Annotated in this window: 56 protein-coding genes and 2 pseudogenes (2 of these 58 only partly in view); 30 read left to right on the top strand and 28 right to left on the bottom strand. The window is 71.7% G+C overall.

Annotation, left to right across the window (positions count from 1 at the left end; all coding sequences use genetic code 11):
• Positions 1 to 570: the 3' portion of a DUF7691 family protein gene (locus ACMXN5_RS35000; protein ID WP_439678916.1), read on the top strand. The gene continues 27 nt to the left of window position 1, outside the view; only the last 570 of its 597 coding nucleotides appear in the window; its start codon lies off the left edge, out of view; it ends in the stop codon at positions 568 to 570.
• A 35-nt stretch (positions 571 to 605) separates the two neighbouring features.
• Positions 606 to 677 (top strand): annotated as a pseudogene (locus tag ACMXN5_RS34995) (DUF6332 family protein); the annotation flags it as partial.
• A 48-nt stretch (positions 678 to 725) separates the two neighbouring features.
• Here the strand turns inward: ACMXN5_RS34995 and ACMXN5_RS34990 are convergent.
• Both ACMXN5_RS34990 and ACMXN5_RS34985 read right to left on the bottom strand, forming a co-directional pair.
• Positions 726 to 824: pseudogene (locus tag ACMXN5_RS34990) on the bottom strand (threonine dehydratase); the annotation flags it as partial.
• Positions 825 to 852: 28 nt separating this feature from the next.
• Positions 853 to 1,089, bottom strand: coding sequence for a DUF5988 family protein (locus ACMXN5_RS34985; protein WP_380007793.1), 237 nt, complete (start codon positions 1,087 to 1,089; stop codon positions 853 to 855).
• 323 nt (positions 1,090 to 1,412) lie between these two features.
• Here ACMXN5_RS34985 and ACMXN5_RS34980 point away from each other — a divergent pair, with 323 nt between their 5' ends.
• A complete protein-coding gene (locus tag ACMXN5_RS34980; protein WP_439678915.1) occupies positions 1,413 to 1,829 on the top strand; it encodes an ATP-binding protein in 417 nt (138 codons plus the stop codon).
• 62 nt (positions 1,830 to 1,891) lie between these two features.
• Here the strand turns inward: ACMXN5_RS34980 and ACMXN5_RS34975 are convergent, their stop codons facing one another.
• The gene (locus tag ACMXN5_RS34975) at positions 1,892 to 2,593 is read right to left on the bottom strand and encodes an HAD family hydrolase (protein ID WP_439678914.1); all 702 of its coding nucleotides are present in this window, start codon (positions 2,591 to 2,593) and stop codon (positions 1,892 to 1,894) included.
• A gap of 156 nt (positions 2,594 to 2,749) precedes the next feature.
• Positions 2,750 to 3,673: a ScbA/BarX family gamma-butyrolactone biosynthesis protein gene (locus ACMXN5_RS34970; protein WP_439678913.1), complete on the bottom strand. Its 924-nt coding sequence runs from the start codon at positions 3,671 to 3,673 to the stop codon at positions 2,750 to 2,752.
• Positions 3,674 to 3,826: 153 nt separating this feature from the next.
• Between ACMXN5_RS34970 and ACMXN5_RS34965 the strand changes: the two genes are divergently transcribed.
• Entirely contained in the window at positions 3,827 to 4,468 is a 642-nt protein-coding gene (locus ACMXN5_RS34965) for a ScbR family autoregulator-binding transcription factor (RefSeq protein ID WP_439678912.1), read from the top strand.
• Positions 4,469 to 4,589: 121 nt separating this feature from the next.
• Positions 4,590 to 4,847, top strand: a complete 258-nt coding sequence (locus tag ACMXN5_RS34960; RefSeq protein WP_439678911.1) for a WhiB family transcriptional regulator — start codon at positions 4,590 to 4,592, stop codon at positions 4,845 to 4,847.
• A 21-nt stretch (positions 4,848 to 4,868) separates the two neighbouring features.
• Here ACMXN5_RS34960 and ACMXN5_RS34955 read toward each other — a convergent pair whose 3' ends face one another.
• Positions 4,869 to 5,066, bottom strand: a complete 198-nt coding sequence (locus tag ACMXN5_RS34955) for a hypothetical protein (RefSeq protein ID WP_395794697.1) — start codon at positions 5,064 to 5,066, stop codon at positions 4,869 to 4,871.
• A gap of 275 nt (positions 5,067 to 5,341) precedes the next feature.
• Positions 5,342 to 6,703, bottom strand: coding sequence for a M64 family metallopeptidase (locus ACMXN5_RS34950; RefSeq protein WP_439678910.1), 1,362 nt, complete (start codon positions 6,701 to 6,703; stop codon positions 5,342 to 5,344).
• Positions 6,704 to 6,864: 161 nt separating this feature from the next.
• On the opposite strand from ACMXN5_RS34950, the gene ACMXN5_RS34945 reads away from it, so the two are divergent.
• The 5 genes from ACMXN5_RS34945 to ACMXN5_RS34925 all read left to right on the top strand — a co-directional run bounded on the left by ACMXN5_RS34945 (position 6,865) and on the right by ACMXN5_RS34925 (position 11,354).
• Positions 6,865 to 8,244 (top strand): tetratricopeptide repeat protein, encoded by a 1,380-nt coding sequence (locus tag ACMXN5_RS34945; protein ID WP_439678909.1) that lies wholly within the window; start codon positions 6,865 to 6,867, stop codon positions 8,242 to 8,244.
• A gap of 59 nt (positions 8,245 to 8,303) precedes the next feature.
• Entirely contained in the window at positions 8,304 to 8,531 is a 228-nt protein-coding gene (locus ACMXN5_RS34940) for a hypothetical protein (RefSeq protein ID WP_078982148.1), read from the top strand.
• A 27-nt stretch (positions 8,532 to 8,558) separates the two neighbouring features.
• On the top strand, positions 8,559 to 9,056 hold the full coding sequence (locus ACMXN5_RS34935) for a Clp protease N-terminal domain-containing protein (RefSeq protein WP_439678908.1): 498 nt from the start codon (positions 8,559 to 8,561) through the stop codon (positions 9,054 to 9,056).
• A 61-nt stretch (positions 9,057 to 9,117) separates the two neighbouring features.
• The gene (locus tag ACMXN5_RS34930; RefSeq protein WP_439678907.1) at positions 9,118 to 9,918 is read left to right on the top strand and encodes a hypothetical protein; all 801 of its coding nucleotides are present in this window, start codon (positions 9,118 to 9,120) and stop codon (positions 9,916 to 9,918) included.
• Between the two features lie 212 nt (positions 9,919 to 10,130).
• Complete coding sequence (locus tag ACMXN5_RS34925; RefSeq protein WP_439678906.1) at positions 10,131 to 11,354, top strand: ricin-type beta-trefoil lectin domain protein; 1,224 nt, start codon at positions 10,131 to 10,133, stop codon at positions 11,352 to 11,354.
• A 98-nt stretch (positions 11,355 to 11,452) separates the two neighbouring features.
• On the opposite strand, the gene ACMXN5_RS34920 is transcribed toward ACMXN5_RS34925, so the two are convergent.
• Entirely contained in the window at positions 11,453 to 14,515 is a 3,063-nt protein-coding gene (locus tag ACMXN5_RS34920; RefSeq protein ID WP_439678905.1) for a lantibiotic dehydratase, read from the bottom strand.
• Between the two features lie 87 nt (positions 14,516 to 14,602).
• Between ACMXN5_RS34920 and ACMXN5_RS34915 the strand changes: the two genes are divergently transcribed.
• The gene (locus ACMXN5_RS34915; protein WP_439678904.1) at positions 14,603 to 14,986 is read left to right on the top strand and encodes a VOC family protein; all 384 of its coding nucleotides are present in this window, start codon (positions 14,603 to 14,605) and stop codon (positions 14,984 to 14,986) included.
• A gap of 54 nt (positions 14,987 to 15,040) precedes the next feature.
• The gene (locus ACMXN5_RS34910) at positions 15,041 to 15,889 is read left to right on the top strand and encodes a GntR family transcriptional regulator (RefSeq protein WP_439678903.1); all 849 of its coding nucleotides are present in this window, start codon (positions 15,041 to 15,043) and stop codon (positions 15,887 to 15,889) included.
• Between the two features lie 87 nt (positions 15,890 to 15,976).
• On the opposite strand, the gene ACMXN5_RS34905 is transcribed toward ACMXN5_RS34910, so the two are convergent.
• On the bottom strand, positions 15,977 to 16,105 hold the full coding sequence (locus ACMXN5_RS34905; protein ID WP_439678902.1) for a hypothetical protein: 129 nt from the start codon (positions 16,103 to 16,105) through the stop codon (positions 15,977 to 15,979).
• Positions 16,106 to 16,314: 209 nt separating this feature from the next.
• Here ACMXN5_RS34905 and ACMXN5_RS34900 point away from each other — a divergent pair, with 209 nt between their 5' ends.
• Positions 16,315 to 16,833 (top strand): hypothetical protein, encoded by a 519-nt coding sequence (locus ACMXN5_RS34900; RefSeq protein WP_439678901.1) that lies wholly within the window; start codon positions 16,315 to 16,317, stop codon positions 16,831 to 16,833.
• 49 nt (positions 16,834 to 16,882) lie between these two features.
• Here the strand turns inward: ACMXN5_RS34900 and ACMXN5_RS34895 are convergent, their stop codons facing one another.
• Positions 16,883 to 17,500 carry a hypothetical protein gene (locus ACMXN5_RS34895; protein WP_439678900.1) on the bottom strand — a complete coding sequence of 206 codons (618 nt, stop codon included), beginning with the start codon at positions 17,498 to 17,500 and terminating at the stop codon, positions 16,883 to 16,885.
• A 255-nt stretch (positions 17,501 to 17,755) separates the two neighbouring features.
• Positions 17,756 to 20,539, bottom strand: a complete 2,784-nt coding sequence (locus ACMXN5_RS34890) for a helix-turn-helix transcriptional regulator (RefSeq protein ID WP_439678899.1) — start codon at positions 20,537 to 20,539, stop codon at positions 17,756 to 17,758.
• Positions 20,540 to 20,719: 180 nt separating this feature from the next.
• On the opposite strand from ACMXN5_RS34890, the gene ACMXN5_RS34885 reads away from it, so the two are divergent.
• Positions 20,720 to 21,634, top strand: a complete 915-nt coding sequence (locus tag ACMXN5_RS34885) for an MBL fold metallo-hydrolase (protein WP_439678898.1) — start codon at positions 20,720 to 20,722, stop codon at positions 21,632 to 21,634.
• A gap of 13 nt (positions 21,635 to 21,647) precedes the next feature.
• Complete coding sequence (locus ACMXN5_RS34880; RefSeq protein WP_439678897.1) at positions 21,648 to 23,135, top strand: carboxylesterase/lipase family protein; 1,488 nt, start codon at positions 21,648 to 21,650, stop codon at positions 23,133 to 23,135.
• Positions 23,136 to 23,203: 68 nt separating this feature from the next.
• On the opposite strand, the gene rph is transcribed toward ACMXN5_RS34880, so the two are convergent.
• On the bottom strand, positions 23,204 to 25,804 hold the full coding sequence (rph, locus tag ACMXN5_RS34875) for a rifamycin-inactivating phosphotransferase (RefSeq protein WP_439681348.1): 2,601 nt from the start codon (positions 25,802 to 25,804) through the stop codon (positions 23,204 to 23,206).
• A 347-nt stretch (positions 25,805 to 26,151) separates the two neighbouring features.
• Between rph and ACMXN5_RS34870 the strand changes: the two genes are divergently transcribed.
• A complete protein-coding gene (locus ACMXN5_RS34870; protein WP_439678896.1) occupies positions 26,152 to 26,643 on the top strand; it encodes a peptidylprolyl isomerase in 492 nt (163 codons plus the stop codon).
• A gap of 99 nt (positions 26,644 to 26,742) precedes the next feature.
• Here ACMXN5_RS34870 and ACMXN5_RS34865 read toward each other — a convergent pair whose 3' ends face one another.
• Positions 26,743 to 27,105, bottom strand: a complete 363-nt coding sequence (locus ACMXN5_RS34865; RefSeq protein ID WP_439678895.1) for a 2,4'-dihydroxyacetophenone dioxygenase family protein — start codon at positions 27,103 to 27,105, stop codon at positions 26,743 to 26,745.
• A gap of 27 nt (positions 27,106 to 27,132) precedes the next feature.
• On the bottom strand, positions 27,133 to 28,074 hold the full coding sequence (locus ACMXN5_RS34860; RefSeq protein WP_439678894.1) for a carbohydrate-binding protein: 942 nt from the start codon (positions 28,072 to 28,074) through the stop codon (positions 27,133 to 27,135).
• 282 nt (positions 28,075 to 28,356) lie between these two features.
• Here ACMXN5_RS34860 and ACMXN5_RS34855 point away from each other — a divergent pair, with 282 nt between their 5' ends.
• From ACMXN5_RS34855 to ACMXN5_RS34830, 6 genes are all read left to right on the top strand, one after another.
• A complete protein-coding gene (locus tag ACMXN5_RS34855) occupies positions 28,357 to 29,142 on the top strand; it encodes a Stf0 family sulfotransferase (RefSeq protein ID WP_439678893.1) in 786 nt (261 codons plus the stop codon).
• 62 nt (positions 29,143 to 29,204) lie between these two features.
• Entirely contained in the window at positions 29,205 to 29,372 is a 168-nt protein-coding gene (locus ACMXN5_RS34850) for a hypothetical protein (protein WP_380007676.1), read from the top strand.
• Positions 29,373 to 29,397: 25 nt separating this feature from the next.
• The gene (locus tag ACMXN5_RS34845) at positions 29,398 to 31,425 is read left to right on the top strand and encodes a B12-binding domain-containing radical SAM protein (protein WP_439678892.1); all 2,028 of its coding nucleotides are present in this window, start codon (positions 29,398 to 29,400) and stop codon (positions 31,423 to 31,425) included.
• Positions 31,422 to 33,188, top strand: a complete 1,767-nt coding sequence (locus tag ACMXN5_RS34840; protein WP_439678891.1) for a multinuclear nonheme iron-dependent oxidase — start codon at positions 31,422 to 31,424, stop codon at positions 33,186 to 33,188. The genes ACMXN5_RS34845 and ACMXN5_RS34840 overlap by 4 nt, the downstream gene beginning before the upstream one ends.
• A gap of 5 nt (positions 33,189 to 33,193) precedes the next feature.
• A complete protein-coding gene (locus ACMXN5_RS34835; RefSeq protein ID WP_439678890.1) occupies positions 33,194 to 35,092 on the top strand; it encodes a RiPP maturation radical SAM C-methyltransferase in 1,899 nt (632 codons plus the stop codon).
• Positions 35,082 to 35,768 (top strand): DUF5825 family protein, encoded by a 687-nt coding sequence (locus ACMXN5_RS34830; protein ID WP_439678889.1) that lies wholly within the window; start codon positions 35,082 to 35,084, stop codon positions 35,766 to 35,768. The genes ACMXN5_RS34835 and ACMXN5_RS34830 overlap by 11 nt, the downstream gene beginning before the upstream one ends.
• A 288-nt stretch (positions 35,769 to 36,056) precedes the next feature.
• Here the strand turns inward: ACMXN5_RS34830 and ACMXN5_RS34825 are convergent, their stop codons facing one another.
• From ACMXN5_RS34825 to ACMXN5_RS34810, 4 genes are all read right to left on the bottom strand, one after another.
• Complete coding sequence (locus tag ACMXN5_RS34825) at positions 36,057 to 36,482, bottom strand: ROK family protein (RefSeq protein ID WP_439678888.1); 426 nt, start codon at positions 36,480 to 36,482, stop codon at positions 36,057 to 36,059.
• A 103-nt stretch (positions 36,483 to 36,585) separates the two neighbouring features.
• Positions 36,586 to 37,533, bottom strand: coding sequence for a pyridoxamine 5'-phosphate oxidase family protein (locus ACMXN5_RS34820; RefSeq protein ID WP_439681347.1), 948 nt, complete (start codon positions 37,531 to 37,533; stop codon positions 36,586 to 36,588).
• On the bottom strand, positions 37,439 to 37,756 hold the full coding sequence (locus ACMXN5_RS34815) for a methyltransferase domain-containing protein (RefSeq protein ID WP_439681346.1): 318 nt from the start codon (positions 37,754 to 37,756) through the stop codon (positions 37,439 to 37,441). Before ACMXN5_RS34815 ends, ACMXN5_RS34820 begins: the two co-directional genes overlap by 95 nt.
• A 204-nt stretch (positions 37,757 to 37,960) precedes the next feature.
• Positions 37,961 to 38,665, bottom strand: coding sequence for a hypothetical protein (locus tag ACMXN5_RS34810; RefSeq protein ID WP_439678887.1), 705 nt, complete (start codon positions 38,663 to 38,665; stop codon positions 37,961 to 37,963).
• Between the two features lie 280 nt (positions 38,666 to 38,945).
• Between ACMXN5_RS34810 and ACMXN5_RS34805 the strand changes: the two genes are divergently transcribed.
• A complete protein-coding gene (locus ACMXN5_RS34805; protein ID WP_380027591.1) occupies positions 38,946 to 39,566 on the top strand; it encodes an L-threonylcarbamoyladenylate synthase in 621 nt (206 codons plus the stop codon).
• A 178-nt stretch (positions 39,567 to 39,744) separates the two neighbouring features.
• Complete coding sequence (locus ACMXN5_RS34800) at positions 39,745 to 42,057, top strand: HelD family protein (protein ID WP_439681345.1); 2,313 nt, start codon at positions 39,745 to 39,747, stop codon at positions 42,055 to 42,057.
• A 67-nt stretch (positions 42,058 to 42,124) separates the two neighbouring features.
• On the opposite strand, the gene ACMXN5_RS34795 is transcribed toward ACMXN5_RS34800, so the two are convergent.
• From ACMXN5_RS34795 to ACMXN5_RS34770, 6 genes are all read right to left on the bottom strand, one after another.
• Complete coding sequence (locus ACMXN5_RS34795) at positions 42,125 to 43,453, bottom strand: FUSC family protein (RefSeq protein ID WP_439678886.1); 1,329 nt, start codon at positions 43,451 to 43,453, stop codon at positions 42,125 to 42,127.
• A gap of 124 nt (positions 43,454 to 43,577) precedes the next feature.
• Positions 43,578 to 43,841, bottom strand: coding sequence for a hypothetical protein (locus ACMXN5_RS34790; protein WP_439678885.1), 264 nt, complete (start codon positions 43,839 to 43,841; stop codon positions 43,578 to 43,580).
• Positions 43,842 to 43,986: 145 nt separating this feature from the next.
• A complete protein-coding gene (locus ACMXN5_RS34785; protein WP_439678884.1) occupies positions 43,987 to 44,409 on the bottom strand; it encodes an SgcJ/EcaC family oxidoreductase in 423 nt (140 codons plus the stop codon).
• A 265-nt stretch (positions 44,410 to 44,674) separates the two neighbouring features.
• A complete protein-coding gene (locus ACMXN5_RS34780) occupies positions 44,675 to 45,445 on the bottom strand; it encodes a hypothetical protein (RefSeq protein WP_439678883.1) in 771 nt (256 codons plus the stop codon).
• Positions 45,442 to 45,978, bottom strand: coding sequence for a SigE family RNA polymerase sigma factor (locus ACMXN5_RS34775; RefSeq protein ID WP_439678882.1), 537 nt, complete (start codon positions 45,976 to 45,978; stop codon positions 45,442 to 45,444). Before ACMXN5_RS34775 ends, ACMXN5_RS34780 begins: the two co-directional genes overlap by 4 nt.
• Positions 45,979 to 46,005: 27 nt before the next feature.
• Positions 46,006 to 46,650, bottom strand: a complete 645-nt coding sequence (locus ACMXN5_RS34770) for a hypothetical protein (protein ID WP_439678881.1) — start codon at positions 46,648 to 46,650, stop codon at positions 46,006 to 46,008.
• Positions 46,651 to 47,060: 410 nt separating this feature from the next.
• Between ACMXN5_RS34770 and tap the strand changes: the two genes are divergently transcribed.
• Positions 47,061 to 49,376, top strand: a complete 2,316-nt coding sequence (gene tap / locus ACMXN5_RS34765) for a telomere-associated protein Tap (protein ID WP_439678880.1) — start codon at positions 47,061 to 47,063, stop codon at positions 49,374 to 49,376.
• 8 nt (positions 49,377 to 49,384) lie between these two features.
• Positions 49,385 to 49,951, top strand: a complete 567-nt coding sequence (gene tpg, locus ACMXN5_RS34760; protein ID WP_439678879.1) for a telomere-protecting terminal protein Tpg — start codon at positions 49,385 to 49,387, stop codon at positions 49,949 to 49,951.
• 44 nt (positions 49,952 to 49,995) lie between these two features.
• Here tpg and ACMXN5_RS34755 read toward each other — a convergent pair whose 3' ends face one another.
• From ACMXN5_RS34755 to ACMXN5_RS34745, 3 genes are all read right to left on the bottom strand, one after another.
• Positions 49,996 to 50,529, bottom strand: a complete 534-nt coding sequence (locus ACMXN5_RS34755) for an ATP-binding protein (protein ID WP_439678878.1) — start codon at positions 50,527 to 50,529, stop codon at positions 49,996 to 49,998.
• 10 nt (positions 50,530 to 50,539) lie between these two features.
• On the bottom strand, positions 50,540 to 51,451 hold the full coding sequence (locus ACMXN5_RS34750; RefSeq protein ID WP_439678877.1) for a hypothetical protein: 912 nt from the start codon (positions 51,449 to 51,451) through the stop codon (positions 50,540 to 50,542).
• A gap of 72 nt (positions 51,452 to 51,523) precedes the next feature.
• A complete protein-coding gene (locus tag ACMXN5_RS34745; RefSeq protein WP_439678876.1) occupies positions 51,524 to 52,168 on the bottom strand; it encodes a TetR/AcrR family transcriptional regulator in 645 nt (214 codons plus the stop codon).
• Between the two features lie 104 nt (positions 52,169 to 52,272).
• On the opposite strand from ACMXN5_RS34745, the gene ACMXN5_RS34740 reads away from it, so the two are divergent.
• The 4 genes from ACMXN5_RS34740 (at position 52,273) to ACMXN5_RS34725 (ending at position 54,990) form a co-directional block, all read left to right on the top strand.
• Complete coding sequence (locus tag ACMXN5_RS34740) at positions 52,273 to 53,073, top strand: TauD/TfdA dioxygenase family protein (protein ID WP_439678875.1); 801 nt, start codon at positions 52,273 to 52,275, stop codon at positions 53,071 to 53,073.
• A gap of 111 nt (positions 53,074 to 53,184) precedes the next feature.
• The gene (locus ACMXN5_RS34735; protein ID WP_439678874.1) at positions 53,185 to 54,138 is read left to right on the top strand and encodes an N-acetyltransferase; all 954 of its coding nucleotides are present in this window, start codon (positions 53,185 to 53,187) and stop codon (positions 54,136 to 54,138) included.
• Between the two features lie 61 nt (positions 54,139 to 54,199).
• The gene (locus ACMXN5_RS34730; protein ID WP_439678873.1) at positions 54,200 to 54,790 is read left to right on the top strand and encodes a GNAT family N-acetyltransferase; all 591 of its coding nucleotides are present in this window, start codon (positions 54,200 to 54,202) and stop codon (positions 54,788 to 54,790) included.
• Between the two features lie 38 nt (positions 54,791 to 54,828).
• The gene (locus tag ACMXN5_RS34725) at positions 54,829 to 54,990 is read left to right on the top strand and encodes a hypothetical protein (RefSeq protein ID WP_439678872.1); all 162 of its coding nucleotides are present in this window, start codon (positions 54,829 to 54,831) and stop codon (positions 54,988 to 54,990) included.
• A 133-nt stretch (positions 54,991 to 55,123) separates the two neighbouring features.
• On the opposite strand, the gene ACMXN5_RS34720 is transcribed toward ACMXN5_RS34725, so the two are convergent.
• Both ACMXN5_RS34720 and ACMXN5_RS34715 read right to left on the bottom strand, forming a co-directional pair.
• Positions 55,124 to 55,348 carry a hypothetical protein gene (locus tag ACMXN5_RS34720; RefSeq protein WP_439678871.1) on the bottom strand — a complete coding sequence of 75 codons (225 nt, stop codon included), beginning with the start codon at positions 55,346 to 55,348 and terminating at the stop codon, positions 55,124 to 55,126.
• 192 nt (positions 55,349 to 55,540) lie between these two features.
• Positions 55,541 to 56,038: the 3' portion of a hypothetical protein gene (locus ACMXN5_RS34715; protein WP_439678870.1), read on the bottom strand. The gene runs 636 nt beyond the window's last position; the window shows 498 of its 1,134 coding nt (coding positions 637-1,134); its start codon lies beyond the right edge, outside the window; the stop codon is at positions 55,541 to 55,543.

The raw sequence follows: 56,038 nt of genomic DNA, 5'->3' as shown, positions 1-56,038 counted from the left end.
GTCGACCCCGAACTCCCGCGTGCCGTCGTGGGATCCGGTGACGTGCGGGTTCGCCGCGCGATCGGTGGGCGGTTCAAGCAGGAGATGTCGCAGGACGACGACTATTTCGCGCACGAGATCGAGAACGGCGCGCCGACGCGATACGAGGCGCTGACGGCGGTCGTGGAAGGCGGCCCGTTCGAGGAGCGGCACGCCTTCCAGTACGGGTACGCGTACCGGATGATCTGCGCCTTCCACGGGCGCCGGTTGTGGGGCAACAGCTTCTCGCCCTTCAAGTTCGCGTGGCTGGGGCACGTCGACGAGGCCCTGAAGTCCCTCGGCATCGAGGCCGTCACGGTGTCCGAATTCGGCTACGGCCTGCCCGAGCCGCTCCCCAACACCGACCTCCCCGGCCACGGCGTCTGGACGCCGGAAGCCTGCGCCACCGCACTGTCCCAGTACAAGGCCGTCACCGAGGAACAACTCGCGGCCCTGGACGGCGACGTCCGCGAGGCAGTCGAAGAACTGGGCACCTGGCTCCACGAAGCCCACACCCACCCGGGCCGCGGCATCGTGGGCTTCCTGTCCTGATGCCCGGGGCACCCGTGCCCGTGTGAGACCGGGGCGTGGACATGGGGCGGGAATCGCGGTGGGAGAAGGACGCGATGACGGTGGAGATCGTGTTCGCCCTGGTGACGGTCGACGCCGGGCGCCGACGACTCCAGCACGTGGCGGACGCCGGTGGCGAGCGCGTCGCAGCGGTACGGCGGAGTGTCGAGAAAAACCGGGTCGATCACCCGCCGAGCCGCCCGGATCCGAGCCGTGTCGAGTCGCGTCCCTTGCACGAGACGACGGCGCAGTGCCGCCCGGCGGCTATTCGGCGATGCGTGTGGAGTAGCTCCAGCGGTAGAGCGGCAGGTGCGCGCCGTCCAACTCCACCGCGCCACCGGTGTATTCGTAATGTTCCCGCCCGTTGCGGAAGGCCACGGACACCTTTTCGGGTATGCCCGGTCCGTTCACCACCAGAACCGCCGGCATCTCGGGGATCCCACCCGTCAGAGCCACCCGCACCTCGTCGCCCGGATGGGTGGGAATCGCGCCACTGGTCATCGTCCACCTCGCATCTTCCACCTCGCATCACCCGTCACCGCGCAAGGGCCGCACGGCGAGACCGACCGGGAGTCGCTCGCCCCGCAAGCACAACATCACCGGAGGTATCCGGCACAGGGCGCACGAATGCATCGTGGGCGCGCGGACGGGCCAGGAGAACGCCCGGATACCTTCGGTGACTTCTTCCACGCCCTTGCGTGTCCCACGAGACAGCGTGTATGTCGCGAACACCGACGTGCACGACGGTGATCCTCGGGGCGGCGTGAGTGCGACCGTACGGGGCAGACGTCCGGTCGACGGCGACCAAGCGAGAGGAGCATGACATGGCTGACCTGCGAGCGGTCGGGTGGGCACACTCCTTTCCGATCGGCGGCGGTGTGGAGGCGGGTCGGCGCTGGGCCCGGGAGCGGCTGGCCTGCCTGTCCTGGACGGCGGACGCCCCGGAGACGGTGGACGACATCCTCCTCACGGTCTCGGAACTGATCACCAACGCCCACGTCCACGCGCACAGCACGGCCCGACTGGTCCTGGCCTGGGACAGCCGCTGCCTGAACGTCTACGTCGCCGACACCGGCCCGGGACTGCCGGCCCCGCGCGGCGCCGAGAGTCTCGCCACCTCGGGCCGGGGCCTGGCCATCGTCGACGCGATCGCCGACGAATGGCACACCCACCCCACCCCGCACGGCAAGGCCATCACCGCCTGCTTCCACCCACCGGGCACCTCTGCGCACGACGGATGATCAACCGCCGCCCCCCGCGACCGGCATGCGCCCGGTCGCGGAGAGTGACGATCGGGCCGCGCTCAGATGCGTACGCAGGCGCCCACCGGCTCGCGCGAATCGGCCCAGGCGACCAGGGCCGCGTCGGCCAGCGTGGGCACCCACATGTCCACGAGGGCCAGCTCCTCGTCGCGCGGGGCGGCCCCCACACCCAGGACTCGCAGACCCGCGCGCGAGGCGGACAGGATCCCGCAGTAGGAGTCCTCGACCGCCAGGCACACGGACGGCGGCGCGCCGCAGGCCCGCGCCGCGGCGAGATAGACGTCCGGGTCGGGCTTGGGCCGCAACGTCGCGTCCGGGACCACGATGTCGGTGAAGTACGGAAGCAGCCCGGCCTGCGCCAACCCCGACTCCACGACGTCGCGCGGGCAATTGCTCGCCACCGCCAACGGTGCGAAGTCGGCGGCCAGACGTACGAGTTCACTTGCGCCCGGAATGGTTACGGGGGCGGCGGCGACCAACTTCCGGAAGTGGTCCAGAAGTTGCGCCGTCACCTGGTCGGCCTGGCCGCCGGAGAGCCCGATCACCTCGGTCATGACCCGTCCGCATTCGGTGAAATGCAGGCCCTTCGTACGTTCGCCGAAGTCGTCCGGGGTCTCCATGCCGTATCCGCGCAGCACCAGTTCGCGTGCCTCTTCCCAGTGGCGCTCGCTGTCCATCAGCGTGCCGTCGCAATCGAAGACGATTGCCGCGGGAGTCCAGGAGAGAAGGGAGTTTCCTGCCATTGGTGAGCCATCCGATCGAGAGACGTGGATCCGGGGCGACACCCCGCCCGAGGCGTCGGCGGGCGGGGTATGCCCCGAAACATAACGATCATTACGCTAGGACGAACACACTCCGTATTCAAATAACGACGGATTGTCCGCGTGTCGCCCTCGGGGTCAGCGGTAGCGCGCCGCGCCCAGGGCCGTGTACGCCCCGCCCTGACGAACGCGGAACGAGGCCTGTCGACCGCGGTGCAGCGTGCACTCGATCCGCGCGGGCGGGTCGAACTCGGTGAACCGGGGAGTACGCAGGCGAAACGCCGTCGGCCGAAGCAGTTCGCCGCCGCTCACCAGCGCGATCGCCTGCCGGGCGGCCTCGACGAGCACCATCCCGGGCATGTGGTCACAGGGGTGATCGAAGAAGAACGGATGCAGCCGATCGGCCGGATCCACCTCCAGGACACCGCCGTCGGATTCGGCGACCAGCACGTCCCGGGGCAGCGTCGCGTCCACCGCCTCCGGCGTCGGCCGTACACGCGGAGCCGCCGGGCGCGCCCCCGCCGCGCCCCGGCGCAGCGCCGCGTACGCGTCCGGGTCCAGGAAGCGTGCGTTACCCCCCGCGCGGGCGAAGGTCGTGGCGCCGACCGACAGTCGCAGCCGCAGCCGCAGCCCCCGCAATCCGCGGCCGTCGTGCGTGGGGCGGAAGTCGTCGACCTGGGCCAAACAGGTGATATCGCTGGCGCCACCCGTCGAACGTGGCTCCGCCGAGGCGTCGACACCGTAGAAAAGGTCCTTGATCAGGAAGTGTGCCTCCGGAGGCACCGCATAGAACTGCGCCGGAATGAAGATTCCGAGCTGACGGAGGGTTTCCAGGACCATCAGCCGACTGTGGCCACCGTCGTCGGCGGGGCGAAACGTGGGATGGGAGCAGGGCCACTGGGCGGCGGCCAGGAAGGTCGTGCCCGCGAGCCGGACCACGTCGGTGAGCAGCACCTCGGCCACCGACACTCGATGTACCGATTCCCGTTCCACGGTGCGCGACCAGCTCAGGAGCCTCGCCGACGAGCGCGAGGACGCCGTGTCGCCGCCAAGAGCAACCATGAACACAAGCAGAACCCAGGTGCCGGGAAGGTGCATGTCGTCTCCGCTCCACCCGTCGGGCGGCGGCGCGCGGGGCCCGGCGATCCGGCCCGCCGGAGCGGCCCGAGGGCAGACGGTTCCCAACCGGGCGTTCGAGTTGGAGGTAGGTGGCACGTGCAGGCACGGGCAGGGGCGACTCGCCGGTCTCTTCTGGAGACCGCGGCATGTCTATTCCATGAGCGAGGTTTCGCGGGTACCAGCATCAGCGACATCGGCAACGCGTCGGGACTCACCAGCGGGGCCATCTATTTCCACTTCTCGAACAAGGACGCCCTGGCCCGCGCGATCGTCGAGGCACACTTCGACACGTGGCCGGTGTTGATCGAACGACACACCGGGGCCGCTGTGCCGGCGGTGGTGGGGCTGGTGCGGTTGAGCTTCGACGTGGCCCGGGCGTTTCGGGACGATCCGCTCGTGCGAGGTGGAGCGCGGTTGTGGAGCGAGCGGTACGGGATCGACGCGACGCTGCCCGCGCCGTTCGTGGGCTGGATCACCGCCGTCCGAGCGCTGCTGGAGCGGGCGCGGGAGGAGGGCGTACTCGCGGAGCGGATCGATCCGGCCGGGGCGGCGAAATCGATCATCCACGCGTTCTTCGGCCTGCATACCGTCTCCGACGCGCTCTCCGGCCGGGCCGACATCGAGAACGACCTCACCGACCTGTGGCGGCTGCTCCTCCCGGCCCTGCTGGCCGATCCGGACGCGGCGGAGGACACGTTGCGGCTCGCCCTCCCGGCCGTCGACGAAGTGCGAGCGTGAGGATCCGCGAACTTCCGCAGGGTTTCGCCGACTCGGCCGGTTGGGTGGAGGTATCCCGGGCAGCAGGGCCGAGAACCCGAACCGCGGGGCCGCGCCCCTCGGCGCGGCCGGAAAGGAAGACATGGACTGGCGATCCGCCGCTGCCTGTACGCACGAAGACCCCGAACTGTTCTTCCCGGTCGGCAACTCCGGCCCGGCCAGAGAGCAGATCGACCAGGCGAAATCCGTCTGCCGACGATGCCCCGTGATCGATCGTTGCCTCTCCTGGGCGATGGCGACCAAGCAGGAGAGCGGTGTGTGGGGCGGCCTCAGCGAGGACGAACGCCGCGCGCTGCGCAGAAGAAACACCCGCCGGCACCACAACCGCCACGCGGCCTGAGCCGGGATCCCGCGTCGACGGTCACGGCTCCGGTTGCAGGCGCGCCTTGAACTGCCGCGTCGTCGGCGGCGGTACCGCCTGGGTGAAGTTGGCGAAGGGCTCCGCGGCGGCGATCAGGGCCGCCAGGGCCGGGGAGGTCGCGGCGTCCGGATGCGCGGTGAGCGCCTCACGGGCCTGCACGATCGCAGCCCGCAGTTCCTCGTGGCGAGTGGTCGGCATCGCGATTTCCCTCCCGGACGGGCACGAGGATCGTCCGACAGATTCCGACCTCGGTACGGCAAACATTATCCGAGGCGGAGGATGCGAAGCGCATGCAACCCCGCACCCACCGCCGTGGCCAAACGGCCACGACGTGCCGATCGGCGCCCGAGGGGCCGGACGAGACGGCGCGACCCCGGCGCGAGGGGCGCGCCGGGGTCGCCGTGCCGCCGTGGTGTGTGCTCGGGCGCGGATGATCCGGGCTGAACTGGACGATCTGGGTCAAACCCGGATGATCAGGCCCGTACGACCCAGGTCAGACTCGTGCGCAGGGTCTCGGCGACGACGGGGTCACGGACCGAGTCGGTCGGGTCGACGACCACCACGGTCAACCGGTGCGGCCCCGGGCGACGCGGGTCGAGGCGCAGTTCGGAGACCTGCATCGTGTCCTCCCGAGCCGGGGGCTTCAGCGGCTTGTCGTCGAGGTACCACCGCACCCGAAGCGGCCGCGCGGCCGGACCGGTGGGTCGGGCCAGGGCGATGCGTGCGCTGTCCTCGGCTCGCAACGTCCGTGCCGTCGGGGTGAGGGCGTGTGCCGCGGAGGCGTGTCGGTGGAAGCCGGCGATCATCGCCTCGACACCGGGCAGATTGAAGGGCTTGCCGGTGAAGCGCATCAGCGAGCCGTCTGTCGGCCGGTTCAGGCCGGTCACGTAGTAGCCGCCGCCCGTGTACGCGCCGACCGTGCCGCCGTCCGGTGAGGTCTGGCCCAGCCAGCGATACCACTTGGTGCGGGTGCTCCGCATTCGCGCGGCGGACAGTTCGGTGATGTTGGACTCGCCCGGTTCGGGGCCGGTGTAGTGCTCGTAGCCGGGGACGCCGGGATAGAAGTACTCGTCGGCGAGCTTGCCGAGCGAGTGCCCCGTCTCGTGGATGGCGACCTGGCCCGACTGGGCGTTGTGCGCTGAGGAGGTGGCGATGCCCTCGTAACCGAGCGTCGGGCTGGGCGTGTTGTAGCCGGCGCCGCCGTACTTGGCGCTGTTCGCGAGCACCATCACCAGGTCGACAGCCGGCGCGTTGTCGACGTACGAATCGACCTTGGCCTCGTCGACGCACAGCAGCCGTTCGGTGTTCTCGCACCAGAAGTAGGATCCGAGTGCCGTGTCCCGGACCACGTCCCGGGACGGGTCGCCGGACACTCCGGACTGGCGGGAAACCGCGTCCACCGCCCAGACGTTGAAGAGGTTCGCGTACGTCGTGTACGGCTCGACGGCCACGATCTCCGCCCAGCGCTCCCTGACGTCCGTGTGGAATCGCGCGAGTTCACCCGCGGTGTAGCCGTCGCCGACGAAGACGATGTCGAGGCGGTCCGTGGTGGGGCCGTTGTCGACGACCTTGGTGACCGCGCCGTCGCCCGGCGCGGTTTCGGGGGAGAGGACGCCCGGTGGCGATCCCTCCCTGCCCCGCCGGGAGACCCAGGTGTACCCGGAGCCCGCCTCGGTGTGCGGTTGCGCGAGCGCGGTGGGTCCCGCGGATTCGGGGCCGGGGATCTCGACTTGGACCCGGTCGGTGGTCGGTTTGTTCGCGGCGGCACCGGCGGCCGCACCCGGGGCGGTGACGACGGCGCACACGAAAGCGACGGCCGCGGCGACCGCCGTCACGGATGTGCGAAGGGATGTACTCGATCTGCGCAAGGGATTCTCCTTGGCACGCGAGGGGAGATAGATCCGGACTTCAGTGAATCCAAGTCCGAACTTAAGCTAAACGTCGGCGCGTTGCCGCACAATGCCTCGGGGCGAGGAACAACCGCAGGGGGTACTCGATGGACGAGCCGGCCGAGATCGGAAGCCGCATCCAACGCATGCGCAACCAACTGGGATTGACGCAACGTCAGCTCGCCGAGCCGAGGTACACCGCGGCCCACATCTCCACCCTGGAATCGGGCAAGGCCCGTCCCTCGGAGGCCGCCCTGCGCTTCCTCGCGGGGCAACTCGGCACCACGTACGAGGAGCTGACCACGGGTCACCCCGCCCACCTCGCCACGGAACTGCGCCTCGCGCTCACCGACGCCCAGCGCCTGCTCGCCACCGGCACCTCCGAGCAGGCCGCCCTGCGCTACGGGGAACTGCTCGCCGAGGCCGAGCGGCTGGCGCTGCCGGCCGAGCAGGCCACCGCCCGGATCGGACTCGGCGAGTGCGCGCTGGTGACCGGGAAACCGGCCCGGGCGCGCGCCCACTTCGAGGCGGCCGAGCGGCAACTCGCCGGCGAACCCGCACCCCGGCGGGCCCGCGCCATCCGCGGCCGGGCCGTGGCCCACTTTTTGGCCGGCGAACTCCGCTACGCGTGCTACGTGTTGGAGACCGCCTTGGCCGAACTCGCCGCCGACGACCTGCACGACCCCGACGCGCTCGTCCTGCTGCACGCCGCCTCCATCGCGCCCTACATGGACATGGGGGCGTACGTCCGCGCCGCGCACGCCGCCGAGGTCGCCCTCGCGCTGGCGCCGAGCGTCTCCGATCCCGCCCTGGTGGCCGGCATGCATCGCAGCGTCGCCCGTACCCTCCTGGCGGAGGGCCGCATCGCCGACGCGGACGCCTCGCTGGCCAAGGCGCAGGAGCTGTACCGGCAGCTGCAGCTGCGGACCGAACTCGCCCACTGCCACTGGATGCGCGGCTACGTCCACGCCCAGCACGACGCGCTCGACGCCGCCGAGGCCGAGCTGCGCACCGCGCGCGAGATGCTGGTGGCCCGGCACGCCCGACTGTTCACCGCCCAGGTCGAGGTGGAGCTGGCCGACGTACTGCGCCGTCTCGGCCGGCACGAGGAGGCGCGGGAGTTGTTGTCGGGCGTCCTCGATCTCGACGACACCCGAGGTGCGGTGCACGCGGCGGGCGCCCATCGGCTGCTCGGTCTGATGGCCGAGGAGCGGGGCGAGCCGGAACGCGCCGAGGAGCACTACGTCGGTGCGCTCGGCTTCCTCGAACGCAGCGGCGCGGCGGGAGACTTGGCCGACCTGTGCATGCTCCTGGGCGACCTGCTGCGTCGCATGGGCCGCACCGAGGCCGCGATGGACGTCTACCGCACGGGCCTGCGCAACCGCGCGACCCCGGGCACTACGACACTCGGACCGGCCCTCGGCCGGCCGGCACCGTACGGGGACGCGGAGGACGGGCCGGCGCCGGCGTATCCGTTCGTGCTCTGACCTCCGAACCCCATCAACTTTTGTTGACGGCCCGACGATCCATCAACTAAAGTTGATGTGTGATCGACGCCAAGGACGTTCCCTCGCCCGAGCAACCCGAGGACGCGTTCGCGGCCGTGGTCGCACTGCGCGGCCTCGCCGCGGCGCTGGAGCGGGCGGCGGTGGACCACGCCCTCGCCCAGGGCTGGACCTGGAACCACATCGGCCAGGCGCTGGGCATGAGCGCCCAGGCCGCCCACAAACGACTGTCACCCTCCCGGCGAACGCCACCACCCCAGGACCGGTGATCCACCGGCCCGGCAAGGAGATCCACCGTGGGCATCCGCACCGCGATACACGACATGGGCACAATGAAGCGTCTCTTCACCGGCGCCGAGGAGCAGGCCCGCGCGCTCGGCGAGGAAACCCCGGGCCCCGAGCACCTGCTCCTGGCCGCCCTCACGCTCCCCGACGACTCCGCCCGTACGGCGCTGGCCGCAGTCGGAGCCACCATCGAGGACGTCCGCCGCGCCCTGGCCGAATCCCACGCCGCCGCGCTGCGCTCGGTCGGCATCGACACCGGCACGATCCCCGCCCCCACGCCCGCCCCCGCCCCACGCGGACCGTACCGAGCCTCCGGCACCGCGAACGAGGTATTCCAACGCGCGACGACCCTGGCCAAGGCCGACCGCCCCAAAACCCTGCGCACGGCCCACGTCCTGATCGCGGTGGCCGAACTCGAACACGGCACGGCCGCCCGCGCATTGCGCACCCTCGACATCGCTCCCCAAACCCTGATCGAAGCCGCCCACACAGCCATCCACGCCCAGTAGCCGGCCACCCCGAACAACTCCGGCGCGGGCGCTGTCGGGCCCCGGTGGAAGACTCCCGCGCATGTCTCTCGCCGATCTCACCTTCGACCAATGGCGGTCGTTCGACCTGCCGACGGCTCGCCGACTCGCACAACAGGCCGCCGACCGGGCGGGCGGCCGCGTGGTGGCGGTCGAGGCCGTCGAGCACCTCGGGCCCCGGATGCACCGCGTCCGGATCGAACGCGACACACAGGAGTTCGCCCTGGTCCCGGGCGGCAGGGTGACGCTCGGATTCGACCTCGAAGCCTGGCAGCCGACGCCCGAGCAGGCCGCCGACTACCGGGAAAGCCTGGAGCAGGGCTTCGGGTTCGGCTCCGATCTGCGGGCTCACCTCGCGCACCTGCTCAGTCCGCGCCGGCAGGTCACCGTGGCCACGGTGCTCATGGCCGTGGAGGACGAGAACCTGACCGAGCCGCCCGCCGACATGCCGGCCGTGCTCGCCTCCCGCGGCCTGCGCATGCCGAGTTCCGACGAATGGGAACACGCGTGCGGGGCCGGCGCGGGCACCCTGTTCCGGTGGGGCGACGACTGTCCGCTCGACCGGATCCCCTACGACGATCACACCGGTCCGCAGCACGAGCCGAATGCCTTCGGCCTGCGCATCGCCTACGACACGTATCGGATCGAGGTGACGAGCGATCGCACGGCGGTGCACGGCGGTGATGGCGGGGAGTCCGCCTGTGGTGGTTATGGGGGGATGTTGGGATGGCTTCCCCTGGCGACGGCGAATCGGAATCCCTTTCCGGCCGCCGAGTTCGTCCATGGCTCGGAAGGTGCGGACATGTACGAGGACTTCTCCACCCGACCCGTTCTCGTGCTCTGATTCCTGTCCCGATCGCGCGAGACGGGGTCGGGTTGCGCGGGGGGAGCGGGGGCGGAAATTGTTCCGACCGGTGACCTGTACGGTGTTTTTCGGCCGTGCCGAAAGGTGCGTTCACGGCCTTGAACGAAGGGTTACTGGATTTGAAGGTCACGGGGAAGCGCCGAATATCGTTGGTCGCCGCATTCGCGGCGACCGCTGCGATCGTCGGTGGATTGCAACTTTCGGGCTCGGCGTTCGGTGACCAGGACGGCGACGCCCAACCGGATCCGGTGCCGGTTCAGCAGGCGCTGGACGGGGTCGAGGCGCCTGACTCCGCCTGGTCGGATGTCGACGGCACCAGGTTCGTCAACGGCCGGATGACGATTCCGCCGCTCGCTCCCACCCGGCAGCGTACGGCCGTCGCCGCCGCCGCGGCCGCGCCGTCCGGGCTCGGATGGAAGTCGGCCGGTGCGGCGAAGCTGCTGTCGACCGGCTACACGATCAAGTTCTACGATCAGAAGTCGGTCGACTGGCTGGCGCCGTACGTCAAACGCTCCGCCGCCGAGATCCAGCACGAGACGGCGCTGCCGATCACGGTCGACACCAAGCCGGTCGGTCACGACTACGTGCGCCCCAAGGGCGAGATCGTGATCGGCGCGTTCCTGAACCCGTGTGTGACGACCACCGACGGCAGTCCGTGGAAGGTCGTCATGGACGGATCCGGGACGCCGGGGTGGAGTTGCGGGTTCCACGCGCGCAGCACTCCGGACACGGTCACCAGCGGGCACGCGTACATCAACACGTCCTTCTTCACCGCCGACGGCAAGCCCACCGCGCGCTTCGGCGAGGTCGGCATGCGGAACCACGTCAGCCACGAACTGGGCCACACCCTGGGTCTGGCGCACGCCGACGACGCGCCCGGGAAGTGCGCCAAGGGCACCGACTCGGATGAGAACCCGGTCATGTGCACGCTCCTGAACGCCTACCCGGACTCCCGAGCGGGCCAGTACGTGCAGCAGTTCGACGTACAGGGGCTCCGCACGCTGGCCGCCGCAGCCGGCGCTCCGGTGCCCCCGCAGGGCAGGATCACCGGGATCGCCGGGAAGTGCCTGGACGTCAAGGGCGGCAAGCCGGCCAACAGCACCCAGATCCAGATCTACACCTGCAACACCGGCCCGGGTCAGTCCTGGATCCTGTATCCGGACGGCACGCTGCGCTCGATGGGCAAGTGCCTGGACGACGCGCGCAACGCGTTCGCCGACGGCACCAAGATCTCGCTGTACGACTGCAACGGCAGCGCCGCGCAGAAGTGGCGGATCGACGCCAACGGCCGCATCGTGCACGTGGCGAGCGGCAAGGTCCTGGACGTGAAGGGCGGAAGCACCGCGAACAGCACGGTGGTGCAGCTCCATTCCGCCAACACGGGCAAGGGGCAACTCTGGAACGTCCCCAAGTAGTCGGGCGACGCGGCACGAACGAGGCGGCCCGGGTCGGATCCACCGACCCGGGCCGTCGCGCGTTCGGGCCCGACGGGCGCGGGACTTCGTCGGTCGGCTCACGGGCGGACCCGGCGGGCCCGAAAGGCCAAGGCCGCCTGGCGGGCGAGGCGTCGGCAGGTTCGTTCCCCGGTCGGGTCGACGCCCAGGGCGCGGTTGTGGTGCAGGCGCAGAAGCGCGTCCAGGATGGCGTCGGTGTCGGTATCGGCGGACAGCAGTTCGCGGTAGGCGGCCAGGGCCTCCGCGCGGGCCGTCCAGGCCGCGGTCAACTCCGGTGGCAGGCCCGCCAGATCGACACCGTCGGCGGTGATCCGGGCCGGGACGGTGTCCGCGATCGCCCGCTCGACCTGCGGTGCCGCGCCGATCGGTTGCGCGGCCAGGCGCCGCATGCCCGCGCCGGGGTCGCCGTGGAACGCGCAGGCGATGCCCACCATCGACAACGCGGCCCACGCGACGGGCGCGAGGTCGATCGTGGGTGCGTGCACGATCCACGCGGCCACCGTGCGCGAGTCGGCGGCGAAGACCCGCTCGGCCGCCGCCATGGCCGCTCCGGCGCCGTAGCGGCCGACTTCGGGCCGGTAGGTGTCCAGCACGAGATGCGACGCGGCCCGCCCGGCGCGCAACTCTCGCGTCCATCGCTCGATCGCCGCCATCACCGCAGCCCGGTCGTGCGGGTCCGGGGTGTGGATGTACAGCCGGAGATGGTCCCGCTCGTGGGTGCCGCGGTGGCGTATGAACCACCGGGCGCGGTCCCGGTCCAGGGCGGCGGCGAGTCCGGGCAGGCGGTGGGCGATGATCTCGTCGAAGCGCTCGGGGTGCGTATGGATCTTCGCGTACACCCACTCCTCACTCGCCGATCCGGGCGCCGCGCCGCACACCGGTTCGGCCGCGAGCCCCGGCAGGCCGAGCAACGGCGAGGGCGCGGGCGGTCGGCGGGCGACCAGGGGGAGGGCGATCTCGTGGACATGACCGCCGATCCACCCGAACTCGGCGGCGGACGCGGCCTCGTGCACGATCGCGTGCCCGCGCTTGCCCAGCCGGCCGCGCAACAGTTCGGCGTGCGCGGGCTCGTCCAGGGACAGGCGCAGGGTGCGGTCGGTGGCGTCGCGCAACTCGACGGTGTCCGGGCACTTCCAGCGGGTGCGCCAGGCCTTCAGGGCGAGTCGCCAGGAGTTTCCGTCGGCGCTCGCGGCCGGCAGGTCGTCCCCGGTCAGCCGCCATCGCGCGGGGGAGAGCACCGAGCGTCCGTACCGCACCCTCGGTAGCCAGGGCAGGAGTTGCGCCCGCGGCCCCCAGTCGAACTCGTACCACTGGGCCCCCAACGCACGCGGCAGCCGGGCGACGAATCGGGCGAGCGGGGACACCTGTCGGTGCAGGGCGAGGGCATGGAACACCTGTGGCTCCACGACGACATGCCGTGAGCGGTCGACCAGGTGCAGCCCGTTCGGGGTGGCCAGTACGTCCAAGTCCCCGCTATCCACCGCGAGTTCCGCGTCGTCGGGGCCACGGTGTTCCCCCAGGGACAGCACGTGGGGCAGATATCGCGGGACGCGGCCGACATTCTGCGCATGGGCGTACACCGGCGGCGTGGCCAACTGCACCCGCAACGCGCCCTCGGTCGCGGGCGGCAGCGCGCGGTACACGTCTTCCAGGCCCGAACCGGTCGCCGTCGGGGTGAACCGTGAGGTGATCGTCCCGGCCGCGCCCGCCGGCGTGACCACGAGGGTGAACTCCCCACGATCCAACGCCCGGACGTTGGGCGCGTGTACGCGCGCGGACAATTCGAGGTGCGGAGGTATGCGCCGCTCGTCGAAGCCCGTGCCGTCGGCCAGGGTACGAATGTCCGCGTCGGTCAACACCACCTCGCCGACGCCGACCCCGTCCGCCATGGCCTCCCACGCCATCGCGAGCAGACGGTCGTCGCGCGGCGTCGCCGTCTCGGCCGGCGCGACCTCCGTGGCGGTGGGATACCCGGCGGGATAACCGAGCCCGGTGTCCGGGGCCACGACGTCGGCCAGCGGCACCGCCGCCCCGACGCCGTACCGGTCGACGAACGCGGCATGGTAGGCCCGCCACGCGGACTCGCCCGCCGGCCGACGCGTCGTACGCAACAACGCGCTCGCGGCCCGCTCCATCTCCCACGCCACCGCATGGGGAACGGCGACCCGGCAGTCGAGCCGTGTATCCACGCCGAGCGCGGTACGGCCCGCATCGGACAACGTCCGCATCCGCGCACCCAGTTCGGCCCGCAACGCGGCCCGGTCGGCGAGCGCCGCCTCGTTGTGTCGGCGCACATCTTCGGCCACCAGGCGCAGTCCGGCCACCAGCGGGGCGACGGCGGGCACCGTGTCCGCGTGCACCCGCCGGAGTTCGGCCACGAGTCGCGCGAGCGGGTCGGTGACGGTCATCGGCGCGCGCAACGCGCTGATCAGGAAGCCGCGCCGCAGGAGATCGGCCGACAGCGCCTCGACCCGGGCGCGGTCGACCCGGGGAAACGCCTCGGCCACGGCGTCGACGAGCGTGCCGAAGCGCACCGGCGCCGCCGCCGCCTCCCGCGCCGCGAGCACGGCCCGCGTACGGCGCACGCTCACCCGGAACGGGCCGTTCGCCAGTTCCAACCGGTCGCCCCGCTCGCTGACCGGCCGGCTGAAAACCACATCCACGCGGGCCAACAGCTCCGGACACGCCTCCAGCCGGTCGACGACGTCGGAGAGCCATTCGGTGTCGACCCGGGCCACCGGCCGATGCCCGGTCCCCCAGTCGAGCCGGGTGTGCGAGCCCACGGTCAACGGTGCGACACCGGCGAACAGGCCGAAGGGCGTGGGGCGTCCGGCGCCGCGCAGCACATAGCGGACCACGGCGGTGGTGGCCCGGCGCACCCGCTTGGGGTCACCGTCGTCGGTGCCGGCGATCAGCGCCTCGACCCGGCGCGCGAGAGTCGGGCCGGCCGCGGTGATGCCGGCGGCGAGCCCGGGCCGCGCCCACGTCCGCCGCAACCACGCCACGCAGTCCGGTACTTCGTCCAGGTCGGGCCACCGCGTGGGGATCTCGCCCAGCGGCGTCACCGCCGCCCGGAGCAGCGCGACCCCGGTGCTGCGGTAGAGCTGCGTCCCGTCCGACACACGATCCTCCGAGGGTGAGCCGAAACACCACCGATCGACTACTGCCTACCCGGGTGTTCGGCGCGAGGATCGGGAAGAATCACGCCCATGGTCTCGGTATTGCAGAATGTGGCGATCGACTGTGCGGATGCCTACGAGTTGGCCCGGTTCTGGAGCGGGGTGACCGGCCGTCCGCTGCATCCGGAGGACAAGCCGGGCGCGCGGGAAACCGAGGTGCAACTCGCGGACGGCCCGGTGTTGTACTTCAACCAGGTGCCCGAGGCCAAGACGGTCAAGAACCGGGTCCATCTGTGTCTGCGCCCCGAGACATCGCGCGACGAAGAGGTGGAGCGACTGCTCGGCCTGGGGGCCTCCTTGTTCGCCGACCACCGGAATCCGGACGGCTCGGGCTGGGTGATCCTCGCCGACCCCGAGGGCAACGAATTCTGTGTGCTGCGCAGTGCGGCCGAACGAGCCGCGATGGACACCTGACGAATCCGCCGGCCCCTTGCCCTGTCGGAATACGGACGGGATTCCTTTATCCCCATGCCGGAGAGCACGCGGTGGGCAAGCTGCTGTATCAATTCGGGCCGGTGGTACGCTTGCGGGGTGCGTAAAGATGCTCGTGACGACGATTCGGTGATCACGGGAATGCCGCATATCCCCGCACTGCTGTTGGTCGGCGCGGAAGATGCCGGGCTCGATCGCACGAACCAGGCCTACCGGGCGATCAGACGCCAGCTCATCGATCTGACGCTGTCGCCCGGTAGCAGCTTCACCGAGACCTCGCTCGCGCGGCAGTGGGACATCAGCAAGACGCCGGTGCGCGAGGCGCTGGCCCGATTGCGGCGCGACGGGCTCGTGGCCGCCCTGCCGCGTGCGGGTTACGTCGTCAGGCCGATCACGCTCCAGGACACCGACGACCTCTGCGGACTGCGCACGCTGCTGTCCGGCGAGGCCGCGTCCGCGGCGGCGCGCCGAGGTGTCGACGGGCCCGCGCTGGAGCGGCTCGAAGTGTTGTCCCGGGTGCATTTCGCGCTCGCGGCGGGCGAGTTGGGGCAGGAGGAGGCATTGCGGGCCTCGATCGAATTCGAGGCCATCATCGCCAACTCCGGCGGCAACACCCGTCTTGCCAAGGCCATCGTCGACGTACTCGACGAACTGGAACGGGTCCTGCGGATGGCCGCGCTGATCGCCCCGGACGCCGCGAGCCCGCCCGGAGAACTGGCGGCCGTCTTCGAAGGGTTGCGCGCGCGGGACGTGGCCGGCACCCACGAGGCGATGCGCAACCGATGCGAGCGCGTGCATCGCGACGTGCTCCAGGTCCTGGCCCGAAGCGCCTCCGTCAACAAGGCGCCGATCGAGATGCCCACGTCACCACTGCCGCCCGCCTAGCGCGTGTCTTCAATGTCCCGTGGAGCTCCACGGGACATTGAAGACACGCGCTAGGACTCCACGACCCCACCCTGTGCGGCCGAGTGCTCAGGCCGGTTCCGGATGCCAGTCGGCGCAGGGTGTGACCGTGAAGCCGCGGCTGGGGAAGACGGCGTCCATGAAGAAGTCGTGGACGGCCGGATCACCGTCGGCGCAGCCGTCGCGCAGCACGGTCACCCGGTATCCGCGACCGGCGAAACAAGGGCCATTCCACGCCGAATCGGCCATGGAAGGAGCATGCGAGCCCCGGGTTCTCCCACGGTTTCGCCAAGCGCGCGTGTGCTCGGAACACGCGCGGCTGGCGTGATCTCCGCACTTGGTATTCCCGCCGGCAAAGCGGGAGTTCGCGAACCGGAACAGGGGGTGGCCCGGTGTCGACCGGTCGGATGTCCAGGGTGGTCGTGGTGGCGAGCGGTGTGCTGATGGTCGCGACGCTCGCCGGGTGCGGCGGGTCCTCGTCGGACCACAAGACCGCGGGTGCCACGGCGACACCGCCACAACCGCGCGCCACCGCCCCCACCGCGACGTCCGCAGCCACGTCGGGCGGCACGACCACGGGCGGCTCCGGCGAGGGTACGGGTGGGCCGACGGCGCGACCGCCCGCCGCGTCGACGTCGGCGGGAGGCGGCCCGGGCGGCAACGCGGCCTTTTGCGCCGACGCGGTCAAGACGATGGCGACCGACGACGAGCTCCACAACGGCCTGCCCGACGCGCAGACGATCCTGGTGTGGGACCGCATGAACAACGAGGCACCCGCGGCCATCAAGGGCAGCGTCGACAACGTCGACCGCCAATTCCACCAGCGGGTCGAACACGGCACGATGGATGACATCGGCGGCTTCGCGGTGGCCTACCAGTCGGTTCTCGAGTGGGTGGCCGGGAACTGCGGTCTGACCCGGTCCTGACCCGGGCACGGCACGTCGGCGGTCGCCGCACCCGGGTGCGGTATTCGCGTCAGGGACGGGAGTCCGCGTTCGGTGTCGCCGGCGACTTGCCGTCCAGGACCGGACGCTGCGGCAGCGACGCGCGGGGCACCTCGAAGCGGGCCAGCCGGATGTACGGGGCGAGGCATTCCGGCGGGGGGCTGCGATCGGGGAGGCGTACGTCGAGCCGGAGCCGGTTCCCGGTCGCGAACAGCCGGGCGCCCTCGGGGTCGAGGCAGCCCGCGTCGACGGTCACGGTCACCACGACGTTGCGGGCGAAGTCCGTTGCGGGGGTGGTTTCCGCCGGGCGCTTGTCCGGGCTGCCGCCGAATACGCCCGCCAGGACGTCCGCGTCCTGTGCCGCCGATTCGGCGATGGCGAACACCTTGGGCAGGCCGCGTGCCTCGGCGAAGGAGATGGTGCGCGTGTCGACCCGCCCGTCGGCGGGGACGGCGGGGGTTCGGATGCCCGTGGGCGTGGCACGCGGTGGCGTTGTGCCCGGCGGGATCGCCGTCTCGGCGGGGGACGCGGCAGGGGTGGCGGCGGGCGAGGTGACGGGGGCGGTGCCCGGTGCGCCGACCGGTGTGTCGGACACCGAGCGGGTCGGCTCTCCCGTCGCGTTCTTTTCCTCGCCGTCATCCGTGAACATGACCCACAGTGCGACTCCGATGCAGGCGACGGCGATCAGTCCGGCGGCGATGACGAGGATCGTCCGGATTCTGGCGGGTGGTCGTGCATTCGACTCGGCCATGGTGATGTGACGTCGGCGCCCGAGGGACGGTTCCCGACGGGGACAAGTCGCAGGGCTTCTTCCGGTTCGGCGCCGGGACGGGGCGAAAACCGACGGCGTCCGAGCGTCGCCGAGCAGGTGTCGGGGCGACGTGCGGCGATGCGAGGTGTGGCCTCAGTCCCGGCGGTCGGGGGCCGCGTGCGCGTTGTCGATGAGGTCGCGCAGCTGGGAGCGGGTGGTGACGGCCAGCTTGGGGAAGCTGCGGTACAGGTGCGAGCCGACCGTGCGCGGGGACAGGAACAGCCGCTCGCCGATCTCGCGGTTGGTCAGTCCGCGGGCGGCGAGCCGGATGATCTGCTGTTGTTGCGGGGAGAGTTCGGCGAGTGCGTCGGGCGCGGAATCGGTGACGTCGAGGCCGGCGGCGCGCGCCTCGGCCCGGGCCCGCTCGATCCACGGGCGGGCGCCCAGCCGCCGGAACGTCTCCAGGGCCTCGGCGAGGGGCACCCGTGCCTCGGCGATGCGCCGACGCCGGCGCAGCCACTCGGCGAAGTCCAGGAGGGTTTGGGCACGTTCGAACGGCCGGTGTGCCGACTCCGGGTCGGCCAGGGCCGCGCGGAAGTGCGGCTCGGCGTCCTCGGGGTCGGCCAGCAGACCACGAGCCCGCTCGATGAGCGCACGCAGGCGGGGTGAGGCATCGGCGCCGAGCGTGTGTGCGGCGCGCTCGACGATGCCGGCCACCTCGTCGCGCCGGCCGGTGCGTACCGCCACCGCGGCCAGATCCGCCAGCGCCGGATAGGCGGCGTGGTAGTGCGCGGGCTCGCCGTCCGCGGTGAAAACGGCGCGGAGTTGGTGGTACGCGTCTTCGTGTGCGCCCTCCGCGAGGGCCGCCGCGCCGAGGGCACGACGGGCGTAGACGGCGACCGAGCGGCTCTCCGCCGGGTCGATCAGGGCAAGCGCCTCCTCGGCCCGGACGCGGGCCGCCGCCGGGTCCCCCTGGTAGGCGAGGATCGTGGCATCCACGGCAGCCGCGCACGCCACCGCGTGGTCGAGGCCGGCCCTCGCGCCGAGTGCTCCGCTGCGGGCACACGCCTCCCGGGCCCGCCCCCACCTGCCCAGTTCCACATAGCTCCAGGCGGCCGCGCCGCCCAGCCCCTCCGGCAGCGGTCCGCGTACGCCCCAGTGGTCGAATGCCTCGTCGAAGGCGCGGACGGCCTGCGCGGTCTCGTCCAACAACCACGCCATGACGGCGAACGCGGTGAGCCGGTCGGGGCGGCGTCGCGCCTCCGCCGCGAGGCGCGGCAGCAGGGACAGCAGTTCGGCCCGGTTGTCGAAAGGGTCGGAGACCGCCCGAATCCAGACGCGCAACCACGACGCGTCGTCGGGGATGCCGGCCAGGACGTCGCGGACGCGTCGCCGCTGCGCGTCCTCGCCGCGGTAGAAGCGGACCACGGCGGCGGAGGCCACCAGGTCGAGCGCCGTGCCGGGGCGGGTGGGGGCCGATTCCTCGGCGGCGTCGGCCAGTCGGGCGAAGACGACGGTGTGCCGCACGGTCAGCGTGGCCAGCCGGCCGAGCTCGCCGGCGGCGCGGGCCAGGAGCGACGCGTCGTCGGTGCGCGCCCGTACCTCGGCGGCCAGCTCCTCGACCCACGGCAGGTCCCCGGTGAGCGCGGCGGCCGAGGCGGCCTCGACCAGGAGCCGGGCGCCGTCCTCGCGCGGTGCGAGGTGTGCGGCATGGTGCAGGGCCTCGGCCGCCGCCGCGTGGCCGCCGCGACGCCGGGCCCGGTCGGCGGTGCGCTCCAGCTCCGCCGAGACGGCCGCGTCCGGCGGCGTGCTCGCGGCGGCGAGGTGCCACGCGCGCCGGTCGGGCTCGCCCCGCAGCGCCTCGGCAAGCGTGCGGTGGGCGGCGCGCCGGGCCTCGACGGGGGCGGCGTGATAGACGGCCGAGCGGGCCAGGGGGTGGCCGAACCGCGCACCCCGACCGGTGCGCCGGATCAGCCCGACCCGTTCGGCGGGCCCCCACACGGCGGCGTCCTCGGGCCCCGGGAGGGTGGCCGGGGCGGCGATGGCGGAGTCGACGGTGTCCATGGCGGCCAGGAGCAGCACGGCCTGCGCGGTCGTGGACGGCAGATCGGGCAGGCGAGCCGCGAACAGGCGTTCCAGGTGCTCGGTCAGCGGGAGCGGCCCGCCGGCGGGCGACCCGGCGGCCGATTCGGGTGCGCCCGCCGCCCGCGCCAGCTCGATGAGCGCCAGCGGGTTGCCGTCGGCCTGGGCCAGGATCCGGGCCCTCGTCCGGCCGGTCGGGCGTTGCGGCTGTAGGTCGAGCAGACGACCCGCCGCGGCGTCGTCCAGCGGTCCGAGAGTCAACGTCGGGATGTGCCGGTCGAAGCCGGGCAGGTGATCGCCGGTGCGGGCGGCGACCAGCATCGTGACCGGTTCGCCGGCCGTCCGTCGGGCGGCGAAGGACAACGCGTCCAGGGACGCGCGGTCGAACCACTGCGCGTCGTCCAGGACCACGAGCACCCGCCCCTGCTCCGCCAGGGCGGACAGCAGGCCCAATACGGCGACGCCGATCAGCATCGGGTCGGTGTCCGCCGGGATCGGACCGGTGCCGAAGGCGCCGTACAGCGCGGCGCGTTGCCGCTCCGGCAGGTCGTCCACCTCGGCCGACACCGGACGCAGCAGTTGATGCAGGGCGGCGAACGCCAGGCTCGACTCGGACTCGCTGCCGGCCGCCCGAAGGACGCGGGCGTCGTCGGTCTCGGCCGCGCGCACGACCCGGTCCAGCAGGGCGCTCCTGCCCATCCCCACGTCGCCGAGCAGCAGCAGGAGCTGTTCCGCCGAGGCGGGGTCGAGCGTGTGCAGCAGGCGGGCCGCCTCCCGGTCGCGGCCGACGAGCGGCTCGGCGGGTTCCGGGTGCGATCGGGTGCCCGGACGGGGGGTGCCTGCGTGCGTGCTCACGGGTCTCCGGTGATCGGGCCCGTCGCTCGACCGAGCCGTCCTGCCTGGTCGCCCCCAGGCTACAAGCGGGCGGGCCGACGCCCCGCGCGGTGCAGTCACGTGACGGATACCGGAGCCGACCGGGCCGTTCGTACGCTTTCGGAAAGCCCCTCGAATGTATAAGGAAGCCAGGGAATACCCATGGAACAGATCGAACTCGGCGACGTCACCATCACCCGGATCCGGGAATACTACGGATCCGTCGACATGACCCCGCACGCCTTCTTCCCGGAAAGCTCGAAGGAGGTCTGGACGGACGAGTCCCCCTGGCTGGATCCGCATTTTCTGGATTCCGAGACCAATATCGTCAATTCCGCGATCCAGACCTGGCTGCTGCGCAGCGAGGGCAGGACCATCCTGGTCGACACCGGCGTGGGCAATCACAAAGAGCGTCCGTACGCCCCGGTCTGGAGCCGACTGGACACGGACTTCATGGTCAATCTCGCCCGCGCCGGTGTCGCGCCGGAAGACGTGGACATCGTGATCAACACGCATCTCCACATCGACCACGTCGGCTGGAACACCCGACTGGACGGGCGGGAGTGGGTGCCGACCTTTCCCAACGCCACCTACCTGATGCCGAAGGACGACTTCGACTTCTGGAACCCCGAGAACGGCCACGAAAGCGTATTCGGCCGCGGCAACCAGAACGTCTTCGAGGACAGCGTGGCCCCGGTGCACCGGGCCGGCCGGACGCTGCTGTGGGAGGGCAGCCACCGCATCGACGCCCACCTGCGCCTGGACGCGGCTCCCGGACACACGCCCGGCTCCTCCGTCCTGACCCTCACCTCCGGGACGGACCGCGCGGTGTTCGTCGGCGACATGCTGCACAGCCCGGTGCAGGTGCTCGAACCGCACGCCAACAGCTGCTTCTGCGAGGACCCCGCGGGCGCCCGGGCCACCCGCCGCAAGGTATTGGGCTGGGCGGCCGACCACAACGCCCTGGTGATCCCCGCGCACCTGGCCGGCCACGGCGCGGCCGAAGTCGCGCACGAGGGCGCCGGGTTCGCGATCAAGGGTTGGGCCCCGTTCACCCCGTACACCGAGCGGGACTGAGGAAGGCATCGTCGTGTCGCACATCGTCACCACCACACACGGGACCGTGCGCGGTCCGCGCCGGGACGACGGCATCGCCGTCTTCCGGAACATCCCCTACGCCGCGCCGCCGCGCGGCGCGGGCCGATTCGCCGCTCCGCGACCGCACGAGCCGTGGCCCGGCATCCGCGACGCCGGCGCGCCGGGACCCAATGCCCCCCAGGCCGAGCGCAGGCTCGGCCGGGTGGACATGTCCCCCTACTTCGGGGCCGGTTGGAGCCGCGGGGAGGACTATCTCACCGTCGACGTCCATACCCCCGCCGATGCGATCGCCGACGGCGGACGGCCCGTCATGGTGTTCGTACACGGGGGCGGATACGTCGCCGGGTCGACCCGGTCCGCGCTGTACGACGGGTCCACGTTCGCCCGCGACGGCGTCGTGCTCGTCACCGTGAACTACCGCCTCGGCATCGCCGGGTTCCTCGACATCCCCGGCGCCCCCGCCAACCGCGGGCTGCTGGACGTGGTGGCCGCGCTGCGGTGGGTCCGGGACAACATCGCCGCGTTCGGCGGTGATCCGCGCAACGTCACCCTCTTCGGCCAGTCGGCCGGGGCGACCATCGTCGGCGCCGTCCTGGCCGGCCCGGAAGCCGCGGGCCTGCTGCGCCGGGCGATCGTGCAAAGCGGCAGCGGCCTGGGCGCGTTCACGCCGGAGCAGGCCGCCCGGGTCACCCGGGCGGCGGCCGAACACCTGGGCATCGAGCCGCACGTCGACACGTTCGCGGACATCGACGACGAACGCCTGGTCGAGGCCGCCTCCCGGCTCTCCGGCCTCGACCTGCGGACCGACACCCACCACGACCCGCTGCTCGGCCTCGCCCCGTTCGGCCTGGTCCTGGACACCCAACCCGCCGAGTCCGTGGCCGCCGGGCTCGGCGCGGACGTCGACCTGCTCGTCGGGACCAACACCGAGGAGGGCAACCTCTACCTGGTTCCGGTGGACAGCTACGCCGACTCGACCGCCGCCGACGTCGACGACACGGCCGCCCGCGCGCACCCCGATCCGGGGCAACTCGTCGAGACCTACCGGAAGTCGCGCCCCGAGGCGGGCTTCGGCGAACTGCGCTCCGCCATCCTGGGCGACGCGCTGTTCGGGGCGGGCAGCCGCGCGCTGGCCGACGCCCATGCCGCGCACCCGCGATCGGCCACCCACGCCTACGAGTTCGCCTGGCGCTCACCGGCGCTGGACGGCCGCCTCGGCGCCACCCACACGGTGGAGGTCCCATTCGTCTTCGACCTCGCGCACCTGCCCGAACTCCGTGGACCAGCGGCCCTGTTGGGCCCGGCCGATCCCCCTGCGGAGCTGGCTCGCCGCATGCACGCGGCCTGGATCGACTTCGCCCGCACCGGCGACCCCGGGTGGGATTCCTACGACCCGGAGCGCCGGGCCACGATGCGCATCGACAGCACGTGGACCCAAGTCGACGCCCCACGCGACGAGGAGCTGCGGGCCTGGGCCTGACGCACGGGTGACGGGGATCCGGGCCGGAGTTCCGGCGCCGGATTCCCCGCCGGCGCGGTGGTCGGGAGTCAGGACAGGATCTCGACGTAGCCGTCGGTGCCGTGGACACGGATCCGCTGCCCGTCGCGGATCAGCCGGGTTGCCTGGTCCACGCCCACGACGGCCGGCAGGCCGTACTCCCGGGCGATCACCGCGCCGTGCGTCATCAGGCCGCCCACCTCCGTCACCAGGCCCGTGATCCCGACGAACAGGGGCGACCAGCTGGGGTCGGTGTGGGCCGTGACCAGGATGTCGCCCGCCTCGAGATCGGCATCCGCCATGTCCAGGACGACCCGGGCCCGACCCTCGACGGTGCCGGCGGAGACCGGCAGGCCCACCAGGGCACCGTCCGGCACGTCGTCGCGGCGGTAGGACCCGTTGACGGCCTCGCCGTCGGAGGTGAGCACCCGGGGCGGGGTGAGCGCGTGGTACGACCGGAAGGCGTCCTTGCGCTCCCGGATGAGCCGATCGTCCACTCGGTGCGAGCGTACGACGTCGTGGAGTTCCTGGAACGTGAGGAAGTAGGCGTCCTCCCGATCGGCCAGCACGCCGGCCCGCACGAGGTCGTCGGCCTCGGCCAGCAGGGCCTGCTTGTAGACGAAGTAGCGGGTGATGATGCCGTACTTCGGGTATTCCCGGTATCCGATGAAGGTGCGGACCCGGTCGATCATACGTTTGGTCTCGTCGGCCTTTCGGTCCCCGTCGGGCAGGGTTCGCAGACGCGCCAATACGTCTCGTTCCTTCGCCAGTGCCCGCTGCCGGCCCTCCTCGAACCGCCTTTCGGCGGCGCCGGGTTCGAAGTTCTTCACGTGGTCGAGGATCACCGGGACGAGTGTGGTGGGGCGTTCGCGCCACCTCGGCCTGGTGATGTCGATCTCGCCGACGCAGCGCATGCCGTACCGGTCGAGGTAGGACTCCACGGCGTCGCGCGCCTCGTCCCCGCCCGCGAGCTTGGGCAACTCGTCCAGGAAGTCCTCGCCCTCGACACCCCGCAGGTAGGCGACCACCTCCGGGTGCGGGCGGATCACGTCGGCGACGTCGAGCAGCGCCAGGCCCATCTCGGAGGTGACGTTGCCGGGGGCGGACAGGGTGAGCGTGTCGGCCGCGTTCTTCTCGCCCAGCCACTCCCACAGCTTGTCGTTGAGCCACCACGTGGCCTCCATCCCCGCCATGATCGCCCGAAGGCTCAGCGGATCCCCGAGGGCCCGCTTGTGCTCCGCGAAGGCCTCCGCCAGGAAGTCGAACAGCGCCGGTCCGGACTTGCTCCGGATCTCGCGCCGCAGGGCGTCGACGGACGTCCGGCTGCGCTCGATCAGCTCGGCGACGATGGCCGGATCCGTCTCGATCGGGGTGGGCGCCGGGTCGACGATCAGCGGCTCGGGCGGACCCGCGTCCGGGAGCGACGGAACGAAGCCGTCGTGCTCCAGGACGGTCTCCAGCGCGTCCCTGACCAGCGGATCGCCGCGCCCGACGAGGTCCAGGAAGGCGGTGCGGCTCGTGGGCGAGGCCAGGCGGCGGGTGACGTCGACGAACAACCTCCCGCCGGCCGTGGACATCGGGGCCATGGCCGTCAGCTGCCACACGGACAGTCCCAGGGGCTTCATGGGGTCGGTCATCATCTGCCCGTGGCCGACCGAGACGTAGACGTGGTTGTCCCGGTCGTCCCTCTCGGGAATGGGGAACAACGTCGTGATCGGCCGGCTCTGCACGATCCGGAAGCCGTCGTCGTCCAGACACCACTCGATGTCCTGCGGCCGGCCGAAGTACGCCTCGATCCGCCGACCGAGCCGCACCAGTTCCAACACCCGCGCGTCGGTCAGAGCCGGCTGCCGCCGCCGGTCGGGGGCGATCGCCACCTCGTGCGTGCCGCCGCCCGGCACGGCGTGGAGGGCGCGCCGCTTGTCGGCGATCGTCCTGGCGACGATCTCGCCCTCGCGTACCGTGAACACGTCCGGGTTCACCAGGCCGGAGACCAGCGCATCGCCCAGGCCCGGGCCGGCGTCGACGGTGGCGACCCTGCGGTTGCCCGTGACGGGGTCGGCGGTGAACAGGACACCGGCCGCATGCGGGAAGACCATCCGCTGGACGACCACGGCCATGTGGACCGCACGATCGTCGATGCCGTTGCGCCGCCGGTAGGCCACCGCCCGCTCGGTGAACAACGAGGCCCAGCACCGGCCGACATGACGCAGGATGGCCGTCGGCCCGACCACGTTCAGGTACGTGTCCTGCTGGCCCGCGAACGAGGCCGTCGGCAGGTCCTCCGCAGTCGCGCTGGATCGTACGGCGTAGCCGGCCTGCTCACCGAACCGGGCGAGCGCGCCGGTGATCGCGGTCGCGACATCGTCCGGGACGGCGATCTCCTCGATGGTCCGGCGGATTTCCGCGCTCAGCGTGCGGATCTCCTCCCGGTCGTCCGGGTTCGAGCGGGACAGTCGGTCCAGCAGTTCGTCGAGCGACGGCGCCTGCGCGACGACTCGCCGGAAGGCGTCCGTGGTCACACAGCAGCCGGCCGGCACCCGGACGCCTTCGATCCCGGAGAGTGCGCCCAGGTGTGCGGCCTTGCCGCCGACGAGGGCGACCATCGTCGCGTCGATCCCGCCGAGATCCGATACGTAGCGGTCGCTCACCGCGATACCTCCGAGACAGTCCTGCTCTGGTGTCTCCGCATCGCCGGTGCCGCCGGCGTCGTCGAACCTGTTGTCGGGCACGTCCTCATCCCTCGTTGTCGTCCTTCCCATTTCCGCAGGCAGTGGCCACGGCGGACGATTCTGCGCCCCGACGGGGGCCTTGCCGCAAGCCCCCGGGTGCGCTATAAGTTGAGAGAGGCAGGGAGAGGAATCTCCTTGCCTTCGCTGTTTCGCGGGGTGGGGGCGTGGCGTACGGGCCCTCGCGGGCCGTCGGCCGGGATTCCGGTCGGCCGCCCCCGTCGGTGTCGGTACACGGCGGCGGCTTCGGCACTGCGTACGATGGCCGGATGATCAAAGTACTGCTGCGGACCTCGAGCGGGGACATCACCCTGGAGCTCGACGAGTCGAAGGCTCCGAAGTCGGTGGCGAATTTCGTCGACTACGTCAAGGCCGGTCACTACGACGGCACCATCTTCCATCGGGTGATCCCGGGCTTCATGATCCAGGGTGGCGGCCTGACCGCGGACATGGAGAAGAAGCCGGCGCCGAACGTGGTGGAGAACGAGGCCAAGAACGGTCTGCGCAACGACAAGTACACGGTGGCGATGGCGCGGACGTCGGATCCGCACTCGGCCAGTGCGCAGTTCTTCATCAACGCCGCCGCCAACGAGTTCCTCGACTATCCCGGTCAGGACGGCTGGGGCTACGCGGTGTTCGGCAAGGTCGTGGACGGCGAGGACGTGGTGGACGCCATCGAGGGCGTGCCCACCACGTCGAGGAACGGCAGCCGCGACGTGCCGGTGGAGCCCGTGACGATCGTGTCGGCGCAACTGGTCTGACCGCCGAGGACGGTGCCCGGCAAGTTCGGGTGTGCAGGCCACGAGCGCGCCGGGCACTTCCGTCTCCCCGACCGGGCGGCGGCGGGCGTGGCCCGGGGCTCAGCGGAAGAGCGCGTCGACGTATGCGGCGCCCAGGCCCACCTTCGTGTAGTGCCGGCGGCACAGGGCGATGTAGTCGTGGACGTCGAAGTAGCCGGTGGCTTCACCGTTTTCGTCCAACCAGACGAGCGGACCCTGCACGATGAACATGGTCTTCATCGGTTCGTCGCTCTCATAGGCCACGAGCGTGTGGCCCTCGCCCGGGGCCTCGTACACGAAGTCGCCGGCGGAGGCGGTCCACGGGCGTTCCAGGTAGCCCCACTTGCCGGAGATGGTGTACGCGAACACCTCGTGCGGGTGGTAGTGCCGGTTGACCAAGCCGGTCTCGGCGTGGGCGAAGCGCCGGACGGGGGTCGAGCCCACCCGTCCGGCGCCCGGTCGTGCGGACGATCAGGGGTGCACCGTCCAGTGGTGGTTCTGCGCGGCTCGGGTGAAGGTCAGCGACGGGCACAGGTAGTCGCTGCCGCGCGGGCTGGTGCTGGTCCACGGCGAGTCGGTGGGGGTTGCGAGTTGCCACGCGCCGCCCCGGCGGAGCTTGATGTCGGTGCTGTCGAACGTGGTATTGCGGGCCTCGGTGCAGTAGTAGCCCTTACCGGTGGCGGGGTTGACCGTGGCGTAGATCTCGAAGATGTCCCAGCCGTAGTTGAGAGCGCTCTGGTCGGTGCCGGACGAGCGGAACAGCGACTCCCACGCCTGGGTCTTGTAGTTGTACAGGAACGACGACCACGCGTTGCCCGAGGTCGCGTCCTTGCTCAACTGCACGCTGTAGGAAGTGATTCCGTTGACGGTGGTGGTGTACTTCGCCAGGAACGCGGCGTCCACCTTCACGGTCTTGGCGGGGCCGCTCGTGCCGCACCAGTCCCACGCCCAGATCTCGGCGCCCTGGCTCCAGTAGGCGGTGACGACCTCCATGCACGAGTTCAGTGCCTTGGTGGTCGGGGCGTAGGTGAAGTTCTGCGAGTTGCTCACCCTGTACGAGGGATCCACGCTGTGCGTCGCGGTGATGCCGTCGTGGGTGCCGGCCTGCGGGAAGATGCCCCAGAAGTTGTGCGTCGGCGCGAGGCTCGCGCCGGAGGCGGCCGTCGCGGCGCTCGGGGTGCTCGCGGAATCCCCGGACAGGGCCGCTCGCAGCTTGGCGCGCTGCTCGACGAAGGCCTGAACGGCCTTGTCACGCCCGGGAGTCGGCGTGTCGGACGAGTTCTGCGCCACGACCCCTCGGTGTGGCGCGGTGGGGGAGGGAACAGCGCCGGACGGTCGCGCGCCGGTCGCGCCGGCGGGCCCGGCCGGAGCCAGTGCGAGAAAGGCGACGAGGGTGGCGATCAGAGTGGTCACCAGGCCGATGGGGAAGGGACGGGGACGTAAGCGTGGTGTGACGCGGCGAGACATGCGTCTCCTCGGGAAGGGGGGAAGGGGTGTGGAACCGGAGGACGCGCACCGCCGCAGGGTCCGAACCAACCACCGTCGAGCGGGACGTTCTCGTACAGCTCCGGTCGGGACGGCCTCAAGGTAGGGGACGGTTCCGCTCCGGGGGTAATCACATCTGCCGATAGCATCACAAGAGCCGTGCGTCACAGGGGTGTTCGTGGACGGCGGCGAGGAGCGGGAGTGGTGGTCGTGGCGCTGCGATACTCGACGAACGGTGAGCAGTACGACTTCCCGCCGTTCGCCGGCCCGCCGCCGGTTCGCTACGTCCTGGCGTCGAGCCCGCGCTGCGGCAGCAACATGCTTGCCCGTGCGCTGTGGCATACCGGCGTGGCCGGCTTTCCCGAGGACTACCTGGCCGACGCCCACGTCCTCGACTACTTCGAACGTCGGGGATTCGACGCCGACGATCCGGACGGGCTGCCCGCCGCCCATGTCCGCGCCCTGATGCGGTGCCGGACCAGTCCCAACGGCGTCTTCGGCATCAAGGTGCACGCCGGCCACCTGGCCGCCCTGGAGGTCGACCCGCACGAACTGCTGTGCGCGCCGCGCTACATCCACATGGTGCGCCGGGACCGCCTGCGGCAGGCGATCTCGTACACCGTGGCCGAGCAGACCGGCGTGTGGATCGTCGACGGAACCCACCTGCCGACGGGGCGGGCGAGTTCGACCCCCCGCTACGACCACGACGGCATCCGCCGGCACCTGCGCATGCTCGATCACGACGCGGCGACCTGGGCGCGGTACTTCGACCGCCACCGCGTCACACCCCACGTCGTCGTCTACGAGGACCTGCTCGCGAGGTACGAGGACGGAGTGCGGGGGTGTCTGGCCTTTCTCGGCGTCGAGGCGCCCGAGCGCATTCCCGCGCCCGGTATCGCACGCCAGGCCGACGAGACGACGAGCCGCTGGGTCGCGCGCTTTCTCGACGAGGCCGATTCCTCCGAGCGGAACTTGCTTTTGTCGTACGGCTGTTGACACACCACCGCACACCGCTACCGTGAAGGCGTCAGCCACCATCGCACGCCAGGGGAGGGATCATGAGTGTTGCACCGCCCGAGGTGACGGTAGAAACCGCCGCCGACGAGGAAGAGTTCGCCGAGCTCGACGACCTCGAAGTGATCGAGACCAGCGAGTTGAAGGTCGGTGGGGCGTACCACTCCTACACCTACATCGCGGCGAACAACGAGGAAGACGTCTCCATCTGAGACCCCGGACTGCCGAGGTGGGAATGTGCCGTCCGAACGGGCAGGCGGCGGTGATCGGGTCGACGTCCTCCTGATCTTTCCGCCGCAGACCGAGGCCAGGTTCTTCCCGTACCTGAGCCTGCCCTACCTGACCGGCCACCTGCGGCGTCGGGGTCGGCGCGTTCACCAGGCCGATCTCAACATCGGCCTGGTGCACGACGTGCTGCGACACCCGGAGACGCTGACCGCCGCGGTCGCGGCCCGTGGCGGCACCGGTCTGGACGGCTGGTACCGGCAGGCCATGGCCGACGTCGTGATCCGGCACGCGGGCGAGATCCGCGCCCGGGTCATGGAGCGACCGGCCGACGCGCCCCACGAGCTTCAGGATCCCCAAGTAGCGCACACGCCCCCCGCGTTCGACGCGCTGCGGCTCGCGCGCAACGCCGTCGAGCTGCTCGTCGGCGACACGCTCCTCACCCGGACCTGGCGCGACCTCGGCCAACTCGACGCCGGCGTGCGCGTGGCCGCCGAGGCGCCGCCCGCCGCGTCCGGTGTCGCGGTCGAGCGGCTCCACCGGCACGTCGTGGACCTGCTGGCTCGATACCGGCCCCGCGTGGTCGGCCTGTCCGTGGCGTTCTTCAGCCAGTTGGCACCGGCGCTGCTGATCGCCGCCTGGGTGCGGCGGCTGCGACCCGACGCACACATCTGCCTCGGCGGCCAGCAGGTGATGCTCCGTCACCAGGACTTGGCCGGGCTGGCCGGCGTGCGCCGCACCGTCCACGCCCTGTGCCACACGGCCGGCGAGGAGCCGCTGGAACGCTGGCTCGACGCGCTGGACGGGACCGTCGCGCAGGCCGACGTACCCGGCATGACCTGGCTCTCACCCGACGGCGCCGCGCAACACTCGACGCGCCCGGTACGACTGCGGTTTCGCGACCTCGGCCCACCCGACTTCGCCGACCTGCCGATCCACGCCTACCTCTCGGAGACCACCCAACTGGCCATCGTGTCCTGTGTGGGCTGCTACTGGGGGCGGTGCGCCTTCTGCTCCTACGGCAATCGTTCCCTGGCCCGCGGCGGCTACCAGCAGGGCACCCCCGCGCAACTGGCCGACGCCGTCGAGTCGGTGGTCCGGGACACGGGCGCCGAACTCGTCGCGATCGCCGACGAGAACACCAACCTCCGGTTGATCGCGCGGGCGATGCGGCTGGCGCGGGCCCGCGGTGTCCGGGTGCGTTTCGATGTCCGTGCCCGCCTCGAACCCGGCCTGCTGGAGCCGGAGTTCTGCCGCGAGCTGGCCGACCTCGGCTGCGCGCAGATCGCCATCGGCTACGAGGGCACCTCGCAGCGCCTGCTCGACCTGCTGGACCGGGGGGTGCGCGCGGCCGACTACCAGCGCATCGTCGACAACCTCGCCGACGCGGGCATCACCATGCGGCTGTCCGTGATGGGGCACGTCCTCGACGAGACGCCGGACGAGTTCGAGGAATCCCTGCGCTTCCTGACGGACAACCAGGACCGGATCGGCATCGACGCGCTGGAACTGCTGATCGCCGAGCCCGGAAGCCGGCTCGCCAGGCACCCCGAGCACTTCGGCCTGGCGCTGGACACCTCCGGGCCGCTCACGGGCAATCCGGAACTCAACTACCTCGGCGGCCGGGTCGGTTATCCGATGGCGGTCGGCGGCGGCCCCGCCCGAGCCGAGGCGCTGGATCGACTGGAACGGGTCTTCCGCACGGTCACCCCGGGCCGGGCCGGCCGGCTCTCGCCCCCGAGCAGCGCACCGGCGACCGGCCCGCGCGAGGCCGAACTGGTCGGGCCACACCCGTGGGTGCGTATCGTCCCCGCCGAACTCGACGGCGTCCACGACCGGATCGCCATCGCCGATCTGGCTCGGGAGCGCTTGTACGCGCTACCGCGCCGCGACGTCGCGCAGCGTGCCGACGGCCTGCTCGCGGCGCGCACCGCACACGGCCGGCTGCTCCTCGGCCGCCTGGTCGGCGCGCTGGCCGGCCGACCCCATCCGGGCACCACCACCGAGGCGGACGTCGAGTACGCCGGGAGGCCGTCGTGACACCAACGTCAGCCACCACGACCAGGCTGGGTCTGGGCCTGGTCATGGACATGCCGTGGAGCGGAGGCACCCTGGGCAATCGGGGCATCGGCTTCGTCGAAACGCCCGACGGCGGCGACATCTCGCCACGCGTGCGCGCGTTCTTCCGGCGCCACGGCCACGACTTCGCCTACGCCTGCCCCTCGTTCCAGCCGCGTTCGCGGGCCGCCGTACGCATGGCCGACTACGCCCCCGCCTACGACCGCTTCTTCGCCGAACTGCCCACCGGAACCCGCCGTGCGCTGCACCAGACCGAGCTGAACATGGGCTCGCCCGAGCGCTACGACCGCGGCCCCACCATCGAGTTCACCAACGAACTCACCGCCCGCCACGACCTGTCCTGGGTGGTCGAAGACCTCGGGATCTGGAGCCTGCGCGGCTGCCCGCTGCCGTATCCACTGCCGCCGCCGCTGACCGAACGCGGCCTGGAGATCGCCACCGCCAACACCGCGGACACCGCCCGTCGCCTGGTGGCGCCGCTGCACGTGGAGTTCCCCGGCTTCACCGAGGGCGGGTCCTTCCACCTCGGCGGCCTCGACGCGTTCGCATACTTCGCCAGGCTGGCCGACGACGCCGACGTGTGGGTCACCCTCGACGTCGGCCATCTGCTCAGCTACCAGTGGCTGCGCGGCCGTACCGGCCGCCACATGCTCGACGGGATCGAGGCCCTACCCCTCGACCGCTGCCGCGAGCTGCACCTGTCGGGCTGCCAGATCGTCGGCGGCAAGTTCCGCGACCTGCACCACGGCGTGCTGCTGGACGAGCAACTACAGCTCACCGAATACCTGTTGCCGCGCTGCCCGAATCTGCTCGGGGTCAGCTACGAGGACCCGATGTACCGCGACGACGGCCGGCTGGTGGAGCGGTCCCGGCCCAACTTCGAGCGGCTGCGCGACCTGGCCGACGCGTGGCGGCGTGGCGACGACCGCTTCGTCGGCACCTCCGCGCCACCGCGCGAGACGACCTCCGCCCCGCCGGCGACCGGCACGGGCCTGGCCGGCGGGCCACTCGCCGACCTGCTCATGCGTCTCCTGCTCGACCGCGACCTGCGCGCCCGCCTGGCCGACGAAGGCGCCGCCGAGGTGGCGACGAACCCGGGCGAGCTGGAGTGTCTGGAAACCGTCGAACTCGACGAACTCGACGCCGCCGCCCGCCGGTTCCGGTCCCGGATCTGGCGGCTGGGCCGCGACGGCGGGCTCGCCGGCTCGTTCCCGCGCAGCCTGCACACGCTCCGCGCGGCCGGCCACGACGACGCCGACCTGCTCGACGGGTTCCTGACCTCGACCCACTTCGGCGCCTTCCGGCTGGTCCCGCACCTCGGTCCCGGCCTGTCGGTGGAGGAGGCGTTCGCGCGATTCCTGCTCGACCTGCCGGAGGCGACCGCCACGACCGTGCGCGAGACCGTCGACCACGAACTGATGCTCTCCCTGTTCACCGCGCTCTGCCACGAGCAGCCGCTGTCGTTCCTGATCGGAGTCGAGGGCGTCGTGCGCACCGACCACGGCCACGCGGCGCTGCGCCGGTATACCCGGGCGGCCATCGCGGGCTGGGGACCGGGCGTGGCCGGCCCCCCGGAAGAGACCACGCTCTACGCGTACTTCGCCACTCCCGCCGGACTCGCGCACGGCCCGGTCTCCGCGCGGGTGGCCGCGGCGTTCGAGACCACCCCGACGCCCGCGGGCGATGCCGCCCGCGCCGCGCTGAGCCGGCGCGGGCGCTGGTGAGCGGCATGCGCGTGGTGCTCGTGGACATGCCGTGGTCGTCGATCGACATGCCGTCGTTGGCGCTCGGCATCCTGCGGCGCCGCGTCCTCGACGTCTTCCCCGACGCCCACGTCGAGGTCGTGCACGCCAACCTCGACTACGTCGACTGGCTGGTCGCGCATACCGGCTTCACCGCCGAGGAATACGAGTTCTGCGCCAACTCCTACTTCTCCGGGCTCAGCGAATGGATCTTCTCGGCCGCGCTGAACGACCGCCCGCGCTGGCAGGTACCGGAGTTCACCGCCCGCCTGGCCGGTCGAGTGCCCGACGGCATGATCGCCAGGGCGCTCGAACTGCACCACCTCGCGCCGCGGTTCGTCCGCGAGACCGCCGCCCGGATCGTCGCCGAGGCGCCGGACGTGGTCGGCTTCACCACCACGTTCGCGCAGAACGCCGCGACATTGGCGGCGGCGCGCGTCGTCAAGGAACTGGCGCCGCACACGCTCACCGTGTTCGGCGGCGCGAACTGCGACGGCCCGCAGGGCGCCGCGCTGCACCGCAACTTCCCGTACATCGACGCCGTCGTGCGCGGCGAGGGCGAGGCCGCGTTCCCACAACTGCTCGCCGCCACCATCGACGGCGACCGCGACGAGAAGGCACTGGCCGACATCGCGGGCCTGTGCCGGCGCACGTCGGACGGCGCGTGTGTGGTCAACCCGATGGAGGCCGCGCCGCTGCCCCCGGGTGCGCTCGTCGCGCCCGACTACGGCGACTACTTCGAACGACACGCAAGGTCGACTGCCGGATCCTGGGTCGAACCCCGGCTCGTCGTCGAGAGTTCGCGCGGCTGCTGGTGGGGCGCGAAGCACCACTGCACGTTCTGCGGACTCAACGGCTCGTTCATGGAGTTCCGCAGCAAGGACCCGGGCCGGTTCGTCGCCGAACTCCTCGCCCTGGTCGAACGACACCGCATCCTCGACGTGTGGGTCACCGACAACATCATCGACATGGCCTACCTCGGCTCGATGGCGCCGCGCCTCGCCGAGTCCGGATACGACCTGCGCATCGGCTACGAGATCAAGTCGAACCTGCGCCGGGACCAACTCGAAACCCTCTACGCGGCCGGGATCAGCCATGTGCAACCGGGAATCGAGAACCTGAGCAGCAAGGTGCTGCGGCTGATGGACAAGGGCGTGACGGCCTGCCGCAACGTGCGGCTGCTGCGCGACGCGGAGACGGTCGGGACCGAGGTGAGCTGGAACCACCTCTACGGTTTTCCCGGCGAGACCGACGGGGACTACGACGACGTGATCGACCAACTCCCCGCGCTGCACCACCTCATGCCGCCCGCCGGTGCCACCCGGGTCAAGGTCGAGCGCTTCAGTCCGTACTTCGACCGGCCCGAACTGGGCTTCGGCCCACCCCGACCGGCCGCGCACTACCGGCACATCTACGACCTGCCCGAGACGGAACTCGCCGATCTCGTCTACATCTTCGATGTGCCCCGGCGCGGCATCTCGACGGCCTGCCTGGACCGGTTGCGGCCGGCCATCGCCGACTGGATCGCCGCGCATCCGCGCAGTCGGCTCACCCACCACGACCTTGGGGACCGCATCGTCCTGGTCGGCACCCGACCCGGCTTCGACTGGCACCTGCTCGAACTCGTCGACCCGATCGAGACGACGGTGTTCCGGCTGCTCGACACCCCGCACAGCCCGGCGGCGCTGCTGCGCAAGACCGCCGCGCGCCACGACGGCGTCACCGCGACGGCCATCGAGGACCTGCTGACCCGATGGCGCTCGCTCGGCGTGGTCTTCGCCGAAGGAGGCGAGGTCGTCCAGGTCGTGCCGGCCGCGCGCAACCCGGCGCCGATCCGGCCGCGCCGGCCGACGCTCGTACCCACCTCGGCCGCCGATGAGCACTGACCTCCCGCCGGTACGGCTGGCCCTGTGGCGCGACCGCGACCCGGAGGCCACGCGGATACCGGGGATGTACCTCGGCGAGGCGGACGTCGCCGGCGACCCCCTGGACGAGGTTGCGCGGCTCGCCGCAGGCGGTGCGGGCCTGGCCCGGCTGCACGCCGCGATCGACCTGTCCGACGGCGGGAGCGAGGCCGGCGGCGCGGCGTCCGTGGCGGGACTCGTGGTCGTTCGCGAACTCACCGCGCACGGCATCGCCGTCGACTGGACGCTCCGCCCGCCCGCCGGCCCCTGGGACTGGCGCCTGCTCGGCCACCTGCACCCGCCGACCACCGTGATCGACGGAGACGGAGACGGAGACGGAGAAGGCGACCGAGACGGCGACCGCCTCGCCGCCGCCTGGCGTGACGAGTTCCGCCCCGCCAAGTTCGGCTACCGCCACGGCCCCGGCTTCATCGAGGTCCGCGACCACCGCGCCGACCCGTTCCGCCGCCTGGTCATCCGCAACCCCCGCTACGCACAGGTCATCGAGCCGCTGCTGCGCGGCGTGGCCACGACGGACCTGACCGAAGCGGTGACCGCGCGCTACCACGACGCGGGCCTGCTGCACCGGGTGGGCCGATACGTGTGGTGGACCCCGTACCGCGTCCGCCACAGCCCACACGGCACGGGACCGCCGTAATCGCGGCAGCGGCACCGGTCCGAGACGCCGAAAACGCCTGGGCCGGACGAACGCGATTCGTCGTGCGTCCGCGTCGGTCACACCACGCTCACGGCCGTGCGCGGGCAGCCAGTCGGCGAACCACGTCGGATGTTCCATCGGCACACGGGGCACGCCTCACTCGGCCGGCAGTGCCCCGATCGGCGATTGTCGCCACACCACATCCGCAGGCGCGGCCGTTCGCCCGCAGGATCGTGTGGCCCAACCCGCCGGCCCGCCAGTGCGCGCCGACGAACGGCCGTCCGCCGATCATGATCGCCGCCCCACCCCGGTACCGATCGGCACGAACAGGAAGACGTCGTGGCCGACGCCGGCGCGCACGTCGTGCCCGAGCGCCACCGGCAGGCCCAGCCGCTCGGCCACCCGGTCGCGCAGCGGCACGTCGCGCCACCGGAAGGCGGAGGAGAACACGGCCACCCCCGCCGCCTCGTCCACCACCCCGCAGGCGGCGACCCCGACGGCGCGCACCACGGCGCCGCGCCGGGTCGCCTCGGCCACCGAGGCGGCGGCGTGGTCGAGCACGTGGTCCACCACGGCGTCGGGGCCCAATTCGCGCCCGCTGCGGTGCCGGCCGACGAATTCGTGGGTGCCGTCGCGGCCGATCAGCGCCGACTTGAAGGCGGTGCCTCCGAGGTCGAGACCGAGCACGACGTCCTCACCGGCATACGTCCGCATGACCGTGACTCCTCACTCGGGGTGGCCGTTCCGGCCCACCCGCGCGTCCCCGAGGGCGTCACAAGGCGCCCGGGCCGCCGGGGCGCCCGATTCGTCCGGTTGCTCAGTCGGCGGGCAGCAGCTGCGCGGTGCTGAACGGAACGGTCACGCGGTGACTGACGAGGCCACCGTGTACGGGGTGGCCGTCCGGGTGCAGTAGGGAGTAGGCGTCGATGCGGGCGCGGTACAGCCGATTGGGCGACGCCCCGCGGAAGTCGTCCGCAGGGCGCTCGCGCTTCACCCGCACCTCCGGGTCGGGGTAGCGCCGCGCGTAGTAGACGGCGCAGCCCTCGGCGACCTCGTCGTCGCTCAGTCGCCGGGCGGTTCCGCTGCTGAACAGGGCCTGGTCCGTCCCGGTCGTGCCGAGGTCGTAGGCCAGCACCGAAACGGCCGGATTCTCGTCGATGTTGCGTGAGTGCCGGGAGTCGGCGGCCGATATCCAGTAGAAGTGGTCCTCGAAGTCCCAGGCGTGCGCCAATGGCGTCATCCACGATTCACCGCCCCGAGAGGCGGTCCCCAGGGTGAGATAGCGAACAGATCGCAGAACGTCTCCGGCGATGACTCGAAGATCCTCATCGGACAACGGCACGTGCACCTCGTCCTGTGCATTGTGCAATCGATCAAGGGCCGGCGGCCGAAAGGCCGAATTCCGAGGCGGCTTGGCAAACCCCCGCCGGATGGGCGTGGCGTCGGCGACGATCCGTCGCTCTTTGACTACTCTGGGTGCTCGGATGTATCGCGTGTCGCGGCTTCCGTTGCAGCTCACGTCGTAGTCTTCGTCCCATTCCCCGTAGCGGCTCGCGTTGCCGGTTATGTTGCAGGTCGCGTTGCAACTCCCGTTGTATCTCCTGGTGATCGCCGCTGTCGGGGCCCGGTCCGGAGCCAGGTGGTGTGCTTGTGCGTGACGAACGCGTCGGTCAGGTACGGGATGTCCATCGGGTCGGGGCGGTCCGCCAAGTGCGTGCGCAGGCGGGCGAAGAAGACCTCGTGCTCGGCGCGAGCGCCTCGGCATCCGACTCGTCACGCTCGTTCCACAGCAGCACCAGGCCGCCGCCCGGGCGCAACACCCGAGCGATCTCGCGCAGCGCGGCGGGACCGTCGAACCAGTGGAAGGCCTGCGCGACCACGACCGCGTCGAACGACGGCCGGGGCCGAGGTCGACCGCGCCATGCAGATACCCGATCACCTCGGGGCGGTACGCGGGCCGGGCCCGGTGGTAACGGTCGGCGCCGGATCCGAAGCCCCTGCGGGCAAGCTCACTCATGTCCACGGCACCGCATGGGCGGGCGATTCCCAGACCGGTTCGCAGCGGATTTCGGGTGCGCCAGGGGGCGTTGCCGACCGAACGTTTGCGTCTTCGGCGGGGTGGAGTAGAGGGGGTGGAGCAGCCGGGGTGGCTCCACCATCGCGCCGTGCGACCGGCGGGGCTCGGCGGGGTTCTACTCGTGGGCGCTGATCTCGCCGCCCGCGCTCAGCACGATGTATATGCCGTTGGCGACCGCGCCGGCGTCGTGCTGGTTCGCTTCCAATGTGCCGTAGTCCGCACCCCCGTTGCCGAGGATCCGCGCACGGAAGCGGAGTTCGCCGACCTTGGTGACCTCGGCCGTCCAGCCGCCGGGGAGTTGGAAGGTGCCCGGACCAGTGTGTTCGCCGCCCATCCAGGAGTGGATCGTGCCGTCCATCGAGAGCACGACGAACATGCCGTTGGCGTCGAGCCCGGCGTCCGTGTCGTTGGTTTCGAGCGTGGCGAGGACCTGGCCGCCGTTGACGATCTTGGCACGGTAGCGCTGGGCGCCGAGACTCTCGATCTGGGCAGTGCTGCCGTCCACGAGGGTCTTGCCACCGCCCGAGGAGCCGCCGCCGCCCTTGGGCGTCGTGGCCGGCGGGGTGCCGGTCTTCGGGTTGGTCGTGCCGGCCGGCGCGCTCGCACCGGGTGCACCGGGTGCGGCGGCCGTCGCGGGCGGGGTGGCCGGGACGGGCGGCGGGGTGTTGTCGCCCACCTTGGCCGTGGCGGCCGGCGCGGTGTTCTTGTCCTTGTCGTCCGAGTTGCACGCCGTTGCGGTGGGAATCAGCAGGGCCGCCGCCAGCACGGCGCCGGCCAGCGTATGGACGGTGTTCGTACGGCGGATCGTTACGAGGGACATGCGACTTCTCCCGAGCAATTGGTATCGAGGACGCACACGTTGCCCACTCCCTCGGGTGTTGGGACGGGAGGCGGTGGCGCGCCGTGCAAGATCGACGTTAGCCCGGAAGACTCGACGAATTGGGTCCCGCCATGTCACCGGATTGCTACGCCTCGGATCGTGCGGCGGCCCCACAAGTGACACCGGGCAAGCCCCTCATCCCTCGACCTCCGCCGCGACGGCCGCCGCCGGGTGGTGGGCTTTGGTCGGGGGCGCGGCCCGGCCCCCGTAAGGTCTGCGCATGGCGAAGTATTTCGATGTGCATCCCGAGAACCCCCAGCAACGCACCATCGGCAGTGTGGTCGACCTGATCCGCGGCGGGTCGCTCGTCGTGTACCCGACGGATTCCTGTTTCGCACTGGGATGCCAATTGGGCAACCGTGAGGGCATCGCCCGGATTCGCGCGATCCGCGAGCTGGACGACCGGCACCACTTCACCCTGGTGTGCGAGAGCTTCGCCCAGCTGGGCCGGTTCGTACACCTGGACAACGACGTGTTCCGGGCGATCAAGGCGTCGACCCCCGGCCCCTACACCTTCATTCTCCGTGCGACGTCGGAGGTGCCGAAGCAACTGCTGCACCCGAAGAAGAAGACGGTCGGCGTGCGGATTCCCGACCACGTCGTCACCCAGGCCCTGCTCGCCGAACTCGGTGAGCCGATCCTGTCCAGCACGCTGCTCCTGCCCGGCGAGGAGGAGCCGCTGACGCAGGGCTGGGAGATCAAGGAACGGCTCGACCACGTGGTGGACGCCGTGGTCGACTCGGGCGACTGCGGCACCCAACCGACCACCGTCATCGACTTCTCCAGCGACGAGGCCGAGATCGTCCGCCGCGGGGCGGGCGACACCGCACGCTTCGAGTAGCGCCACCCCGGCCGCTCGGCGACGGACCGGGCGGCACACGGAAAAGCCCCGGACGACTTGACGTCCGGGGCTTTTCGCGAGGTATATTTGGTGGTTCTGAATACCGATTCCGAATGGTATTCGGAAAGCTCAATGACGACATGATATCCGTCCGGGAGTCGAATTGTCAAACGCCGAATTGCGACACGAGCAGGAATTCGTCGATGTGCTGTATGCGCACCTCGCGGACCTGCGTGCCCGGACGGAGGCCGCCGTCGAGAGCGCGCTCGGGCGCGAGCACGACGGCACCCGGCAGGCACGCGTCGAGCGGGACATCGCGGTCTTCGAGCAGTCGGGCCTGCTGGCGGCGTTGGACGCCGGTGCGAACGGCCTGTGTTTCGGCCGATTGTTGTTCCGCGACGGCGCCGACCACCACATCGGGCGCATCGGGATCCGCCGCGACGACGCCGAGCACACGCCGTTGGTCATCGACTGGCGTGCCGATGTCGCCCGGCCGTTCTATCTGGCGACCGGGCACGCCCCGATGGGGCTGCGGCGCCGGCGGCACATCACCACGTCCGGGCGCCGGGTCACCGGGCTGCACGACGAGATCCTGGACCTCACCGACGCCACCCGCACCGGCTTCGAGGGCTCGGACGCCGACGCCGTGCTGCTCGCGTCGCTCGACGCGGCCCGCACCGGGCGCATGCACGACATCGTGCAGACGATCCAGGCCGAGCAGGACCGGATCATCCGCGCGCCGCACGGCGGGGTGCTCGTGGTCGAGGGCGGCCCGGGCACCGGCAAGACCGTCGTCGCGCTGCACCGCGCGGCGTACCTGCTGTACGCGAACCGCGAGCAGTTGACCCGCCGCGTCGTGCTCGTGGTCGGCCCCAACCCCGCCTTCCTCGGCTACATCGAGGACGTGCTGCCCTCCCTCGGCGAGACGGGCGTGCAATTCGCCACCCCCGGCGAGCTGTTCCCGGGCGTAACCGCTACCGCCGTCGACACCCCGGAGGCGGCGGAGGTCAAGGGCCGTGCCGCGATGGCCGAGGTGTTGCGCCGCTTCGTGGCCGACCGGCAGACGGTGCCCGAGACGCCGTTGTTCATCGAGCACGACGACGGCGACCTGTACCTCGACGCGGCGATCGCCGAGGCCGCCCGGAGCAAGGCGCGGGCGACGCTGCTGCCGCACAACCTCGCCCGCCCGGCGTTCGCGTCGCGCGTGATCGACGGCCTGACCGAGCAGTTGGTGGACCGGCTCGGTGCCGACCCGTTCGGCGGGCCGAACTTCCTCGGCTCGGGCGAGATCGCGCAGTTGTCGATGTCGGTCGCCGAGAGTCCGGCCGTCCAGGCGGCCATCGACGAACTGTGGCCGCGCCTCACGCCGCAGGAACTGGTCGCGGACTACCTCGCCGAACCGGTCTACCTGTCCGACGAGGACGCGGCGGCGATCCGGCGGCCGATCGGGTACGACCCGGTCTTCGGGACCCGCGATCCCGTCGAATGGACCGTCGCCGACGTGCCGTTGCTCGACGAGGCCGCCGAACTCCTGGGCGAGGACGACTCGTTGGCGCAGGCCCTGGCCGCGGCCGAACGCCGGCGGCGGATCGCGTACGCGCAAGGCGTGCTCGACCTGTCCTACGGCTCGCGCACCCAGGAGTTCGAGGATCGCGACGACGAGGAGTCCGAGGTGCTGAGCGCCCACGACCTCGTCGACGCCGAACGCCTGGCCGAACGCCAGGAGGAACTCGACCACCGCACCTCCGCCGAACGCGCGGCGGCGGACCGTACCTGGGCGTACGGCCACATCGTGGTCGACGAGGCCCAGGAACTGTCCGCGATGGCCTGGCGGTTGCTGATGCGGCGCAGCCCCACCCGGTCGATGACCCTGGTCGGCGACCCCGCGCAGACCTCGGAGCCGGGCGGGTGCGGCTCGTGGGAGCGCATCCTGGTCCCGTTCGTCGAGGGCCGCTGGGAGCGGGTGCGGCTGGGCGTGAACTACCGTACGCCGACCGAGATCATGGAGGTCGCGGCCGATGTCATGCGGGCCGTCGACCTCGGATTCGAACCGCCGGACTCGGTGCGCTCGACCGGCGTGAAGCCGTGGTCGCGGCACACCGCGGACCTGCCGGCGGCCGTGGCGTGGGCGGTCGCGCACGAAGGGGTCGCCCCGGAGGCGGGTCCGGGGGACGCGACCGGCGGCGCCGACGCGCGGGTTCCGGTCGACGGCCGCGTCGCCGTGATCGCGCCGCGCGAGCTGATCGACACGCTGGCGACGGCGATCCCGCACGCCGAGCGAGGCGTCGAGCCCGACCTGACCCGGCCATTGGTGCTGCTCGATCCCAAGCAGGCCAAGGGCCTGGAGTTCGACGCGGTGATCGTCGTGGAGCCGGCCGCGTTCGCCTTGGCGGACCTGTACGTGGCCCTGACGCGGGCGACGCAACGCCTCGGCGTCGTCCACACCCGCGACCTGCCGCCCGGCCTCACCGGTCTCGCCCAGGCGGGCTGACCGGGGCGGGTGCCGGCCACGCGCTCGACAGGCACGTGGCCGGCACCCCACCCGGCGCCCCCGGTCGTCAGGTCCGGCGACGCAGGGTGTGCCGCAGGGGCCGCGGCAGCCGGCGCGGGGCGCGGAGGAGGCGGTCGGTGGGCGCCACCACCCGCCGGATGCGCTCGCGCAGGACCGGACCGGGCCGGGCGACCACGGCGCGCAACCGGCGCTCCTCGGCCAGTCGGCGCCGCCGCTCCTCGATGCGCTGCGCCAGGTCGCCCGGAGTGCCCGCCGGGCGGGTCTCGTCGACGAGCTTGTCGACGGCGGTCAGCAGCGTGCCGTACAGCTCCCAACGATCCGGGTTCTCGATCGAGTCGGCGAGCAGGATCGCCTCGGTGCGGGAGCGGTCCTCGAGCGCCTCGGCCAGCCGTTCGCGCTGGGTATTCTCGGCTCGGGCGGCCTCCTCGGGCAGGGCCCGCCCGTGCAGCACGACCAGATGGCCGTAGGACGCGAACAGCGCCGCGAGCGAGTGGAACAGGCTGCGCAGGGACTGCGCGGTGGCCAACGGGATCTCGGTGTACGCCGGCTCGCCGTGCTCACCCCGCGCGTAGAGCCCGCTCAGCGCCCGACACACCATGCGCAGCGCCACCGCGCTGATCTCGGCGGTGTCCAGGCCGCTGCGCAGCGCCAGCACCCGTACGGTGGCCCGTCTGCCGCGCGGGTTGAGCCGGGTGCCCTCTTCGGCCGTCGACAGCGTGGCGTCCACGCGCACGATGTCCCGGTCGATCCGGCGGGCCTCCTCCAGCCAGCCGTGCGCCCGGGCGTGGCTGACGTCCTCGCCGATCTCCCGGGCCATCGTGTCCAGCAGTCGCGTCAGCGCGTCGAACGCCGACATCACCGCCTCGTTCGCGGGCCGGACGTGCACCGGCGGCGCCAGGACGAGGGAGAACACCATGCCGACCGCGGCCCCGATCAGCGTCTCCGCGATCCGGTCCCACGCGGTGTCGGCGACCTGGCTGACGCCCAGCACGATCATCGCGCTGATCGCCACCTCGTTGATCGAATCGCCGAGCCGGATCAGGTGCCCCAGACCGAGCGAGGCCAGCAGCAGCAGGGTCAGACTCCACCAGTTGAGCCCGACCGCCTCGCTGAACATCACCGCGATCAGCACCCCGGACACCACGCTGGCCACTCGCTGTACACCCGTGGTGAACGTCGCGTACGAGGTGACCTGGACCACCAGGAGCGCGGTGAGCGGGGACAGGATCGGCTGTGGATCGGGGCCGGTCAACAGCAGCGCGGCGACGTACGAGGTCACCGCCGCCACGGTGGTCCGCAGCACCTGCGCGACCAGCGAGGTCTCGCTCTCCTTGACCCTGGACAGCGCCGCCGAGAGATCGACGTCGGACGGCATTCGGCTCCCTTCTCCACCCGGTCGGACGGTGATCTTTCGATCCCCCACGTATGCCCTGTCCGCGACCGTCACACCTGTCCTCCGACCCCGAGCGACGGGTGGGTCGCCGGTTCGGTGGGGTGGGTCAGCGGGGGTCTTGGCCGAGGAGTCGGGTCGTGTGGTCGCCGCCGGCTACGACGACGAAGCGGTGGCCGAGGGCGGTCGGCTCGGTGTCGAGGTGCAGGACGCCCTCCAGGCCCGCCTCCAGGACGGGTGGGCCGTCGATGACGGCGGTCCACCTGTGGGGGAGGGTGTCACCGTCGAGCGGCCAGTCGTACAGGTCGAGCGTGACCTCGACGTCGTCGCGGTCGGGGAGCGTCACGTGGCCGTGCGCTTGGCGGATCTCCATTCTTCGAGTCTGCGTCGATCGACGGGATCCCGCCGGCGAGGCGGCCGTCCCCGCCCGTGGCCGAGGCCCCGCCCGCCGCGTACCCGGGTGGGGTACGCGGCGGGAACGTCCGGCGGTCACGTGTCCCGCGTCGCCGTTGCGGTGGTCAGCCCATGGTCACGACGGCGGGGGAGTTCTGGTACGACGCGAGCAGCCACCTGCCGTCCCTGCGGGTCAGGACCCACGTCGCGATCACGGCGCGGTCGGCCGGTACTTCGGTCTCGCCCGGGAAGATGACGTTCGACTCGCTGACCACCAGGGCGACGTCGTCGTCGAGGAAGCGAATGCCCAGTACCTTGTTGTCCGTCGTCGAGCCCTTCAGGAAGCTGTCGAAGCCGGCCGCCATGCTCCGGCGCACGTCCTCGCGGGACGGGCGGTAGGAGCCCGGCAGGATCGCCCAGGCGTCCTCGGTGTAGTCGGCCACGAACGCGTCGGCGTCGTGCGCGTCCCAGGCGTCGTACACGCCCTTGAGAACCTGGAGGACGGCGGTCTCGTCCCCGGTTCGCGTGCGGTTGGCGGTCGTGGTCATGGTGTCCCTCGTTCCGGTCGTACTGCCGCGGATCGTCGCGCTGTGCGCAGGCTGCCGCGATCGACGGCCGCGCCGGCTGGATCCCCCAGGTGCGGCAGCGCGTCGGGCATCGGTTGCAGCCAGGTGACCTCGCCGCCGTGGACCAGCGGATCGAGCGGCCGGCTGTCGGCGACCATTCCCGAGGGCAGCGGTCGGCGACTGCGGGTCTCCAACGCCGTCAGGCGCAATCGCACGACCCCCCGGCGCCGGCCGGTTCGGCCCCGGGCTACCCGGTCGATGCGGGTCGGTGGGAGCCGGCCAGTACCGTTCCGTCGGCCGTGTAGGCGACCACCGATACCACGCCGCCCGTGCCGGGCGTGGGCGAGCCGGACGGCGGGAGCGGGCCGTCGAGGTAGTAGACGGCCCAGCCGGGGGCATCGGCGAGGGTGAGCACGTGCGCGTCGCGGTTTCGGCCGTCGATGTTCATGGCGACTCGGGCCGGCGCACTCGTGCCCTCGTAGCGGAAGGCGCCGGTGTACAGGGCCCCGTCGGACCGGCCGAGCATGCGGATGTTGATCGTGCCGAACACCTGATTGCCGTCGAGGACGTTCCTGATCTCCGGCGTTCCGGGCGGCGGCCCTCCGGGCCGGGGCGCCCGCTCGATCACGTGCTGTCCGGCCGCGGTCAGCCACATCACATCGCCGCCCTCGGTGGTGACCCGCTCCTCGGGCGCCACGGTGCGTACCAGGGACGGGAGCGAGGGGGGAGGCGGGAGGGTGGGCGGCTCGGTCGAGGACGGGTGGGACGCCACCGCCGGCAACGGGCCGGTGGACGGCCCGGGACGGGTTCCCCGGTCGCCGAGTTCCACGGCGAGGACCACCGAACCGACCACGACCGCCGCACCGATCGCGCCGCGCAGCAGGCGCAGCCGGCGGCGGATGGCGGTACCCCGCCGGACGACCTCGGCCACCGGAGCGGGGCCGGCGGCTGCACGATCGGCGAACTGCCGAAGTTCGACGCGCAGTTGCCGCTCGTCGTTCATCGATTCGTCGTTCATCGAGTCTCCTCCTTGGAGGTCGCCTCCGCGTGGTGCAGGTCGAGCAGTGCGCCGTCCCTGCGCAACTTCTCCAGCCCCCGGGACACTTGACTCTTCGCGGTGCCCTCGCGGCAGCCCAGGGCCGCCGCGATCTCGGCATGCGACATGTCCTCGAAATAGCACAGCACCACGGCCGCGCGCTGCCTTGGGGGCAGACGTGCGAGAGCGGTCGTCAGCACGTCCCGCTCACCCAGCCGGTCGACCCCGTCGGGTGTGGGAGTGTCGGGTATCCGCGAGGTGATCCACTCCCGGACTCGCAACCGTCGAAAGCGGTCGTGGTTGGCGTTCACCATGATCCGGCGGACGTAACCGTCGATGTTGTCGCTGCGCCGTACGTGGTGCCACTTGGCGTAGACCCTGGCCAGGGTGGTCTGTGCGAGGTCTTCCGCGTCGTGGTGATGGCCGCCGGTGAGCAGATACGCGACGCGCAGCAGGCCGGGCCAACGGCTGGTCATGAACGCCCGGAAGTCCTCTTCTTCATCGACCGTTTTCAAGCGGGTCCTCACGAAAATGCGATGCGGCTACTTCTTCGGGGCGGCGGGCGGGGCCAGGGCGGCGAGGACTCGACCGTCGGCGGCGTAGGCCGTGATCATCATCGGTGTCGGCCCCTTGCGTGTGTCCGGGTCGGGGCGCGGGGCGGGGCCGTCGACGTAGTACACGGCCCAGCCGGGCGTGCCGGCGAGCGTGATCACCTGCGCGTCGAGCACTTCGCCGTCCACCTGGACCGTGACCTTGGCGAGGGTGTCGGAGCCGCGGTACGCGCCGGTGTACAGGGCTCCCTGTCGGCCGCCGAGCACGCGGGCGTTGATCGAGTCCGGTGCGAAGTTGTCGTCCAGTACCCGCTTGGCCTGCTCCTGGGCGGGGCCCGGCTCGCCGGGGGCCAACGGCACCGTGACGACGTGTCGTCCGTCGGCGGTCAACCAGATGGTGTCGCCGAGCCGGTCGGTGATCCGCTCATCGGGTGCGACCACGCGGACCGGGGGCGTTACGGGGGCGGCGGGCGTGGTGAGGGTGGTCGGGACGGCGACTGCGGCGGGGTCGGCGGCGTTGCCGATGCGGGATGCCGGGGCGGCGGTCGCGGTGGAGGGGGAGGTCGAGGCGATCGCGGCGAAGGCCGCGCCGCCGACGGCGACCGTCGTCGCGGCGCCGATCACGATGGCGAGCATGCGCCTGTTCGGTCGGCGACGTGAAGTCGTCGCGTTCATCGGGGTCATCGAGAGTTCCATCCGATCGTCGAAGTCGACGTGGCGTATCCGCACGGGCCGCGTCCGGCGGCCTGGCGGCGGCCGGGTCCTGCGAACCGGGCCACCCCTCTGACGGCAACGACTCTCGGAACGTTGCACGGTGGGGGAGTTGTTTTTCGGGATCCGGGGATGGGGCCTCGGAAGCTGTGTGTGCTTCCGGGCCCGGGGGTCTGTCGGTAGCTTCTCTGGGTATGTGTCGCCCCATGCCCGAACTCACCCTTGCGGGGGACTCGGCAGCCCCGTGCGCTCGGAGTCGCGAGTTCGGGCGCGATGTAAGGTCAATGTCGGGTCCGGAGTGTGCTCGTTGATAGATTCGCCGGTGGAGGTGGATCATGTCCGAGCCCCAACCGGCGTTGTTCGATGCCGTGGATGCGTTGTTGGCCGAGGCGCCCGGTGATCTCCCGTCGCCGGCCGAGCGGGCGAGGTTGCGCAAGGCCGCCGGGTTCACGCAGCAGCGGGTCGCGGACGCGCTGGGGGTCCAGCGGGTGACGGTCGTCGCGTGGGAGGCGGGGCGCAGTGACCCGCGCCCACCGCAACGCCAGGCGTACGCGCGCCTGTTGGCGGGGCTGGCCGAGCGCTACCCCGCGCCGCGACCGTTCCCGGGCGGGGCCGACGCGGCGGAGGGCGCCAACGGGCCGGCCGACGAACTCGACGGGTCCAACGAGGCCGGGCCCACAGCGGAGACGGCCGCCGCCACGCACACGACCTTCACGGCGGCGCTCGGTCCGGGCGGGGCCGGGGCGAGGACGGCCGCCGCGCCGTGGGTGCGTAGCGCGCCGCCGTCGCCCGCCGTGCCGCCGACGCCCGCAGCGCAGTTGCGCGGCGTCGACAAGCCGCCTGCCGCGCCTCCGCCGCTGGAGGCCCAGCCGCCCGCCGCCCCGCCTGCGGCGGCGCGCCCCGCCACGGCCCCCTCGGCCGCCTCCCCCAAGTCGCCGCCCCGCACCCGTGCGGCCGCCAAGGCCGACACCGCCCCCTCCGACGCGCCGCCCGCCGCCCGGTTCCCGGCAGGCCCCCTCGCCGTCCTCGATGCCGACAAGGGCCGGCTCGTCGCGTACCTGGTCGACGGTCGGGTCCTGCCCGGTCCCGCGAAGTCGCTGCCCGCCGTGGTGACCTGGGCCCTGGACGTCGGCCTAGGCGCCGAGCGCCTGCACCGCGCCGGCCGCGACGCCGACCCGCTCGTCGTGGTCACCGCCGCCGCCGCCGAGCGTCTGGGTGTACCCGCCGACCTGGAGGACCGCCGCAACCTGCGCCTGCCCGACGACCACAAGCTGGTCAAGCAGGTCACCAAGGACGGCTGGCGGCTGACCCGGCGCGGCTTCGGCCCCTGGACCAAGGTCTACCGACCGCCCGCCGACGGCGGCCGACGGCAGTGCGTGCAGTTCGCCTTCCTCGGCTGGGACGCGCTCGACACCCGCTCCTGGGTCGACGCCGCCGACCTGCCCGCACCGCGACTGGCCGAACTCCTGGGTACCTACGCCACCCGCGTGGTCACCCCCCGCGGTTCCACCGCCGTCGCGGGTCTGACCCTGATGACCGAGCTGCGCCCGCCGACCCAGGCCGTCAAGGACGAGAGCACCGGCAAGTGGCGCTCCGGCCCGGTCGGCGGCTCGCTGACCGAGGCCGTCGATCCGGCGCCGCCGGAGGCCCCGGACGAGCACCCGGTCGCGCAGAACCGGGGCGGCGCCGATGTACTGGTGGAGGAGGCGTACGACTGGCACCGCCCCATCCACCTGGTCGGCGACGACGAGGGCAACCGGGAATATGCCGTCGGCCTCGACGTCAACACCGCCTTCCTCGCCGCCGCGTCCCGCCTGCCGGTGGGCCTGGGCGCCCCGGTCCACGTCGAGGCACCGACTTTCGACCGCAAGCTTCCCGGCTGCTGGTACGTCGACCTCTCCGGCATCGAGCTCGACCCCCGCCTGCCCAACCCGTTCACCCCGACCGGCCTGCGCCCGACCGGGCCCGGCTGGTACGCCACCCCCACCGTCGCCTACGCCGCCGAACTCGGCGCCGTGATCGACCCGTTCGAGGCGTGGATCCGTCCGGAGCACGGCGCCTACCTCGACCCCTGGTACACCCGCCTGCGGGACGCCTACCTGACCACCATGGCCGACCTCGGCGTCACCCCCGACCTCGACGACACCGCGTTCCTGGCCGCCATGGCCGAGCACAAGCGCGCCGACCCCGCCCGCGCGATCGTCCTGGCCGCGATCAAGGCGACCGTCAAGGGCGGCATCGGCAAGCTCCGCGAACGCCCCCAGGGCGCCCGCTACCGCCCCGGCGACCGCTGGCCCGCGTTGGAGCGACCGACCTGGCGCCCCGACATCCGCGCCGCCGTGATCGCCAACGCCCGCGTCGGCATGCACCGCAAGATTCGCAAACTCGCCACCACCGCCGACCTGTACCCCATCGCGGTGCTCTCCGACTGCGTCGTCTACCTCTCCGAGGGGCCCTCCCCCCTGGACGTCCTGCCGCGTACGGCCGACGGCAAGCCGATCCCGGGCGGTTTCCGCCTGGGGGTCAGCCCCGGCATGGTCAAACACGAGGGCACCCGCCCCCTCGAATGGGCCCTGCGCATGCTCGTCGAGGGACAAAACCCCGCCCGCCACATCAAGGACGGCGTCGACGCCGTCGCCGAAGGCGAATAGGAACCCGCATGGGCAAGATCGGCGACGGCCTCGACCAGGCCGCCCAGCACGTGCTCACCCGCAAACCGCCCCGGTCCACCAAGGCCCGCGTACGGTTCCTGATGAGCAAGAACCAGAACCGCACCCGCATCGTCGCCGCGCTCCTCGGGGTCAGCCAACGCACCGTCGAGCGCTACCTCAAGGGCGACCGCAAGAACCCGCCCGGTCCCGTCAACGCCCGGATCGACGCGGAGGTCCGCCGCCTGTGGCAACCCCGGGTCCGCCGCCGCGCCGAACAACGCGCCGCCGCCGCGGGCGCGGTGATCGTCGAGACCAGGGCCCGATTCGGATTCTCCTCGGCCGCCGGCTCCACCGACGACCCCCGCATGCGCCGCATCACCCAACCCCTTCCCCCCGCCCGCGCCCGGGAGTTGTTCGACGCCCACCACGCCGGCGCCCCCGAACGCGACCTGGAGCGCATCGTCGCCGCCGGGCTGCACCAGGCCTACTTCCAGGAGAGCGGCACCCGCGCCGCAGACCTGGAGGCGGTCGAACTCACCGATGTCGACTACTGCGAGTTCGACATCCGAGGCTGACCGAGCCGAACCCGCACCGAGCCCAGGCGGCGCACGACGACCCACTACCCGTCGCGGCCCTCGCCGACGGCCTCGGCGATCTGTAGCGCCGCCTCGGTGGGGGTGAGGTGGGTGGTGTCGACGACCTCGGCCTCGGCGTGCAGCCAGGTGCGGGCCGCCTCGGCGTAGGGCTCCAGGTAGTTGAAACGGAAGGGGGAGGGGCCCAGGAGGGTGTCGCCCTCGATGCGCCGGCGCAGGGTGTCCTGGTCGGCGTGGAGGACGAAGTGCCGTATCGGGAGGGCGTGTCGGGCGAGGCCCGTGCTGATCTCGCGCCAGTACTGCTCGACCAGGACTGTCATCGGCATGACCAGGGTGCCGCCGGTGTAGTCGAGTATGCGGTGGGCGGTCTCGACGACCAACTCGCGCCACGGCGGCCAGTGTTGGAAGTTGTCCGTTGCCGGCAGCCCGGGTTTGATGTCCATGAGCGTCTCGCCGACCTTCTCGGCGTCGAACACCCGTGAATTCGGGAGCAGTGGTTGCAGGAGGGCACTGGTCGTCGTCTTGCCGGCGCCGTGCGTGCCGTTGAGCCATACGATCATGGGCTCGACGCTATCGGAGTCGGTCGCGCCACCACGGTTCGCGGATCACGTCGTTCTCGTCCGCCGCGCAGTCGAGGCCGTTGGCGATCTCGCGGGCGTCGACGTCCCAGCCGACGACGCCGTTGCCGACGCGGTCGAGTTCGATGAGTCGGGCGGGTGCGGGGCCGCGGCCGTAGTCGACCGAGCAGTGCACGACCGGGGCCCATGAGCGGCCGTCGAGGGCGTCGGCGAGCGCGACGACGGGCAGCACGACCACGGTCAGCACGAGTGCGGCGGCCTGGCCGAACGAGGCCGCGCGCCGCCATGGGGCGGGGGACTGGGCGCGGCGTTCGGGATGCCGGCCGCGGCGTCCGGCGCGGTACTCGACGATGACGCCGTACCGGAGCAGGACCGCGGCGACCGCCGTGGTCAACGCCCACCAGGGCCCGAAGAACACACCGATCAACACCCCGAAGGCCAGCGGCGTCGCGAGGGACAGCCCGACCACCCGGGCCCGGGAGATACGGTCGTCGCCGCGGGGTACGGCCCCGTGGGCGGCGAAGTACGCGAAGCTGATCCGCGAGACCACGATGGCGAGCAGGGTGGCGAACGGCGCGTCGCCGAGCATCATGCCGAGGATGACGTCGGGCCAGTTCGCGGGCCCCATCGCGGTGACCACGTCGCGGGTCGCGGATCCCTCGCCGACGGTCCAGGCGAGTTTGAGCGCGGGCAACATCAGGATCAGCAGGAGCAGGACGTTGTGGCCGGGTCCGCCGCGCTTGTCCGACTGGCGGGCCTCGCGGGCCTCGCGCGACCGGGAGGCCCGGTCGGAGTCGTGCGGTGGGGGAGCGCCGGACGCCGCGTGGGCCGAGCCGGCGGACGGTCCGGTTTCCGGCTTGCCGTCCGAGTTGCGGTCATCTGGGTGATCTGATCCGGATGTCACAGGCCACAGGATAGGAATCGCGGCGTCCTCGGCGGCGGCACGGCGCGCGGTGTGTCCGGTCGACCCGTGGAATCAACGTCGTCGCACGGCTCCCGTGGGATCCAGTACGCCCACCGCGGCGTCGCCGAGTTCGGTCAGCAAGTCCTCGAAGGGCAGGGGGAGTTCCGCGCCCTGGTCGAGGCGGCGTTCGCTGTCGGCGAGGGTCGCGGTGACCAGGAGCAACATCAGCCGCAGCCGGGTCGCGTGCACGGCGGGCGGGATGTCCGGCTCGGCGGCGGCGAGGGTGTCCTCGATCAGCGCGGTGACGGCGCGCACGCCGCCGGCGACGTCGGAACCCAGCGGCGGGGACAGCACCTCGCCTTCGAGCGTGAAGCGGTGTACGAACCGGGCGTAGTGGCTCTCGCGCGCGCCGTCGCGCATGGCCTCCGCGAGCGGTCGCAGGTGGATGTCGACGAGCGCCGACAGGTCGTCGCGACGCTCGTCGGGGAGGGCGGCGAGCAGGTCGAGGCGGCGCAGGTTGAGCGGCGCGAGGCGGTCCTCGTACAGCGCGCGGACCAGTGCCTCGCGGGTGCCGAAGTGGTACTGCACGGCGGAGTTGTTGCGCTGTCCCGCCGCGGCGCCGATCTCGCGCAGCGACACGGCGGCGATGCCGCGCTCGGCGAACAGGCGCTCGGCGGCGTCCAGGATGCGGGCGCGGGTTCGGGTCTTGACATCCACGGGAGGAGTGTAAGACATTCCGTCTCAGTCGATTGATTAAGACAGTCTGTCTCACAGAGCTCGATCGCCTCGATCGCATCGAACAACAAGACCTTGGAGTACCCGTGTTCGACGTCCGCCCCCTGACACCCGCCATCGGCGCCGAGATCGCCGGGATCGACCTGAACCGCGATCTCGGCGCGGACGCCTACGCCGGCCTCGCCGACGCGCTGCACACCCACCAGGTGCTGTTCTTCCGCGACCAGGACATCTCCGCGCGCCGCCAGCGCGACTTCGCGGCCGGATTCGGGGCGCTCCAGCGCTTTCCGTTCGGCGAGCCGCCTGAGGCCGACCTGCCGGAGGTCATGGTGTTGGCCACCGACGGGGACGGGCCCAAGGTCTCCAACGCCGACATCTGGCACAGCGACGCGACGTTCCTGGCCCGGCCGCCGATGGGCACGATGTTGCGCGCGGTGTCGCTGCCGCCGCTCGGCGGCGACACGCTGTGGGCGGACATGGAGAGCGCGTACGTCGCCCTCTCCGCGCCGATGCGCGCACTGCTGGACGGCCTCACCGCGGAGCATGACGTCACCAAGTCGCGCTCGCACCGCGGCGGCGACCCGCAGGCGCTGCCGCCGGTGGTGCATCCCGTGGTGCGCACACATCCGGTGACCGGTCGCCGATGCCTGTACGTGAACCGCATCTTCACCACCCGGATCGTCGAACTCGACGAACGCGAGAACGAATTGCTGCTGCCGCACCTCTTCGAGCACGTGACCCGGCCCGACTTCCAGGTGCGGTTCACGTGGCGGCCGGGCGACATCGCGCTGTGGGACAACCGCAGCACCCAGCACTACGCGGTGTACGACTACCGGGGCCCGCGCGTCATGCACCGCATCGTCATCGAGGGCGACGAGCCGCGCTGAGCCGGCGGAACGAGGCGTGGTCGGCCGGTCCGGTCCGAGTCTGGGGTATCGTCGGCCGGGTACCGCATCGCATGGCGGCTTCTCTGTCGGATCTTCAACGGAGTTCTCCGCATGCCTTCGTCCGCTCCCACGGTGCGCCTCGTTCGTCGCGACGACCGCGACCAACTCACCGACCTCGTCAACGCCCACGTCGCCGCCGTGGTCCCGGGTGTCTCCGTGTCCGTGAACACGGTGCTCGACTGCCTGACCCGGCGGCCCGGCGAGTTCGTCACCGACCCATGGGTCGCGGAACGGGTCACGTTGGTGGCCGAACACCACCGGTGCGTGGTGGCCGCGGCGCATCTGCTGCGCTATCGCGACGATGCCGAGGTCGGCGCCGACTACCGGGACGCGAGTGTGGTCGACTGGTTCGTCTGCCGGCCGGCCGCCTCCTTTCGGCCCGATGCCGAGCGGGCCGCCGACCTGCTGATGCAGGGGTGCCTGGCGCAGTCGGCCCGCTGGGGCGTGCGGGTGCGGTACGCGGACGGCGCGCTGCCGGCGCCGGGCGTGTACGGCCTGCCGCGACCGTGGCCGCACGTCCGGGCCGTCTTCGAGCGTGCCGGGTTCCACCACACGGGCGACACCGAGGTCGTCCTGATCGCGGAGGTCGCCGATCTCCGCAGAGCGTGCGCCGACCCCTCGGCGCAACGATTCGTCGTGCGTCGATCCGTCGGCGAGTGCGGTACCCGGCTGACCGCCCGCCACGGCGACCGCGAACTCGGCTTCATCGAGGTCGACACCATGCTCGACCGGCCCGAACGCCGCGCCCGAGGCGGCGGCCTGGCCGACATCGGCAACCTGCACGTCGCACCGGACGCCGACGCGGACGATCTGACCGGCCACCTGCTCGCCCACGCGGCCGAATGGCTGCACCTCGCCGGCACGGACCGCGTGCTCGACTACGAATCCGCCGCCGACACCACGTCGATCGCCCGGCTGACCGCGGCCGGCTTCCGCGAACTCGCCCGCACCGACCGGGGCTGGGAACACCGGCCCCACTCCGGCTCGCTCACGCACCCGACCTGACCGTCGCCGCGTCCGATGCCCCGGTCGCGGCCGATGGCAGGGTTCGTGGCATGCTCGGCTCGTGCTTGTGACCCGGCGGCTGACCATGGACGACGTACCGGCGCTGACCGAGTTGGTGGTCCGGAACCGCGAGTTCCTGGCCCCGTGGGAGCCGCTGCGCGCCGAGGACTTCTTCACCCTGGACACGCAGGCGGCGCAGATCCGCGAGGCGTTGGCCGAGGAGTCGGCCGGCCGGGTGCACCTGCGCGTGATCGTGGACGAGGCCGGGGACGTGGTCGGCCGGATGACGCTGAACGGCATCGTGCGCGGGGCGCTGCAGTCGTGCGCCATGGGCTATTGGGTGAGTGCGCACGCCAACGGCCGCGGCCTGGCCACGGCCGCGGTGCGCGAGACGGTGCGGGTCGCCTTCGACGACCTGCGGCTGCACCGGGTGCAGGCGGAGACGTTGACGGACAACGTCGGGTCGCAGCGGGTGCTGGAACGCAACGGCTTCACGCGGTACGGCCTGGCGCCGCAATACCTCAGGATCGCCGGACGGTGGCAGGACTTCGTGATGTACCAGGTGATCAACCGCGCGTTCGACGACGACGCGCCCGAGGACGGGACCCCCGTCGCCGAGACCACGGCCGGGCCGGCGACCGGGTCGTCCTGATCGTCGAATCCCCGCAGGGGAACCGGTTCGAGGAGACCGTGGACCTGGACCACACACCTCGGGACGGCATCCGGCTCACCATCGCGTCGTACCGCCTGGCGGACGTCGACGCCCGAGCCACCTACACACTCACCCGCAACGGCGAAACCCGCACCTCCGCCGCGCTGGTGATCACCGCGGACATGATCCCCCGGCGATAGCCGGCGCGGCGTGCGGCGTCAGCGGCGCGAGTCGGCGTGGACGCGGTCCGGGAACGCGCCGGTGTGTCGGGCGAACTCCTCCGGTGCGTCGGCTCCGACCGCCCACGCGGTCGGAGCCGACGCGTTCGCCGAGCTAGTGCATCCACAAGGCCCAGGCGTGGTCGTTGACCTGTTGGCAGTAGAAGTAGGCGCCGTGGTTGGGGTATTGCGCCACGGCTCCGGCGCGGCAGTCCTCGGCGGACGCGTAGTAACCGACGATATACGTGAAGTCCGGCGGCCCGCCGTCGGCAACGGCGGGTGCGACGGCGCCGGCCGCGAGTGCGAGGACGAATGCGAAACCGGTCAAAACCTTGCGCATGAGCCCAACCCCATTCTCCCGGACGGTCCGGTCCGGGGAAACGACGTACGAGGACTGACGGTTCGTACCGCGGCGCCCCCAAGCTAGCCGTCCCCCACACGTCGAGACAATAGGTCTATACCTTTGGCCCCGGTGATTCCGCTCCATGGCGAAGCGCCCGTGCGCCCATGCGCCCGTGCGCCTGTGCAGGGGTCAGGGGAAGTGTTGGGTGCGGGGGGTGAAGGTGGATTCGGGGCCGGGGGCTCGGCCTATGGACCAGATGGTTGTGGTGTTGGGGACCGGGGTCAGGTTAAGGGTGGTCGAGGGGCCTTCGCCCGGGACGACGGGTTCTTTGTACTCGGTGAAGGATTGGCCGGTCCAGGCGAGGAAGTCCGGGCCGGGAATCAGGGGTGGGGAGTTGCCCGGTGGGGCCCATTTTTGGGAGCGGATCACCGAGATCCAGGCCAGGGCGCCGGAGGGGGCGGGGGCCAGTGAGGTGATGGCGCCGAAGTCGGTGGGTACGGTGACCCGGTGCCACGTCAGGCCGTCCCAGCGGACCAGCAGGGGTGGGATCGGCCGGCCGGGCGGGCCGCCGATGAATCCGGCGGTGCCGCCCGCCCATATCTCCGTCGGCGAGACCGCCAGTACGCTGCCGACACCCGAGCGGGGGAAGCCGTCCACGATCGTCTGCTGCCACGCCTGACCGTTCCA

The sequence above is a fragment of the Embleya australiensis genome (assembly GCF_051903075.1).
Taxonomy (GTDB): Bacteria; Actinomycetota; Actinomycetes; order Streptomycetales; family Streptomycetaceae; genus Embleya.
The sequence above is the reverse complement of the archived record's forward strand: the minus strand, read 5'-3'. Positions and strand labels throughout refer to the sequence as shown.

Bases quoted from the DNA above. Each gene is read 5' to 3' on its own strand.
- ACMXN5_RS34720 (WP_439678871.1), bottom strand. From the start codon at position 55,348: ATGCGCAAGGTTTTGACCGGTTTCGCATTCGTCCTCGCACTCGCGGCC.
- ACMXN5_RS34770 (WP_439678881.1), bottom strand. From the start codon at position 46,650: ATGCTCGCCATCGTGATCGGCGCCGCGACGACGGTCGCCGTCGGCGGC.
- ACMXN5_RS34805 (WP_380027591.1), top strand. From the start codon at position 38,946: ATGGCGAAGTATTTCGATGTGCATCCCGAGAACCCCCAGCAACGCACC.
- ACMXN5_RS34975 (WP_439678914.1), bottom strand. From the start codon at position 2,593: ATGGCAGGAAACTCCCTTCTCTCCTGGACTCCCGCGGCAATCGTCTTC.
- tap (WP_439678880.1), top strand. From the start codon at position 47,061: ATGTCCGAGCCCCAACCGGCGTTGTTCGATGCCGTGGATGCGTTGTTG.
- ACMXN5_RS34810 (WP_439678887.1), bottom strand. From the start codon at position 38,665: ATGTCCCTCGTAACGATCCGCCGTACGAACACCGTCCATACGCTGGCC.
- ACMXN5_RS34790 (WP_439678885.1), bottom strand. From the start codon at position 43,841: ATGGAGATCCGCCAAGCGCACGGCCACGTGACGCTCCCCGACCGCGAC.
- ACMXN5_RS34735 (WP_439678874.1), top strand. From the start codon at position 53,185: ATGCCTTCGTCCGCTCCCACGGTGCGCCTCGTTCGTCGCGACGACCGC.
- ACMXN5_RS34850 (WP_380007676.1), top strand. From the start codon at position 29,205: ATGAGTGTTGCACCGCCCGAGGTGACGGTAGAAACCGCCGCCGACGAG.
- ACMXN5_RS34910 (WP_439678903.1), top strand. From the start codon at position 15,041: ATGCCGGAGAGCACGCGGTGGGCAAGCTGCTGTATCAATTCGGGCCGG.
- ACMXN5_RS34960 (WP_439678911.1), top strand. From the start codon at position 4,590: ATGGACTGGCGATCCGCCGCTGCCTGTACGCACGAAGACCCCGAACTG.
- ACMXN5_RS34835 (WP_439678890.1), top strand. From the start codon at position 33,194: ATGCGCGTGGTGCTCGTGGACATGCCGTGGTCGTCGATCGACATGCCG.
- ACMXN5_RS34985 (WP_380007793.1), bottom strand. From the start codon at position 1,089: ATGACCAGTGGCGCGATTCCCACCCATCCGGGCGACGAGGTGCGGGTG.
- ACMXN5_RS34785 (WP_439678884.1), bottom strand. From the start codon at position 44,409: ATGACCACGACCGCCAACCGCACGCGAACCGGGGACGAGACCGCCGTC.
- ACMXN5_RS34955 (WP_395794697.1), bottom strand. From the start codon at position 5,066: ATGCCGACCACTCGCCACGAGGAACTGCGGGCTGCGATCGTGCAGGCC.
- ACMXN5_RS34885 (WP_439678898.1), top strand. From the start codon at position 20,720: ATGGAACAGATCGAACTCGGCGACGTCACCATCACCCGGATCCGGGAA.
- ACMXN5_RS34895 (WP_439678900.1), bottom strand. From the start codon at position 17,500: ATGTTCACGGATGACGGCGAGGAAAAGAACGCGACGGGAGAGCCGACC.
- ACMXN5_RS34945 (WP_439678909.1), top strand. From the start codon at position 6,865: ATGGACGAGCCGGCCGAGATCGGAAGCCGCATCCAACGCATGCGCAAC.
- ACMXN5_RS34970 (WP_439678913.1), bottom strand. From the start codon at position 3,673: ATGGTTGCTCTTGGCGGCGACACGGCGTCCTCGCGCTCGTCGGCGAGG.
- ACMXN5_RS34980 (WP_439678915.1), top strand. From the start codon at position 1,413: ATGGCTGACCTGCGAGCGGTCGGGTGGGCACACTCCTTTCCGATCGGC.
- ACMXN5_RS34830 (WP_439678889.1), top strand. From the start codon at position 35,082: ATGAGCACTGACCTCCCGCCGGTACGGCTGGCCCTGTGGCGCGACCGC.
- ACMXN5_RS34825 (WP_439678888.1), bottom strand. From the start codon at position 36,482: ATGCGGACGTATGCCGGTGAGGACGTCGTGCTCGGTCTCGACCTCGGA.
- ACMXN5_RS34915 (WP_439678904.1), top strand. From the start codon at position 14,603: ATGGTCTCGGTATTGCAGAATGTGGCGATCGACTGTGCGGATGCCTAC.
- ACMXN5_RS34795 (WP_439678886.1), bottom strand. From the start codon at position 43,453: ATGCCGTCCGACGTCGATCTCTCGGCGGCGCTGTCCAGGGTCAAGGAG.
- ACMXN5_RS34780 (WP_439678883.1), bottom strand. From the start codon at position 45,445: ATGAACGACGAATCGATGAACGACGAGCGGCAACTGCGCGTCGAACTT.
- ACMXN5_RS34820 (WP_439681347.1), bottom strand. From the start codon at position 37,533: ATGCCGAGGCGCTCGCGCCGAGCACGAGGTCTTCTTCGCCCGCCTGCG.
- tpg (WP_439678879.1), top strand. From the start codon at position 49,385: ATGGGCAAGATCGGCGACGGCCTCGACCAGGCCGCCCAGCACGTGCTC.
- ACMXN5_RS34870 (WP_439678896.1), top strand. From the start codon at position 26,152: ATGATCAAAGTACTGCTGCGGACCTCGAGCGGGGACATCACCCTGGAG.
- ACMXN5_RS34755 (WP_439678878.1), bottom strand. From the start codon at position 50,529: ATGATCGTATGGCTCAACGGCACGCACGGCGCCGGCAAGACGACGACC.
- ACMXN5_RS34900 (WP_439678901.1), top strand. From the start codon at position 16,315: ATGTCCAGGGTGGTCGTGGTGGCGAGCGGTGTGCTGATGGTCGCGACG.
- ACMXN5_RS34930 (WP_439678907.1), top strand. From the start codon at position 9,118: ATGTCTCTCGCCGATCTCACCTTCGACCAATGGCGGTCGTTCGACCTG.